General features: G+C 70.5%; 54 protein-coding genes and 1 tRNA gene (2 of these 55 cut by a window edge). 20 read left to right on the top strand and 35 right to left on the bottom strand.

What is annotated here, in order from left to right:
• Together clpX and J2S55_RS14535 are read right to left on the bottom strand one after the other, a co-directional pair.
• Positions 1-671: the 5' end (the start) of an ATP-dependent Clp protease ATP-binding subunit ClpX gene (gene clpX / locus J2S55_RS14540; RefSeq protein ID WP_306860765.1), read on the bottom strand. 1,015 nt of this gene lie to the left of the window's left edge; the window shows 671 of its 1,686 coding nt (coding positions 1-671); its start codon is at positions 669-671; its stop codon lies beyond the left edge, outside the window.
• A gap of 197 nt (positions 672-868) precedes the next feature.
• Complete coding sequence (locus J2S55_RS14535; RefSeq protein WP_306860763.1) at positions 869-1,831, bottom strand: FkbO/Hyg5 family chorismatase; 963 nt, start codon at positions 1,829-1,831, stop codon at positions 869-871.
• 434 nt (positions 1,832-2,265) lie between these two features.
• On the opposite strand from J2S55_RS14535, the gene J2S55_RS14530 reads away from it, so the two are divergent.
• Both J2S55_RS14530 and J2S55_RS14525 read left to right on the top strand, forming a co-directional pair.
• Positions 2,266-2,694: a class I SAM-dependent methyltransferase gene (locus J2S55_RS14530; RefSeq protein WP_306860760.1), complete on the top strand. Its 429-nt coding sequence runs from the start codon at positions 2,266-2,268 to the stop codon at positions 2,692-2,694.
• Entirely contained in the window at positions 2,604-3,089 is a 486-nt protein-coding gene (locus tag J2S55_RS14525) for a hypothetical protein (protein ID WP_370879783.1), read from the top strand. Before J2S55_RS14530 ends, J2S55_RS14525 begins: the two co-directional genes overlap by 91 nt.
• A 112-nt stretch (positions 3,090-3,201) precedes the next feature.
• Here J2S55_RS14525 and J2S55_RS14520 read toward each other — a convergent pair whose 3' ends face one another.
• Positions 3,202-3,855 carry a hypothetical protein gene (locus J2S55_RS14520; RefSeq protein WP_306860756.1) on the bottom strand — a complete coding sequence of 218 codons (654 nt, stop codon included), beginning with the start codon at positions 3,853-3,855 and terminating at the stop codon, positions 3,202-3,204.
• 196 nt (positions 3,856-4,051) lie between these two features.
• On the opposite strand from J2S55_RS14520, the gene J2S55_RS14515 reads away from it, so the two are divergent.
• From J2S55_RS14515 to J2S55_RS14500, 4 genes are all read left to right on the top strand, one after another.
• Positions 4,052-4,378, top strand: a complete 327-nt coding sequence (locus J2S55_RS14515; protein WP_306860754.1) for a hypothetical protein — start codon at positions 4,052-4,054, stop codon at positions 4,376-4,378.
• Between the two features lie 205 nt (positions 4,379-4,583).
• Positions 4,584-5,429: an RNA methyltransferase gene (locus tag J2S55_RS14510; RefSeq protein WP_306860751.1), complete on the top strand. Its 846-nt coding sequence runs from the start codon at positions 4,584-4,586 to the stop codon at positions 5,427-5,429.
• Between the two features lie 2 nt (positions 5,430-5,431).
• On the top strand, positions 5,432-5,629 hold the full coding sequence (locus J2S55_RS14505) for a hypothetical protein (protein WP_306860749.1): 198 nt from the start codon (positions 5,432-5,434) through the stop codon (positions 5,627-5,629).
• A gap of 957 nt (positions 5,630-6,586) precedes the next feature.
• Entirely contained in the window at positions 6,587-6,835 is a 249-nt protein-coding gene (locus J2S55_RS14500; RefSeq protein ID WP_306860747.1) for a LuxR C-terminal-related transcriptional regulator, read from the top strand.
• Here J2S55_RS14500 and J2S55_RS14495 read toward each other — a convergent pair.
• Positions 6,828-7,907 carry a GDSL-type esterase/lipase family protein gene (locus J2S55_RS14495; protein ID WP_306860745.1) on the bottom strand — a complete coding sequence of 360 codons (1,080 nt, stop codon included), beginning with the start codon at positions 7,905-7,907 and terminating at the stop codon, positions 6,828-6,830. The genes J2S55_RS14500 and J2S55_RS14495 overlap by 8 nt on opposite strands.
• Positions 7,908-8,088: 181 nt before the next feature.
• Between J2S55_RS14495 and J2S55_RS14490 the strand changes: the two genes are divergently transcribed.
• Positions 8,089-9,018 carry a glycosyltransferase family 2 protein gene (locus tag J2S55_RS14490; protein WP_306860743.1) on the top strand — a complete coding sequence of 310 codons (930 nt, stop codon included), beginning with the start codon at positions 8,089-8,091 and terminating at the stop codon, positions 9,016-9,018.
• Between the two features lie 145 nt (positions 9,019-9,163).
• Here J2S55_RS14490 and J2S55_RS14485 read toward each other — a convergent pair whose 3' ends face one another.
• A complete protein-coding gene (locus J2S55_RS14485; protein WP_306860741.1) occupies positions 9,164-9,868 on the bottom strand; it encodes an HAD family hydrolase in 705 nt (234 codons plus the stop codon).
• Between the two features lie 203 nt (positions 9,869-10,071).
• On the opposite strand from J2S55_RS14485, the gene J2S55_RS14480 reads away from it, so the two are divergent.
• Positions 10,072-10,824: a phytanoyl-CoA dioxygenase family protein gene (locus tag J2S55_RS14480; protein WP_306860739.1), complete on the top strand. Its 753-nt coding sequence runs from the start codon at positions 10,072-10,074 to the stop codon at positions 10,822-10,824.
• A 16-nt stretch (positions 10,825-10,840) separates the two neighbouring features.
• Here J2S55_RS14480 and J2S55_RS14475 read toward each other — a convergent pair whose 3' ends face one another.
• From J2S55_RS14475 to J2S55_RS14445, 7 genes are all read right to left on the bottom strand, one after another.
• Complete coding sequence (locus tag J2S55_RS14475) at positions 10,841-11,863, bottom strand: glycosyltransferase (protein WP_306860737.1); 1,023 nt, start codon at positions 11,861-11,863, stop codon at positions 10,841-10,843.
• A 10-nt stretch (positions 11,864-11,873) separates the two neighbouring features.
• Positions 11,874-12,923: a hypothetical protein gene (locus J2S55_RS14470; protein WP_306860734.1), complete on the bottom strand. Its 1,050-nt coding sequence runs from the start codon at positions 12,921-12,923 to the stop codon at positions 11,874-11,876.
• Positions 12,920-13,957 carry a glycosyltransferase family 2 protein gene (locus J2S55_RS14465; RefSeq protein WP_306860732.1) on the bottom strand — a complete coding sequence of 346 codons (1,038 nt, stop codon included), beginning with the start codon at positions 13,955-13,957 and terminating at the stop codon, positions 12,920-12,922. Before J2S55_RS14465 ends, J2S55_RS14470 begins: the two co-directional genes overlap by 4 nt.
• 18 nt (positions 13,958-13,975) lie before the next feature.
• Complete coding sequence (locus J2S55_RS14460; protein WP_306860730.1) at positions 13,976-14,938, bottom strand: alpha-ketoacid dehydrogenase subunit beta; 963 nt, start codon at positions 14,936-14,938, stop codon at positions 13,976-13,978.
• On the bottom strand, positions 14,938-15,876 hold the full coding sequence (locus J2S55_RS14455) for a thiamine pyrophosphate-dependent dehydrogenase E1 component subunit alpha (protein WP_306860728.1): 939 nt from the start codon (positions 15,874-15,876) through the stop codon (positions 14,938-14,940). The genes J2S55_RS14460 and J2S55_RS14455 overlap by 1 nt, the downstream gene beginning before the upstream one ends.
• A 126-nt stretch (positions 15,877-16,002) precedes the next feature.
• Complete coding sequence (locus J2S55_RS14450; protein ID WP_306860726.1) at positions 16,003-16,941, bottom strand: NAD-dependent epimerase/dehydratase family protein; 939 nt, start codon at positions 16,939-16,941, stop codon at positions 16,003-16,005.
• Positions 16,942-16,948: 7 nt separating this feature from the next.
• Positions 16,949-18,088 carry a nucleotide disphospho-sugar-binding domain-containing protein gene (locus J2S55_RS14445; protein ID WP_306860724.1) on the bottom strand — a complete coding sequence of 380 codons (1,140 nt, stop codon included), beginning with the start codon at positions 18,086-18,088 and terminating at the stop codon, positions 16,949-16,951.
• A 227-nt stretch (positions 18,089-18,315) separates the two neighbouring features.
• On the opposite strand from J2S55_RS14445, the gene evdC reads away from it, so the two are divergent.
• From evdC to J2S55_RS14425, 4 genes are read left to right on the top strand one after another with little or no spacing between them, the layout of a single operon-like run.
• Entirely contained in the window at positions 18,316-19,581 is a 1,266-nt protein-coding gene (gene evdC, locus J2S55_RS14440; RefSeq protein WP_306860722.1) for an L-evernosamine nitrososynthase, read from the top strand.
• A 10-nt stretch (positions 19,582-19,591) separates the two neighbouring features.
• The gene (locus J2S55_RS14435; RefSeq protein WP_306860720.1) at positions 19,592-20,713 is read left to right on the top strand and encodes a DegT/DnrJ/EryC1/StrS family aminotransferase; all 1,122 of its coding nucleotides are present in this window, start codon (positions 19,592-19,594) and stop codon (positions 20,711-20,713) included.
• 14 nt (positions 20,714-20,727) lie between these two features.
• Positions 20,728-21,981 (top strand): methyltransferase domain-containing protein, encoded by a 1,254-nt coding sequence (locus J2S55_RS14430; RefSeq protein ID WP_370879671.1) that lies wholly within the window; start codon positions 20,728-20,730, stop codon positions 21,979-21,981.
• Between the two features lie 6 nt (positions 21,982-21,987).
• On the top strand, positions 21,988-22,608 hold the full coding sequence (locus J2S55_RS14425; RefSeq protein WP_306860718.1) for a dTDP-4-dehydrorhamnose 3,5-epimerase family protein: 621 nt from the start codon (positions 21,988-21,990) through the stop codon (positions 22,606-22,608).
• Here the strand turns inward: J2S55_RS14425 and J2S55_RS14420 are convergent.
• Both J2S55_RS14420 and J2S55_RS14415 read right to left on the bottom strand, forming a co-directional pair.
• A complete protein-coding gene (locus J2S55_RS14420; protein ID WP_306860716.1) occupies positions 22,562-23,527 on the bottom strand; it encodes an NAD-dependent epimerase/dehydratase family protein in 966 nt (321 codons plus the stop codon). The two genes, J2S55_RS14425 and J2S55_RS14420, sit on opposite strands and share 47 nt — an antisense overlap.
• On the bottom strand, positions 23,512-24,450 hold the full coding sequence (locus tag J2S55_RS14415) for a putative sugar O-methyltransferase (RefSeq protein ID WP_306860715.1): 939 nt from the start codon (positions 24,448-24,450) through the stop codon (positions 23,512-23,514). Before J2S55_RS14415 ends, J2S55_RS14420 begins: the two co-directional genes overlap by 16 nt.
• Before the next feature lie 194 nt (positions 24,451-24,644).
• Here J2S55_RS14415 and J2S55_RS14410 point away from each other — a divergent pair, with 194 nt between their 5' ends.
• The 4 genes from J2S55_RS14410 to J2S55_RS14395 all read left to right on the top strand — a co-directional run bounded on the left by J2S55_RS14410 (position 24,645) and on the right by J2S55_RS14395 (position 32,742).
• Positions 24,645-26,093, top strand: a complete 1,449-nt coding sequence (locus tag J2S55_RS14410; protein ID WP_306860713.1) for an NAD(P)/FAD-dependent oxidoreductase — start codon at positions 24,645-24,647, stop codon at positions 26,091-26,093.
• Positions 26,094-26,119: 26 nt separating this feature from the next.
• On the top strand, positions 26,120-27,598 hold the full coding sequence (locus J2S55_RS14405; protein WP_306860711.1) for a multicopper oxidase family protein: 1,479 nt from the start codon (positions 26,120-26,122) through the stop codon (positions 27,596-27,598).
• Between the two features lie 258 nt (positions 27,599-27,856).
• Positions 27,857-28,891, top strand: coding sequence for a ketoacyl-ACP synthase III family protein (locus J2S55_RS14400; RefSeq protein ID WP_306860709.1), 1,035 nt, complete (start codon positions 27,857-27,859; stop codon positions 28,889-28,891).
• A gap of 47 nt (positions 28,892-28,938) precedes the next feature.
• Positions 28,939-32,742, top strand: a complete 3,804-nt coding sequence (locus J2S55_RS14395) for a type I polyketide synthase (protein WP_306860707.1) — start codon at positions 28,939-28,941, stop codon at positions 32,740-32,742.
• A gap of 100 nt (positions 32,743-32,842) precedes the next feature.
• Here the strand turns inward: J2S55_RS14395 and J2S55_RS14390 are convergent, their stop codons facing one another.
• The 19 genes from J2S55_RS14390 to J2S55_RS14300 form a co-directional block, all read right to left on the bottom strand.
• Complete coding sequence (locus tag J2S55_RS14390) at positions 32,843-34,036, bottom strand: twitch domain-containing radical SAM protein (protein WP_306860705.1); 1,194 nt, start codon at positions 34,034-34,036, stop codon at positions 32,843-32,845.
• 77 nt (positions 34,037-34,113) lie between these two features.
• Positions 34,114-34,935: a class I SAM-dependent methyltransferase gene (locus tag J2S55_RS14385; protein ID WP_306875424.1), complete on the bottom strand. Its 822-nt coding sequence runs from the start codon at positions 34,933-34,935 to the stop codon at positions 34,114-34,116.
• Positions 34,932-35,879 carry a phytanoyl-CoA dioxygenase family protein gene (locus J2S55_RS14380; RefSeq protein WP_306860703.1) on the bottom strand — a complete coding sequence of 316 codons (948 nt, stop codon included), beginning with the start codon at positions 35,877-35,879 and terminating at the stop codon, positions 34,932-34,934. The genes J2S55_RS14385 and J2S55_RS14380 overlap by 4 nt, the downstream gene beginning before the upstream one ends.
• Complete coding sequence (locus tag J2S55_RS14375; RefSeq protein WP_306860701.1) at positions 35,873-36,574, bottom strand: FkbM family methyltransferase; 702 nt, start codon at positions 36,572-36,574, stop codon at positions 35,873-35,875. The genes J2S55_RS14380 and J2S55_RS14375 overlap by 7 nt, the downstream gene beginning before the upstream one ends.
• Positions 36,564-37,565 carry an aldo/keto reductase gene (locus J2S55_RS14370; RefSeq protein WP_306860699.1) on the bottom strand — a complete coding sequence of 334 codons (1,002 nt, stop codon included), beginning with the start codon at positions 37,563-37,565 and terminating at the stop codon, positions 36,564-36,566. The genes J2S55_RS14375 and J2S55_RS14370 overlap by 11 nt, the downstream gene beginning before the upstream one ends.
• Positions 37,562-38,284, bottom strand: a complete 723-nt coding sequence (locus J2S55_RS14365; RefSeq protein WP_306860697.1) for a class I SAM-dependent methyltransferase — start codon at positions 38,282-38,284, stop codon at positions 37,562-37,564. The genes J2S55_RS14370 and J2S55_RS14365 overlap by 4 nt, the downstream gene beginning before the upstream one ends.
• Positions 38,281-39,279 (bottom strand): SDR family NAD(P)-dependent oxidoreductase, encoded by a 999-nt coding sequence (locus tag J2S55_RS14360; protein ID WP_306860695.1) that lies wholly within the window; start codon positions 39,277-39,279, stop codon positions 38,281-38,283. The genes J2S55_RS14365 and J2S55_RS14360 overlap by 4 nt, the downstream gene beginning before the upstream one ends.
• Positions 39,276-40,547, bottom strand: a complete 1,272-nt coding sequence (locus J2S55_RS14355) for a nucleotide disphospho-sugar-binding domain-containing protein (RefSeq protein WP_306860693.1) — start codon at positions 40,545-40,547, stop codon at positions 39,276-39,278. Before J2S55_RS14355 ends, J2S55_RS14360 begins: the two co-directional genes overlap by 4 nt.
• A 35-nt stretch (positions 40,548-40,582) precedes the next feature.
• Entirely contained in the window at positions 40,583-41,236 is a 654-nt protein-coding gene (locus J2S55_RS14350) for a phytanoyl-CoA dioxygenase family protein (RefSeq protein ID WP_306860691.1), read from the bottom strand.
• Between the two features lie 319 nt (positions 41,237-41,555).
• Positions 41,556-42,584, bottom strand: a complete 1,029-nt coding sequence (locus J2S55_RS14345; RefSeq protein WP_306860690.1) for an NAD-dependent epimerase/dehydratase family protein — start codon at positions 42,582-42,584, stop codon at positions 41,556-41,558.
• Positions 42,585-42,599: 15 nt separating this feature from the next.
• Complete coding sequence (gene rfbB, locus J2S55_RS14340) at positions 42,600-43,598, bottom strand: dTDP-glucose 4,6-dehydratase (RefSeq protein WP_306860688.1); 999 nt, start codon at positions 43,596-43,598, stop codon at positions 42,600-42,602.
• Entirely contained in the window at positions 43,598-44,665 is a 1,068-nt protein-coding gene (locus J2S55_RS14335; RefSeq protein ID WP_306860686.1) for a glucose-1-phosphate thymidylyltransferase, read from the bottom strand. Before J2S55_RS14335 ends, rfbB begins: the two co-directional genes overlap by 1 nt.
• 349 nt (positions 44,666-45,014) lie before the next feature.
• Entirely contained in the window at positions 45,015-45,986 is a 972-nt protein-coding gene (locus tag J2S55_RS14330) for an NAD-dependent epimerase/dehydratase family protein (RefSeq protein WP_306860683.1), read from the bottom strand.
• A complete protein-coding gene (locus J2S55_RS14325; RefSeq protein ID WP_306860681.1) occupies positions 45,983-47,011 on the bottom strand; it encodes a Gfo/Idh/MocA family protein in 1,029 nt (342 codons plus the stop codon). The genes J2S55_RS14330 and J2S55_RS14325 overlap by 4 nt, the downstream gene beginning before the upstream one ends.
• A gap of 5 nt (positions 47,012-47,016) precedes the next feature.
• Positions 47,017-48,402, bottom strand: coding sequence for an NDP-hexose 2,3-dehydratase family protein (locus J2S55_RS14320; protein ID WP_306860679.1), 1,386 nt, complete (start codon positions 48,400-48,402; stop codon positions 47,017-47,019).
• A gap of 40 nt (positions 48,403-48,442) precedes the next feature.
• Positions 48,443-49,465, bottom strand: coding sequence for a GDP-mannose 4,6-dehydratase (locus tag J2S55_RS14315; RefSeq protein WP_306875422.1), 1,023 nt, complete (start codon positions 49,463-49,465; stop codon positions 48,443-48,445).
• A gap of 154 nt (positions 49,466-49,619) precedes the next feature.
• Positions 49,620-50,366 (bottom strand): rRNA methyltransferase, encoded by a 747-nt coding sequence (locus J2S55_RS14310; RefSeq protein WP_306860677.1) that lies wholly within the window; start codon positions 50,364-50,366, stop codon positions 49,620-49,622.
• Positions 50,335-51,465 carry a methyltransferase gene (locus tag J2S55_RS14305; protein ID WP_306860675.1) on the bottom strand — a complete coding sequence of 377 codons (1,131 nt, stop codon included), beginning with the start codon at positions 51,463-51,465 and terminating at the stop codon, positions 50,335-50,337. Before J2S55_RS14305 ends, J2S55_RS14310 begins: the two co-directional genes overlap by 32 nt.
• Positions 51,466-51,469: 4 nt before the next feature.
• A complete protein-coding gene (locus tag J2S55_RS14300; RefSeq protein WP_306860673.1) occupies positions 51,470-52,351 on the bottom strand; it encodes a phytanoyl-CoA dioxygenase family protein in 882 nt (293 codons plus the stop codon).
• Positions 52,352-52,728: 377 nt separating this feature from the next.
• Here J2S55_RS14300 and J2S55_RS14295 point away from each other — a divergent pair, with 377 nt between their 5' ends.
• The 4 genes from J2S55_RS14295 (at position 52,729) to J2S55_RS14280 (ending at position 56,184) form a co-directional block, all read left to right on the top strand.
• A complete protein-coding gene (locus tag J2S55_RS14295) occupies positions 52,729-53,139 on the top strand; it encodes a cupin domain-containing protein (protein WP_306860671.1) in 411 nt (136 codons plus the stop codon).
• The gene (locus J2S55_RS14290; protein WP_306860669.1) at positions 53,136-53,831 is read left to right on the top strand and encodes an NAD-dependent epimerase/dehydratase family protein; all 696 of its coding nucleotides are present in this window, start codon (positions 53,136-53,138) and stop codon (positions 53,829-53,831) included. Before J2S55_RS14295 ends, J2S55_RS14290 begins: the two co-directional genes overlap by 4 nt.
• A 178-nt stretch (positions 53,832-54,009) precedes the next feature.
• Entirely contained in the window at positions 54,010-55,215 is a 1,206-nt protein-coding gene (locus J2S55_RS14285) for a class I SAM-dependent methyltransferase (protein WP_306860667.1), read from the top strand.
• A 3-nt stretch (positions 55,216-55,218) separates the two neighbouring features.
• Positions 55,219-56,184 (top strand): GDP-mannose 4,6-dehydratase, encoded by a 966-nt coding sequence (locus J2S55_RS14280; protein ID WP_306860665.1) that lies wholly within the window; start codon positions 55,219-55,221, stop codon positions 56,182-56,184.
• A gap of 41 nt (positions 56,185-56,225) precedes the next feature.
• Here the strand turns inward: J2S55_RS14280 and J2S55_RS14275 are convergent.
• Both J2S55_RS14275 and J2S55_RS14270 read right to left on the bottom strand, forming a co-directional pair.
• A tRNA-Pro gene (locus J2S55_RS14275) sits at positions 56,226-56,299 on the bottom strand.
• Between the two features lie 33 nt (positions 56,300-56,332).
• Positions 56,333-56,700: the 3' end of a metallophosphoesterase gene (locus J2S55_RS14270; protein WP_306875419.1), read on the bottom strand. Its footprint extends 511 nt past the window's final position; the window shows 368 of its 879 coding nt (coding positions 512-879); its start codon lies beyond the right edge, outside the window; it ends in the stop codon at positions 56,333-56,335.

Raw genomic sequence — 56,700 nt, 5'->3', positions numbered from 1 at the left:
TTCGGGTCGTAGGTGACGTCCGTCCCGCTCAATATGTTGAGCAGCGCCTGCTGGACGCCCTCCCCGGAGACGTCGCGCGTGATGCTGGGGTTGACCGACTTGCGGGCGAGCTTGTCTATTTCGTCGATGTAGATGATGCCGCTCTCGGCGGCCTCCCGGTTGCCGCCGGCCACCTTGAGGAGGTCCTTGAACATGCCCTCGACGTCTTCGCCGACATAGCCGGCCTCCGTGTACGTCGTGGCGTCGACGATCGCGAGGGGGAGGTCGAGAGCCGCGGCCAGCGCCTTGGCCAGGAGCGTCTTGCCGGAACCGGTCGGGCCGATGAGGAGGAGGTTGTTCTTGTCGTAGCCGTGGGCGCCGCGGACCCGGGAGCGGAGGAAATGACGGTGGACGGCCACGGCGACATCGCGTTTGGCCTCCTCCTGGCCGATGACGTAATCGGACAGCCGGTCGTACAGCCAGGACGGCCTGGGAGGCTCAGCGCGCGCTATGTCATGGAATTTCCGCTTTTTGGATTTCTTGTCGTCTTCGGCCTTCTCCTCGGAGAGGATCTCGTTGCACAGCTCCACGCACTCATCGCAGATGTATACCTCGGGCCCCGCGATCACCTTAACTACCTCGTGCTGGGATTTGTTGCAGAAACTGCAGTAAGTGATCTCTACGGATTCCACTGGCACCTGCTCGCGTGATTCCCATGACCCATTGATCTCAGGGTAATCCGCGCCCACTGCCCGTGATGCTGTGATTTCTGGTTTTCTGCCGACGGATCATCGGAATCCCGGCGGAGCCGGCCCGCGGTTCACCGGCCGGCCGGACCCGCCTCCCCGCGCCCGTGCCGCGCGGGGGCCGGTCCCGGAGTCCGGTGGGTTCACGCTCCGCCGGAGGCCGTCAGGCGCTCCGGCGTGACCATCCCCTCGATCTCCACCAGGAGGTCGTCCCGGCATATGTCCACGTTCAGATAGGCGACTTCGGCGTCCCCGGAGAAAGCGCCGGAACACATCCGCCGCACGAGAGGTATGTCCGCGTCGCGCTTCACGTAGACTTTCACGGAATCAAGGTCCTGGAGCGTCAGGTCCGCGCCGATTCCATACTTTGCGAGATTCCCCGGGCCGATGAGCACCGAGATGTTGTCGAGCGTCGTGGCGCACTGCCGTTCGATGTCACCCTTATAGACGGTCTCGCAGCCAAGTATGCTGGCGGTCCCGGAGACGAACAGGTAATCGGACCGGACGGGGCTCCCCGATGACAGGTAGGTGGCCCGGGCGAAGCTGGGCGACTTTATCCCGTATCTCGGCGGATAGCGGTAGGCGGGGGTCTGCCGGGGATTCTCGATATTCGTCACCCGCGCCGAACGGCACGCGATGAAATAGAACGCCACACCGCCGCCGTGACTCCCCACGCAGGTGGCGGCGGGTATGAGCCGCTCCGACATCTGCCGCTGCTCGAACGCGGCCGCGCGGCCTCTGCAGAACTGGGTGTACACGTTGTGGCCGCCGTCGTCCACGTCGTTGATCTCGTTGACCATGTTCCACACGCGGACGACGTTCGGGTAGCCGAGCAGCTCGATGAGCTCGAATGCCGCCAGGTAGGCGGCCTCGGTCGAGGTGACGTAGTCCGCGGTCTCCTCGATCCGCCCGCAGCAAAACAGATACTCCCCGTCGTGCGCGTACGCCAGGCCCTTGTGCCGCCCGCTCGTCACGTCCGCGGTGGTCCGCCACACCTCCGTGAACGCCGGGCCCCCGTCGTCGCGCATCGACAGCGTCAGCGACGGATGGCCGTCCCGGACGACCGGACCACCGGCCCGATCCGAGTATCCGACCGCGCCCAGCACCCGGCCGGACTCGCCCCGGGGTCCGCGTTCTCGAATCGGCAGCTCAGGCCGGCCAGAGAAGTGGTAATGGTCATCGTCGGTCCTGTCTGCCGGAGACGGTTCGTCCCCAAGCATGAGTGTCCCGATCCTCGCCGATCATCTTCCGTATTGCGGCCGCCACCCCTATTCCGCATTGCGCCGTCTTTGCCTCCGCCTTTTCTGAATTGTGCGGACAATGGCGGCGGGGACAGGGCCCTCACCCCTATTGCCGGAGATCCCTTTTTCGAAGAAGACGGCCTGCCGCGGCCCTGTAATTCTCGGTGGGGCGGGGCAGTGGCCTCCCACCGCCCCGTGAATGTCGTCAAATCCGTGGACGGGACCGCCTCTGCTCCATCCGGTCCGTGGCATAACGATTCCCCTCAGGGAGCAGCATCTCCTACCCGGAGGTCGCACCGATGACGCAGCAACTCGTCGAGCGTTATGGCGATGGTGTTTTCAACCACGCCACCGTGACCGAGGACGAGCGCCTGAACGCGCTGTCCCAGGAACTGGATCCGGCGTCGTTCCGGCGGCTGGAATCCCTGCCCTTCCGGTCCGACTGGCGCTGTCTGGAGCTGGGCGCGGGGACCGGTACGGTGGCCCGCCGGCTCGCCGAGCGCTGCCCCCGGGGCACCGTGGTCGCCACCGATCTCGATCTGGGGCTCGTCGGGGACCGGTACGGAGAGCGGGCCAACCTGTCATGGCTCCAGCACGACCTGACGCGTGACGACTTCCCTCCCGGGTCTTCGACTTCATCCACGCCCGCTACCTGTTCTGCCATCTGTGCAGCCGGGAACTGGACCTCGCCCGGGTCGTCAGCTGGCTGGCCCCCGGCGGCTGGCTGATGCTGGAGGAGCCGGCCGAGTTCCCCATCGAATCCTCACCGCACACGGCCTATCGCGAGACGAGCATGGGTGTCTTCACGGCCCTGGCCGAGCGCATCGGCACCGACTGCCGGTGGCCCCGGGCCCTGCACGACCGTCTGAGCCGGGTGGGGCTGGTGGGGGTCGAGATGGACGTCGCTCACTCGGTCGTCGGTGGGGACCGGCCGATGAGCCGCTTCTGGAAGCTGACCATCGACCAGCTCGCCCCGGCCCTGCAGGCCATCGACGGGATCACCGCCGCCATGATCGACGAGACCCGGGCCCGGCTGAGCGATCCGGACTTCCGCGATCTGGGGATGGCCACGATCGCCGTCTGGGGCCGGCGGCCCGGCGTCCTCGCGCAGGGCCACGCCTGAACCACCGGACGCGGAGGCGGCCCGGCGGCCCACCGCGTGAGGAGCGGGTGAGGGCGCCGGTGGCGCCGGAGGGGAGCCCCCTACGCCGCCCTGCCTCGCTGGGGGAAGCCCCCTACGCCGCCCTGCCTCGCCGGAGGAGCCGCCACCCCGCCGCGGCGAGGCCGAGGGCCGCCAGGGCCACGCCTCCATAGATCCAGGACGGGCCCGGCCCGTCGCCGGACGTACTGGGCGCGGGGGGAGCGGCCGAGGGCGCCGGGGGCGCCGGCGGCGTGGCCGTACCGAGAGCGGTCAGGAGGCCGGCGGTGAGCGGCGCCCCGCTCTGGGCGCCGTCGTCGGCCCGCAGGGGGGCCACGCCCGGACGGACCATCCGGTTCCCGGCGCACAGCGAGGTGTGCAGGGGCACACCCGGGTCGATCGCGAACAGGCCGGACTCCCCGGCGGAGGCGAACACCAGATACCGGGATCCGGTGGTGAACCGGTAGCCGCACGCGGCCTCGTCGGCGTTGGTGACCACCTGGAACTCGGCGTCCGCCCGTCCCTTGTAGACCTGGTCCGCGCGGAAGGTGTAGACGATCGGCGGTGTGGGACCGGAGGGGGCGCCCTTGAGCCGGCGGGCGGCCACCACCGTCCCGGTGAAGACGGCGGCCGACTCCTCCACCTGCCGTCGCGGTTCGAGCGGCGCGCAGGAGCAGGCGCACGCCGTACCGGGAGTGGCCACGACGGCGGCGGTCAGCAGGAGCAGGACGGCGAGAACCCGGTATCTCATGCCCTCCATCACGTATCCCTCCGGACGGTGGTTCGGCGGCGGGCCGAGGCGGTGGCCGGTCCCGGTGTGCGTGGGCAGTGCCGTCCCGGCGAGCGGTGCCGGCCGCGCCGTCCTCCGGAGGGTGTCCGGTCCGCGGTCACGCCCCTTCCATCCAGCCGCAAGCCACGCTCAAGCGGGCGTGAATAGATTCCGTGCCGTGAATCTCCGCATGGCATCGTCCAAGTCCTGGGCCGCGCTCGTCATCGGCGTGCTCGCCGTCGTCCTGCGCGTCGACATGTCCAACACCCTGACGGTCAACGGGCAGGTCACCTCCTGTAGCTACACCGACCTCGCCGGGATCGGCCTGGGCGGTCTCGCGGCGCTCGTCGCCCTGGGAGCCGGCTGGGAGGTCGCCACCGGCCTCACCCGTTACCAGCCCGTGGTGCGCAAGGGCGTCACCCTGGCCGTGGTGGCCCTTGCGCTCTTCCTCGGCACGGTCGGCCTGCTCAAGGGCTTCGCCGTCATCATGAGCCCCTGCGGCTGAGCCTCCGGCCGCTCCGCCACGGGCCCTTCTCGGTCCCCTGCGGGGCGGTACCAAGGTCATCCGGCGCCCGCCCCGGTGGGCTGGTCCCCGAATACGCGCAGGTCGCGTGGGGCGGCCGGGCTCCGGGCAGCCACCCGCCGCCCGGGGTCGGCCAGCGTACGATGCTTGGGCCGCATCGAAGTGGTCATATCGCCTTGGAGGACAGGTGCCAGCGGTCCAGCGGATCAACTCACGCAACGCTCGTTTCCAGCAGTGGGAGTCGCTGCTGACCAACCGCAACAAGCGGACCCGAGCTCGGGAGTTCCTGGTCCAGGGCGTCCGTCCGATCTCGCTCGCGGTGGAGTACGGCTGGCCGATCCACGCGCTCATCTACGACGGGAAGCGGAATCTGTCGAAGTGGGCGGAGGAGCTGCTGCGGACGGTGCGGACCGAGCGGATCTCGATGGCTCCGGACATGCTGGCGGACCTGGGTGAGAAGAACGAGACGCCGCCCGAGGTCATCGCCGTCGTGGGGATGCCCGCCGACGACCTCGGCCGCATCAGGGTCGACGACGACTTCCTGGGCGTCCTGTTCGACCGGCCGACGAGCCCGGGGAACATCGGGAGCATCATCCGCTCGGCGGACGCCTTCGGCGCGCACGGGCTGATCGTGGCCGGCCACGCCGCCGATGTGTACGACTCGAAGTCGGTCCGGGCGAGCACCGGCTCGCTGTTCGCGCTGCCCGCCGTCCGGGTGCCGTCGCCGGGCGAGGTGACCGGCTGGGTGGACGCCCAGCGGGCGCACGGAAGGCCGATAGTGCTGGTCGGCACGGACGAGCACGGTGAGTGCGACGTCTTCGACTTCGACCTCACCCAGCCGACGCTGCTGCTGATCGGCAACGAGACCACCGGGCTCAGCAGCGCGTGGCGCGAGCTGTGCGACCACATGGTCAGCATCCCGATGACCGGGGCCGCGAGCTCGCTGAACGCGGCGAACGCCGCGACCGCGGTCCTCTACGAGGCGGCCCGGCAGCGGATCGCCGCCGGGAGGCGGTCGGCGGTCGGGTCCTGACCATGGAGCCGGAGGAGCACGGCCGCGGAGCCGCGGACGTGCTCGGCGGCGCGGACGCGGGCGGCGTCCGGATCGCCGTCGTGGGCTCCGGTGGCGGCGTCCGGATCACCGTCGTGGGGTCCGGTGGCGGCGTCCGGATCACCGTCGTGGGGTCCGGTGGCGGTGAGTTTCACGCCGCCCGCGCTCCGGCGGACCGCTGAACGCACCGGTCGCCCATCCGGACGGGAAATCGCGTAGAAGTGGAGGCCGGGCGTATTCCGCCCGGTTCATCCACGAGATCGCGGTGATTGTCTCTCGCACGGGCGGCGGGCGTTGACAAGTTGATGATTTGACGATGAGCGTCCGGCGATCGGCCGCGCGCCGGTGGCTTATTCCGCAATCTTGGTGATCGCCCCGGATCCGCTCCCGGTGCCGATGGGCCCCGACGCCGGCGTGCCGACCGCGATCCGCGGCGCCCCTCCCGGCCAGGCCCGGAGGCCGCCCGACACCGGTCTGACCAGCGATGTCCGGGCCCCGTCACGTCCGGCAACGATCGCCGTGACAAGCACGTTATCCCCGAATGCGCCGGACGTGAATGCCTGCGGCCGACGCTCTAGTAGATCCCCTAAGAGTCCTTCGGAGGTTAATATCTCGCCGGGCGACATGGCACTCTTACCGGTCAATATGGCACTATTTTAGTCGATCTGGACCATTCGGGGTCTGGACGGATCGCATTTGACAGGAGAAGTTGACATAGCCATGCCCAGGCTTGACATGATGATTTCAATAGTGTATTGGGCAGGCCGTGTCGGGCTGCTTACGCCTTCTCGACGCTCTCTGTTTATCGGTGCACAACCGATTGTGGACATTGTCGGAATAATCCCTGGTCGGCTCCAAGGATGCGGCGGAGTCGCGCAGCGCCACGTCATCGGCACTCCCCGTCAACTGTGTGCGCAAGCCAGATCCTAGACTCCCGCCGCCCAGTCCACTTGTCCGGTCCACGGTCAGGCCGAAATCTCGCGCTGCGCTCCGCCATGACCATGATTAGTCATCTCGATTTGTCCGCAGGTATGTGAAAGCGATCACCGGGAGGCGGTTCGGGCGATTACCCGGAAGCGATTCGGGAGCAAATCTTAACGACAGACCGAGAGAGTTTTATGCTTGAACAGGGGAAAAGCATGTATACCAACTTCTCGCTATCGGAACTGGATGTCCGGATCATTGAAAGCATCGCCGCCGGAGAGCGCACCATACATATCGCGGCCAAGCTCTATCTGAGCCGCCAGGGGGTCGAGTATCACGTCAGCAAGATGTTGCAGAACCTCAGAGTTCCCAATCGCCCCGCTCTCGTGGCCAAAGCCTATTCCATGGGAATCCTCGCCGCCGGCACCTGGCCGCCGGAGGTCCGGAAGGAAAACGTCAACTGATCCGGGCCGGGACCGGCCTCAACCCGGGGACGAGATCGAGCAGGCCGCGCTGGAAGGCCTCGGCCATGATCTCGTGGCCCCTGGCGTTGAAATGCAGCGGGTCGATCCCCGGGGGCTCCAGATACAGGGCCGTCCATTCCGGTCCGAAAACATCCGGGCCATGCAGATAGAACAGATTCTCGTCGCCGTGCTCGCGTAGCCGCTCGACCGCCAGTCGGGTGTGCTCGCGGACCTGCTTCAGAGAGAAGACACCGGGGGTCTCCAGGGGATCATGCCAGGGCGAATGGTGATGCGACATGACGACGAACGGGGTCGTGGGATGCTTCTCCCGCACGCTCCGCACCAACCCGATCAGGTTCGCCTGGTAGGTGAACTCGTTCAGGCTGCGGGTGCCGTAGATGTTGATGCCCACGCAGCAGGTGAGCAGGTCCGCCGGAAGGTCTCGCATGAGCGAGCCGTAGAGGGGCTGCAGGTGGCACCCCGCCCCGATGGCCAGCGAGGTCAGATCCAGCCCGAGGGATCTCGCGACCGTGGCGAGCCAGGTGCGGCTCGGCGAGAGCGCCCCCCGTCCCTGGGATTCGGAGGAGCCGTAATGCACCCACCTCGGAGCCGGTTCGACGTCCCGCCGGACCGTGGCGTCCGTGGGCACCTCCACTCCGTGCATGACGAACTGGTTCAGGCAGGGCAGCCAGAGCTCCACCTTTTTGTCCCTGCCGGGCAGGCCCTCGACCAGGAACTCGCCGACCGCCCCGCCGGTCTCCAGCCGGACGCCGGCCGCCAGATCGCCGTCCACCACGACGTCCACGTGGCCGACGACGGGCGGCCCGTCCATCTCGGGGGCCGGCCGGGCGGAATATCGGCAGCGCACCCACGTGGCGTCGGTCACGAACGTCACCCGGACGCCCGAGGGCATCGCGGCCCGGCCCATGCCGCCCTCCGGGAAGAAAAGCGCGCGGTCCGCGAAGGGGATCCGCCAAGGCGCTATGCCGCCGTCGACTTCCTGGAGGGAGACCGCGCCGCGATAGGTCAGCGACGGATCCGTCGCCGACAGCCGACGTGCTGGTGTGTGCATACCCTGATCCACCTTGCCGAAATAGGACGAGGCTTCGGAGCCCAAATAACATTGAGGCACGATCATGCTAACAGTCCGCCCAGAAACCGATCGGAAGAAAAGCTAGAAATTTCCCCATAAAAAAATGGCTAGGCTGTTCTCACCTTTTCGTGTCGCCTGAAGCGCTTACCGGTAGGGGACCATGGGAGACAGCACGACTGTGGGCAAGTCCAATCCGTCCGACCATCCGATGGTGGTGGCGATATGCGCCTTCCGCGTCGAGAACGTACGCAAGAACCTGCGCCATAACCTCGCGCAGTTGTCCGGGGACGAATACTTCGTGCTGCTCGACAAGCCCATGAGCGCCGAGGCCGAGCAGGTGGCCGACGAAGTGCGCGCCGCGGGCGGGACCATGCACATCCTCGGCGCCACCGGCGGGATATCGGCCTCACGTAACAGGGTGTTCGCCCGGTGGCCGGGGCACCACGTGCTGTTCGTCGACGACGACGTCCGGCTCGACGCCGCGGCCGTCACCGCGATCCGCGAGTCCCTGCGGGGCGGCGCGCACATGGCCGGGGTCCGGCTGCGGCGGCCGGCCTGGCCCCTGCCCTGGTACCTCACCTCAGGTCAGTTCCACCTCGTCGGCTGGCACCGCGACAGGGGCGAGATCAAGATCTGGGGGGCCTGCATGGCCGTCGACACCGCCTTCGCCCACGCCCACGGGCTCCGCTTCGACCTGGCGCTGAGCCGTACCGGCGGCAACCTCCAGTCCGGGGAGGACACCACCTTCATCAGCCTGATGAGGGAGGCCGGCGGGCGGGAACGCCTGCTGCCGGACTGCTCCGTGGTGCACGACGTGGATCAGAACCGCCTGCGGCTGAGCTACCTCCTGCGGCGGGCGTACTGGCAGGGCCGGACCGAGGCCGGCCGCAACCAGGTGCGCGCGGGGTTCCGCAAGGAATGGGACCGGCACCGCACCGCGCCGGAGTCGCCCTTCGTCTGGCCGCTGGCCTGCCTTTACGGCGCGGTCACCGCCGCCGGTATCGCCCACGAGCTCCTGCTGCGGCTCCGCAGGCGTCCCGCGCGGGTGTACTCCCAGCAGCAGCAGGGCCGCCCCCGCCGGTGGGCCTGATCACGGCCTCCCGGTCGCGTCCGGCCGCAGTCGGAGCCGGTGGCCCCGGCCCCCGCCGCCGGGCGCTCCCCGACCCGCATCCTCCTGCCGGAGCCCGCCGGGCGCTCCCCGACCCGCACTCTCCTGCCGACCCCCGCCGGGACCGTCAGTGCCCGCCGGGACCGGCGTTCAGCGCGGCCAGGGACGCGATGGTCCTGACCTGCTCTCCCTCGGCCGGCGGCGCCGTCCGGACCGCGCGGAACGCGCGGTAGTGCCTGACGAGGTCCGGATGCACGCCGGGCGGGCAGCGGTAGCCGGTGTCGGCGAGGACGAAGGCCACGGGGCAGCCCAGGCTGAGCGCGGGCACCACATCGTGGTCGACCCGGTTCCCCACGACCAGCAGGTCGGCGGGGGCCGTGCCGAGATGCTCCAGCGCCAGCCCGAGCAGGGCGGGATCAGGCTTGGACACCCCCACCAGCGAGTCGAGGAACATGGCGTCGCACGCCTCGGTCACCCCCCAGTCCGCCAGGACGTCGGCGCATTCGGGCGGCTGGTTGGCCACGATGACCGTGGGGATCTCCCGGGCCATCGCCGCCACCGCCGCCACCGTGCCGGGGATCTCCTGGGCCAGCTCGCTCCAGGCGCTCCGGACCTGCGCCCAGCTCTGCGCCGCCGCGTCCGAATCGAGCAGTGTCCCGTCGTCGGAGCGCAGATAGAACCGTTCGGCGTGCTCGATGAAGGCTCCGAGCGTCATCGCCGGGTCGTCGGCGCGGAGCCGGTCGAAGGTGCCCTGAAGCCAGGCCAGTTCGAAAGGCTCGTCATAGTAAATGACTCCGCCGACGTCCAGCGCTGCGGCGCTGTATCGGGTCATGGCAACTCACTCCAGTATCGTCCGGGACATCTCGACGAGTCTCGCACGGCGATTATTGGGTAATCGACCCCATGGCCACTAATCGTGGAGTTCGCGGGTAAATACTAGTTGATTCCCTATTATCCGGCGCCGGGCCGCGATCGGCCCGCGATCCTCTCGTATCCTCTCGTGGAGAGCCTTTCTCCAGGGAGGGAGCAGTGGGCGTGACGGAGTTGAGAAGCGAGATCGACGGCCTTCGCCGAGAGGAATTCCGGCGAGACGGATTCACCATTCTTCCGCGACTCGCCGATGCCGACGAGGTCGCCTGGCTGCGCGGCGTCTACGACCGACTGTTCGCCCGGCACGGGAATACCGGGACCGCCGATTACTACGACATCGCCGGGCGGAAGGACGGCGCCGAACCGCCGCGGCTCCCGCAGATCGTCCACCCCGAGAAGTATGCCCCCGAGTTACCGGAGAGCGCGCACTTCGCACGCTGCCGCGCAATAGCCTCCGCGTTTCTGGAGATTCCGGAGGAAGAACTCGAATTCTACGGGCACGCGATTCTGAAACCACCGGGGTACGGCGCCCCGACGCCCTGGCACCAGGACGAGGCGTACATGGACCCGCGCTGGGCCCGTCGCGGCCTCAGCATCTGGACGACGCTGGACGACGCCACGGTGGACAGCGGCTGCCTGCACTACGCGCCCGGCCTGCACCGGGGGCCCGTCCTGCCGCACCACCACATCGACCACGACGACCGCATCCGCGGGCTGATGACGGAAGAGGTGGACGAGACGGCCGGAGTCCCCTGCCCGCTGGCTCCCGGCGGGGCGGTGATGCACGATTTCCGGACCCCCCACTACGCGGGCCCGAACCGGACCGACCAGCCGCGGCGCGCCTACGTGCTGGTGTTCATGGGGCCCGCCGTCGAGGTGGCGGACCCCGAACCCCGGCCGTGGCTCGTCGACGGCTGAACCGGCGGCCGGCGGCTCAGCCCCACGAGGCGCCAGCCAGCGCGGCCCGGAACACCTCCTCGTAGCGCCTGGCGATCTCCACATGGCCCCACAGCCGGATGGCCTCCTCCCGGACCTCGCCGGGCGCGGGGAGCCGTTCCAGGACCCCGCGGGCCTCGTGCCCGTCGAAGGCGGAGCCGTACGGCACCAGCCCGCCCACCGGCGGCACGATCTCGGCCAGGCAGCCGTTCCGGGTGCCCACCACGGGAGTGCCGCTGGCGGCGGCCTCGGAGACCACCGTGGCGCCGGGCTCGCACCAGATGCCGCCCCAGGGGCCGGTGGCCGGCTGCGACAGCGCCAGCACCGCCGCGGCCGTCGCCAGCAGCTCGTTGCGCCGCGGCCCGCCCACCTCGCCGACCAGCTCGACGGCGTCGCCGTGGTCGCGTCTGATCCGGTCGAGGTAGTCGGGTTCCCAGGCGGGCCCGGCCATCAGGAGGGTCCGCCCGCAGGCGTGGGCGAACGCGGCGGCCTCCAGCGCGCCCTTGTGCGGCGAGATCCTGCCCATGAACAGCAGGAAGTCCTCCTTCCGCGTGGCCGTCCGGTAGTTGGCCGGATCCACCGGGATCGGTATCACCGGTGCGTCCGGACCGCCTCCGCAGTGTGCCCGCTGCGCCTTCGAGCTGTAGACGCAGCCAGCCGTGTTGCGCGGGCGCGTGGTCATGTGGTGCGAGCTGATCAGGGCCACACCCGGGCGGAACTCGGTGGGGTCGACCGCGCCGCAGCTGTGGTCGTTCACCACGTCCACCCGCGCCGTGCGCAACCACTCCCGGATGTCCTCCGGCTCCCCGGCGGGCACGACCGTGAGGCGCGGATGGGTGACCGGGCTCCCCGGGGCGCCGAGCAGGAAGACCTCGTGCCCGAGCTCCAGCAGGCCGTTCATGAGGTTCGCCACCACCCACTGGATGCCGCCGTATCCCTGCGGGGGGACGGTGATCCACTTCCGCGTGTCGGTGGGCAGCCGCAGCGGCACGTTGACCAACGCGATCGTCAGCGGTTCCATCGCGGTCTCCTCAGCGGAAGAAGCTCAGCAGGTCTTCGAGCACGCGGCGGTAGCCGTACTCGACGCGCAGCCGGTCCTGGACGCCGCCCACGATCCGCGCGTGGTGTTCGTAGTCCGCGGTCAGGCGGGTGAGCACGGCGGCGGGGTCGGCGCCCAGCGTCAGGTGCGCGGCGTCGTCGCCGTAGACGGGGGCCATGAACTCCGCCTCGGCCGGCAGCACGGGCAGGCTGCCCGAGGCGAGCGTCTCGAACAGCCGGGCGGTGAGCAGGCCCGTCCTGGTCACCATCGGGCTGACGAGGATCGGCGAGATCAACGCCCGGCCCATCTCCTGGATGACGTGGTCGAAGGGCACCGGCGGGTGGACCTCGACGCCTCGCCGGCGCAGCCAGCCCGGCTCGCCGGAGGTGATGTCCTCGAACCCGGGGCAGGTCTCGCCCTCCCACCAGCGGCCGCAGACCCGTAGCCGGCGCAGCGGCGGCCGGGCCCGCGCCGCGGCCTCCACGACCTCGGCGAGCGGCTCCCAGCGACACCAGTTGCTGCCGATGTACTGGAGGTCGTAGTCACGCTTGCGGCCGAGCTCCAGCGGGTGCGACACGGCCCGGGGCAGCCCGAAGCACTTGAAGAACTCCGCTCCCGGGGGCAACGGCCCGGACACCTTGGGCTGGAGGACCAGATCGCTCAGCGTGGAGTAGAGCAGGCGCCAGCTCTCGACGGAGTACTTGTTCGACGCGCTGTCGCCGGCGGCGTCCTCCCCGGCTCCCCAGTGCCCGTCGAAGTCGACGATCAGCCGGCGGTCCCTGGGGAACGAGCCGGCCAGCTCGATCTGGTCCGCGGTCAGGAACTGCCTGGCCTCGAACATGAGGACCAGATGCGTGCCCCAGCGGACGTCCTGCTCGACCGGCAGGTGCCGCGGCACCTCGGCGTCCATCCGCGACAGCGGCGCGCTGACGCGGATCTCGCAGCCCACCTCCTCCGCCGCCCGCACGTAGGCGGCCACGGTCTGGCTGAATCCCGCCTGCCAGTGGAAGTTCCCGGAGATGAGGATCCGAGCCCGGTTCACCCGTCCACCGGCCTCTCCCGCTCCGCGCGCACCGCCGGCGACCGCCGGCCGCGGGCCCGCAACGAGCGATGGCGCACGCGGCGGTCCAGGATGACGGGCACCCGGCGGGCGAGCCACCCCACTGCCTCCACGGTCTCCCTGGTCCCCGTGGCCGGCGTGGTCCGGCCGCCCACGCCGTTGCCCATGAGGTCGGAGACGAACCAGCGGGCGGCGAGCCTGGCCGTCTTGAACGGGCCCCAGTCCACGTCGGTGAACAGGTAGTAGTAGCGGTTACGCCGCATGTTCACGCGGGTGTAGGTGCTGCCGCCGGGGGTGCCGCCCCCGCCGTAGTGCTGGATGCCGAGGTCGAGGAGCAGGGCCACCCGCCAGCCCGCCCAGCGGGTGCGGCGGCACAGGTCCACCTCCTCGTAGTAGGTGTGGAAGACCTCGTCGAGCAGGCCCACCTCGCGCAGCACCTCGGCCCTGACGAAGAGCGCCGACCCCTGGACGTAGGAGTGCTCCAGCGTCCTGGGCGCGCGCCCCTCCGGGCCGCCCGCGTGCGAGGGGTGATCGAGCATGTCGCCCGCGAAGGTGTGCTGCTCGCCCAGCCAGAGGGCGGTGTGGGTCCAGGTGTTGAACTCCAGCAGCTCGGTCGAGGCGGGGTCGTAGCGGTACTGCAACGGCCCGATGATCCCGTACTGCGGCCACTTCTCGGCGAACTCGACCAGGCCGCGGATCAGGTCGGGCGGCGTCCAGGTGTCGGGGTTGACCAGGAACACGTAGTCGGCGCCGTCCGCCAGCGCCGCGCGGATGCCGACGTTGTTGGCCCCGGTGAAGCCCAGGTTCCGGGAGTTACGGGTGATCCTCACCCCGGGGAACTCGTGCTCCACGTGCTCGACGCTGCCGTCCGACGAGGCGTTGTCGACGTAGTGCACGTCCAGCTCGAAGCCGGTGACGTCGCTGTCCAGCAGGGATCCCAGGCCGCGGTCCAGCCATTTGATCTCGTTCGTCCCCACCGTGATCGTCGCGACGCGCGGCGGGCGTACGGATGCCATCGCCTGTCTCCTTACTTCTTACTTCAGCACGGCACGGACGGCCTCGGTGAGCTGCGCTGCGCTGGGCAGCAGCGCGTGGTCCAGCGCGAGCGCGTAGGGGATGACGGCCCCGTCCGGCCGCGACACCCGCTTCGGCGGAGCGACCAGCGCGTACTCCTCGGCCGCCGTGGCCAGGATCTCGCCGCCGAGGCCGCACATCCGGTTGGAGTCGTCCATCACCACCAGCCGCCCGGTCTTGGCGACGGACTCGCCCAGCGTCGCCCAGTCGACGGGGTAGACCGTCCGGGGGTCGACGACCTCGATCGACACCTCGCCCGCGAGTTCGGCCGCGACCTGCAGCGCGGTCGGCACCAGATGCCCGACGGCGACCACGGTGACGTCCGTCCCCTCCCGGTGGACCCGCGCGCTGCCCAGGGGGACCGGGCCGAGTTCGCCGGTGACCTCCTCGGCCGTCCCCATCAGCATCGTGGGGGCGAACACGGCGACCGGGTCGGGGGTCGCGCATCGCGGACACCAGCAGCCCGTAGGCGTCCGACGGCGTCGCCGGCACCACGGTCTTGACCCCACGTGCGCGAAGAGACTGTAGGGGTGGTCGGAGTGCTGCCCGGCCATGCCGGACCGTGAACCCGAGCCGGGCACCAGGTAGGTGACGGGGACGCTCACCTGGCCGCCGGTCATCAGCGAGAACTTGTGCGCCTGGTTGGCGATCTGCTCGAACACCAGATAGAGCAGCGAGGGGATCTGGAACTCCACGACCGGCCGCTGGCCCGCCATCGCCGCTCCGGTGGCGAGGCTGGTGAACCCCTGCTCGGAGAGCGGCATGTCGACCACCCGTTCCGGGCCGTACGCCTGGGCCAGCCCCTGCGTGATGCCGGTCAGGCCGAGCCGCACGTCCTCTCCGAGGACGCACACCCGCTCGTCGCGGGCCATCTCGTCGCGCAGCGCCTGGTGCAGCGCGGTGATGTAGGCCAGGGGCGCCATCAGAGCACCGACCCCGGCCGCGCGGCGATCGGGCCGGCGTAGAGATACTCCAGCGCGTCCCCGGGGTCCGGCGCCGGACTCGACCGGGCGAACGCGACGGCGTCCTCGACCAGGGCGGCGATCTCGGCGTCCACGGATGCCACGACGTCCGCTGGGAGGCGGTCGCGCTGCAGGGTCAGCGGGTCGCGGTCCTGCCAGCGGGCGACCTCGTCGCCCTCCCGGTAGTCGATGCCCACCTGCTGCTCGAAGGAGTGGTGACCGTGGAACCGGTAAGTCTTGCACTCCAGGAAGTAGGGGCCCGCGCCGCGGCGGCACCCGTCGACCGCCGCGGCGGCCGCCTCGGCCACCGTCTCGACGTCCATGCCGTCGACCGACCACGCCGTCATGCCGAAGCCCGCCGCCCGCCGTACCGGATCGCCCGCCAGGCCCCTGCCGACCGGCAGGCTGGTCGCGTAGCCGTTGTTCTCGCAGACGAACACGACGGGCAGCGACCAGAGCGCCGCCAGGTTGAACGCCTCCAGGACGACCCCCTGGCTCAGCGCGCCGTCCCCGAAGAAGCTCACCGCCACCTGCTCCCGGCCGGCCCGCCGGGCCGCCCAGGCCGCGCCGGTCGCGATGGGCGCGCCCGCGCCCACGATCCCGTTCGCGCCGAAGATGCCGAGGCTGACGTCGGCGGCGTGCATCGAGCCGCCGCGGCCCCGGTTGAGACCCTCGGTGGTGCCGTACAGCTCGGCCAGCATCCGTTTCGGATCGGCCCCCTTGGCCAGCACGTGCCCGTGCCCGCGGTGCGTGCTGGTGATGACGTCCTGGACGTCCAACTGGGAGCACACGCCCACCGCGACGGCCTCCTGGCCGATGTACGGATGAATTCCGCCCACCAGTTCTCCGGAAAGGGCCATTTCGAAGCACCGTTCTTCGAATTCCCGGATCAGGCGCATCTCTCGGTAAAGGCGTCGGGATCGTTCTGGCGTGCTCGTCAAAGAACTCCCTTTCCCGATGGGAATCATGGACATTTAACTATATGCGATGAAAGATCGGGAAAAACTGAGAAAAACACCAGAGAATCAGCACTTGGCGTCAATCGGTTCGCCGGCCTCGGCCCACTTGTAGGTCTTGGCGATCCCGGCCGCGAGGGAGGTGCGGGCGCACCATTTCAGCTCGGCGGTGGCGCGGGTGACGTCCAGGGCGGAGTGCTGCAGCTCGCCGGGGCGGGCGGGGGCGAACAGCGGTTCCGGGGCATGGCCGGCGGTCCGCCCGATGAGCTCCAGGAGATCCAGGACGCTGGTCGGGACGCCGGTGCCGATGTTCCACACCCCGGGCCGCCCGTGGTCGACGGCGGTGCGGAACGCCTCGACGATGTCGCCGACGTAGACGTAGTCGCGGGTCTGGGCGCCGTCGCCGAACACGGTCGGCCGCCGCCCGAGCAGGACCCGGCCGCAGAAGATCGCCACGACGCCGGCCTCCCCCGCCGGATCCTGGCGCGGGCCGTACACGTTGCCGAGCCGGAGCACGGTGTGGCCGGTGCCGTAGAGCCGGTTGTACAGGCCGATGTACTGCTCGGCGCAGTACTTGGCCGTCCCGTAGGGGGCCTCCGGCTCGGGTGTCAGCCCTTCCGGAGAGGGGATCTCGGCGTCCGCCCCGTACAGGGCGCCGCCGGTGGAGGCGAAGACGACCCGGGCGTCGACCGCGCGGGCCGCTTCCAGCACGTTGATGGTGCCGACCACGTTGACCCCGGCGTCGGCCGCGGGGTCGGCGACCGAGGCCCTGACGTCGATCCGGGCCGCGAGATGGCAGATCACCTCCGGGCGGATCCGCTCGGCCAGCCGGGTGAGCGCCACGGCGTCGGTGACCGACTCCCGGTGGACGGCGACCCCCGGGTCCAGCCGTCCGGCCAGGCCGGTGGACAGGTCGTCGAGGACGGTGACGGCGTCGCCGCGTTCGAGCAAGGCGTCGGTGAGGTGGGACCCGATGAACCCGGCTCCGCCGGTCACGAGCACGCGCATGTCGCTCCTAGGCTGTCACGAGCTTTTCCAGAACGCCGAGGACCTCGGCGGGCAGGGGCATCTCGGCGATCTCTCGGGCGATCGCGCGCGCCCCCTCGGTGTAGGAGGGGTTCCCCAGCAGCTCCCGGCCGGCCGCCGCGACGGCGTCGGGCGTGTCCTGCCCGGGTGGCAGCGTCATCGCGACGCCCCGGGCGGACAGCATCCGCGCCCAGTCCGTGAACCTGCTCTCCTGCGGGATGATCAGTTGCGGGACGCCGGCGTGCAGCGCCGTCAGCGCGGTCATCGTGCCGGAGTGATGGACGATGAGATCGCAGGTGGGCAGCACCACGTCCATGGGGACCCAGCCCGCGTGGGCGACGCCGCGTTCGGCGCGCAGCTCCTCGCCCACCTCCTCCGGCGCCGCGATGACGACCTCCACGTCCAGCTCCGTGAGGGCGTCGGTCAGGCCACGCAGGAAGCCGAAGTTGTGCGTGGGCGTCGCCAGGCTTCCCGCGGTCACGAGCACCCGGCGGCGTTCCCCCCGGGAGCACATCCACGGTTGGAGCGGGCACTGCTCGTTCGTCGGTATCCACCGCATGGGCTGCGCGGGCGTGGCGCCGTCGGGCCTGGTGCTCTCCGGGAAGATGTCGACGGCCATGTCGAAGCCGGGGACGTGGTCGAGCCCCAACCTGTCCAGCTCGGGACGGAGCTCCTCCTCGACGCCCGGGTGGGTCCCCTCCCTGTCGATCGCGTTGCCGGTCAGCAGGTGCCGCACGCAGGGCAGGCCGAACTCGGCGGACAGGAGGGGCGCGACGTAGGCGTGCGGCCCGCCGACGATGAGGTCGGGCCGCCAGCCGGTCACCAGGTCGCGCAGCGGGTCGAGACCGGCGGCGGCCAGCCGCCCGAACATGTGGCCGACGAAGACGGGCAGCTCCGCCTCGTCCTGCGGGATCCGCAGCGGCTCTCCCGCGCGGTCGAGCGTCATCAGCTCCGTCAGCGACAACGGGGTCGTGGAGAACGCCGGCACGCCGATGCCCAGGGCCGCGGACACGGCTTCCCGCGTCGAGGCCAGGACGACCTGGTGACCACTCCCTCGCGCCGCGATCGCGAGCGGCGCGAGACCGAATACGCTCGACTTCGTCGGCCCCGAGATAAAAAGTATCTTCACAAGTCCTCCGGTCAGGGTCGGCTGAATATATATCCGACCGAGCTGCGGCCACACAATGCAGATCCCGGAGCCCGATTAGATCGAGGGATTCGCCTAGACTTCTTGATCATCCCCGCTTTGAAGCCTTCCCGCTAACCATCTTTCATATATTTTGTGGTTCCCTGTGTCGAGGGCGTCGTGACGGCTCGACATGGGCCGGGTCGGAACTGCGGAAACGGAAACGCGCAATGTCAACTGAGACCGTGCATTCGTGGGCGGCGGTAGATTTACGGGCACCGATCACGCCGGAGGGCCGGACCATGGTCGGCCTGCTGACCGGTTTCGACTCGCGGATCCGGGACGAGGCCGGTGGCAACGACCGGGCCGGAACCTTCCCCGTCGAGACCTTCGAGGGTTTCGCCAAGACCGGTCTGATGGGCGCGACCGTGCCCAAGGAACTGGGCGGTCTCGGCGTCGGCAAGATGTACGACGTGGCGGTGGGGCTGGTCGCGCTCGCCGAGGCCGACGCCTCGACGGCGTTGGCGCTGCACGTGCAGTTGAGCCGCGGGCTCACGCTGACCTACGAATGGCGCCACGGCCCCGCGCACGTCCGGGAACTGGCCGAGCGGTTGCTGCGGTCGATGGCGACGGGCGAGGCGGCCGTCTGCGGCGGGCTGAAGGACGCTCCGGGCGCGGTCACCGAGCTGACCCCCGACGGGTCGGGCGGCTGGCTGCTGTCGGGCCGCAAGACCCTGGTGAGCATGGCGCCGATCGCCACGCACTTCTTCGTGCACGCGCTGAAGCGGGCCGAGGAGGGGCCGGGGACGCTGGCCGTGCCCGTCGTGCACCGCGACACCCCCGGGCTCACGGTGCTGGACAACTGGGACGGCCTCGGGATGCGGGCCTCCGGCACGCTCGACATCGTCTTCGACAGGTGTCCCGTCCCGGCGACGGACATCCTCGACCGCGGCGAGGTCGGCGCGCGCCGCGACGCCGTACTGGCCGGGCAGACGGTCAGCTCGATCACCATGCTGGGGATCTACGCCGGCGCCGCCCAGGCGGCCCGGGACATCGCGGTCGGCATCTGCGCCCGCCGGTCGTCGGGCGTCCCCGCCGCGGCGCGCACCCTCATCGCCGAGACGGACGCCCGGCTCTACGCCCTGCGGACGGCGGCCGGCGCCGCGCTGCTCAACGCCGACGCCCTCTCCGACGACCTGACCGGGGATCTCGACGAGCGCGGGCGGCGCATGATGACGCCGTTCCAGTACGCCAAGATGACGGTCAACGAGCTGTCCATGCGGGTCGTCAACGACTGCCTCACGATGGTCGGCGGCCTTTCCTATTCGGGCGACCACCCGTTGGCGCGCCTTTACCGGGACGTGCGGGCGGGCTCGTTCATGCAGCCGTACAGCTACGTCGACGGCGTCGACTACCTGAGCGGTCAGGCCCTGGACCTCGACCAGGACAACGACTACATGAGCGTCCGGGCCCTCCGCTCCCAGGCTCCGTCGTAGGGAGGCGAACATGGCTATTCGAGTGTGGGACTATCTGCCGGAATACGAAAAGGAGCGGACCGATCTCCTCGACGCGGTGGAGACGGTTTTCGAGTCCGGAAACCTCGTGCTCGGCGAGAGCGTCCGGCGCTTCGAGGAGGAATTCGCCGCCTACCACGGCATGCCCCACTGCGTGGGGGTGGACAACGGCACCAACGCCATCAAGCTGGCCCTGCAGGCGCTGGGCGTCGGCCCCGGCGACGAGGTGATCACCGTCTCCAACACGGCGGCCCCGACGGTCCTGGCGATCGACGCCGTGGGCGCCACGCCGGTCTTCGTCGACGTGCGCGAGGACGACTACCTGATGGACTCCGGCCTGGTGGCCGACGCGATCACCGCGCGGACCAAGGTGCTGCTCCCGGTGCACCTGTACGGCCAGTGCGTGGAGATGGCCCCGCTCGAAAGGCTGGCCGCCGAGCACGGCCTGTCCGTCCTGGAGGACTGCGCCCAGGCGCACGGCGCCCGCCACCACGGCCGGACCGCCGGCACGATGGGCACCGCCGCCATGTTCTCCTTCTACCCCACCAAGGTGCTGGGCGCCTACGGGGACGGCGGCGCGGTCGTGACCGGCGACCCGGCCGTCGAGCGGAGCCTGCGGCAGCTGCGCTATTACGGAATGGACAGAGTTTATTACGTCGTCCAGACGCCCGGTCACAACTGCCGTCTGGACGAGGTGCAGGCGGAGATTTTGCGGCGGAAACTCCGGCGCCTCGACGATTACATCGCGGGCCGCCGCGCGGTGGCCGCCCGTTATGCCGAGGGATTGCGCGACGTCATCGGATCGACCGGTCTCGTGCTGCCGCCGGTGACCGCCGGAAACGAACACGTCTATTACCTCTACGTGGTGCGCCATCCACAGCGCGACAGAATCATCGAACAGCTCAAGAATCACGATATTCTGCTGAACATCAGCTACCCCTGGCCGGTTCACACCATGACGGGTTTCTCGCGTCTCGGATACGCGGACGGCTCACTGCCCGTCACCGAACGGCTGGCGAAGGAAATCTTCTCTCTCCCCATGTACCCCTCGATGCCGATCGACCTCCAGGACAAGGTGATCGGCGCGCTGCGCGAGGTGCTGGCGACACTCTGACGGTTAAGGAGATCATGATGTCTGCTGCTGCTGGAGGGACACGGCCCACGGGCACGTGCCGGGTGTGCGAGGGCACCGTCGTGGAGTTCCTCGACCTCGGCCGCCAGCCGCTCTCCGACCGATTCCTCAGCGAGCCGGACCTGGCCGGGGAGTTCTTCTTCCATCTCTCGGTCGGCGTGTGCGAGGCGTGCACGATGGTCCAGCTGATGGAGGAGGTCCCGCGGGAGAAGATGTTCCACGAGGACTACCCGTATTACTCGTCCGGGTCGTCGGTGATGCAGAAACACTTCGCGCACACCGCGCGCCGCTTTCTGGAGACCGAGCTGACCGGGCCCGATCCCTTCATGGTCGAGATCGGCTCCAACGACGGGGTGCTGCTGCGGACCATCCACGAGGCCGGCGTCCGGCACCTGGGGTTCGAGCCGTCCGGGAAGGTGGCCGACGTGGCCAGGGCGGGCGGCCTGCGGGTGCGTGGCGACTTCTTCGAGGAGTCGACCGCGGTCGAGGTCCGTGCGGCCGAGGGCCCGGCCGACGTCATCTACGCGGCCAACACGATCTGCCACATCCCCTACCTGAAGTCTGTCTTCCAGGGGGTCGACGCGCTGCTCGCCCCCGACGGCGTCTTCGTCTTCGAGGACCCCTACCTGGGGGACATCCTGGAGAAGACGTCGTTCGACCAGATCTACGACGAGCACTTCTTCTTCTTCACCGCGCGCTCGGTGCAGGCGATGGCCGGGCGCTTCGGGTTCGAGCTGGTCGACGTGGAGCGGCTGCCGGTGCACGGTGGCGAGGTGCGCTACACGATCGCGCGGGCCGGGGCCCGCAGGCCCGCCGGAAGCGTCGCCCGGCTGATCGCCGAGGAGGAGGACCGCCGCGTCGCGAGCCCGGAGCGGCTGGGCCGTTTCGCGGCCGACGTCAACGGCATCCGCGACGACCTGCTCGCCCTGCTCCGGCGGCTGAAGGCGGAGGGGAAGCGGGTCGTCGCCTACGGCGCGACCGCCAAGAGCGCGACCGTGACCAACTTCTGCGGCATCGGACCCGAGCTGGTTTCGTGGGTCTGCGACACGACGCCGACGAAGCAGGGCCGGCTGACCCCCGGGGCGCACATCCCGGTCCGGCCGGCAGAGGCGTTCTCCGCCTCCGCCGCCGACTACGCGCTGCTGTTCGCCTGGAACCACGCGGACGAGATCATGGCCAAGGAGCAGGAGTTCCGCAGGGCCGGTGGCCGGTGGATCCTCTACGTTCCCAGGGTTCACGTGGAGAGCTGAGCCGACATGCACGCACGCGAGCTGGCGGTCGAGGGCGCGTTCGCCTTCACCCCGACCGTCTTCCCGGACCACCGGGGGGTCTTCCTGTCACCGTACGAGGAGTCGGCGTTCGTCGAGACGGTCGGATACCCGCTGTTCCCGGCGCGGCAGCTCAGCTACAGCGTCTCCCGCCGGGGCGTGGTCCGGGGCCTGCACTTCACGGCGGCGCCACCCGGCACCGCCAAGCACGTCCACTGCCCGCGGGGCAGGGTGCTCGACATGGTCGTCGACGTGCGGGTCGGGTCCCCCACGTTCGGGCGGTGGGACGCCGTCGTCCTCGACTCCCGGGACCGCCGCTCGCTCTACCTCCCGGTGGGCGTCGGCCACCTGTTCGTCGCGCTGGAGGACGACAGCATGATGTCCTACACCCTGTCCCAGGAGTACGTGCCGGAGAACGAGCTGGCGCTGTCGCCGTTCGACCCCGCGCTGAACCTGCCCATCCCCGAGGACGTCGAGCCCGTCCTGTCCGACCGGGACCGGACGGCGCCCCGCCTCGACCAGGCCCTGGCCGCCGGCCTGCTGCCGGACTACCGGACGTGCGTCAAGATCGAGGCGGGCTTCCGGCCAGGGCGCGCACCATGCGGGTGAGGGCCTCGCGCAGCGGCACCCGGGGCCGCCACCCCGTGACCGCGCGGAACGCCGACGAGTCGACCACCACGCTGTGGAAGTCGGTCCGCCGGGCGTCCGCGGGCGGCGGGACGGAGACGACCGGGACCGGCGGGCGCTCCGTATGCGCGGACACGAGGCCGGCGATGGTCCGGAAGACGTCGCCGATCCGTTCGCCCCGGCCGCGCCCGAGGAGCCAGTGCCCGCCGGCCAGGGCGTCCGCGTGGTCGAGTGCCGCGACGAAGGCGTCGGCCACGTCGTGGACGTAGAGCAGCTCTCTCTCGACCGTGCCGTCATGCCACATGGTGAGCGCCTCACCGGCCAGTGCGCGGCGTGCCATCGTCGCCAGCACGCCCCGGTCGGGGCCGTCGCCGAACACCGTGGGCAACCGCAGGGAGACGCCGCGGACGGTCCCCGCGTGCGAGGCGCGTTTGAGCAGGCCCTCCGCCGACTGCTTCTGGCGGTCGTAGGAGGTCTGGGGACGGTCGGGCTCGGTGCCGTCGATCGGTGACCTGGGCGGCGGACCCACCTGGGAGACCGAACCGGCGGACACGACCACCGGGGGACGTCCCCCACGGCCCGCCCGCAGGCACCCGACGAGGTCGCGCATCACGTCCACGTTCACCCGCGCGGTCGCGGAGTCGTCGTCGGCCCCGCGCCAGCCGGAGGCGTCGAGCACGAGATGGATCACCGCGTCGGACCCGGCCACCGCCTCCGCGAGGCTCTCGGCGTCGGTGAGGTCGGCCGTGCGCACCTCGAACTCGGCCGGACCGGCGGCGGGCACCGCGGCCGGCCTGCGAGAGACGGCCCGCACGCTGACCGGGCGCTCGGCGAGCGCCGCCAGAACGGCGGAGCCCACGAACCCCGAGGCGCCGAGCACCGTGATCAGCGGCCGGGCCATCCGCCGACGCCTCTGTCGTTGCGGTAGAGCGCCTGCCAGTAGTAGGTCCACGGAACGGACCGGCCCTCGGCGACGCACCGCCAGCCGTCGCCCGGCCTGTAGGCGGTGACGAACTTGCGCGACTGCGCCTCGACCGCGCGGTTGTCGTGGATGTCGATGACGTCCCGCAGCGGCCCGGTGCTCAGCGCCAGGGCGACGACTTCGTCCCCCTGGGAGTGGCCGTCCAGGCTCTTGTCCAGATACTTCCCGACCGGATTGTTCACGTAGAGGTGGCGGCAGGTCACCGCGATGCGGTCGAGGTAGGCGCGTACCGTCCGCGCGTTCATCTCGGCGAACGAGTCGATGTTGATGCACAGGTCGAAACTCAGGTCCCGGAACAGGGCGTCGACTCCGCCCGCCTCGTCCACGGAGTGGAAGTGGATCCTCGCGAACCGCTCCTCCTCCAGCACCGTCCCCAGGTAGGCCCGGCAGAGCTGGATCGAGTTCTCCAGATCGACTATGTGGTAGGAGGCGAGATCGTGGTTGGACATGATCGCGTGGCAGGTCCGGCCGTACCCCGCGCCGATCTCCAGGACCGCCGATCCGTCCAGGTCGAGGTGGCCGGCCAGGAACTCCACCTCGAACACGGCCTGTAAATAGTCCATGCAGATCGTTTCACCGTCGTATCTGACGGCGATGGGATTTCCCACTTCACGGTTGTGAATTCTGCGGAGCCTGGCCCGGTTGGCCTCGCTCAGGCCGGCGCTCAGATTGAAGACCAAGGTCTTCAGATACCTCACGCCATTGACCCCTGGATCCCAGAGGGCCATTTTGAAGTTCACCTCGTTGGACTTGAAGTTGGCCAGGTCGGCGACGGCCTCCTTCGTCACTTTGGTCCTGCCGTACCGTTCCCAGAGCGGGCTCCGGCCATACTCGTCGTCCATTGGTTTTCCTTACGGGATGGAGGGCCAACGATAGCAATCGTCGCCGGTCCGACCTAGGGTGATGGCGCCGCACTAGCGGTTCTACTAGACCTTTCACGGGTTATTGATCCCAATTTTCGGCGACACGTAGAGTGGGCGTCTATTCACGTAGCCCGCGCCATTCAGGCCGTTGCGAACTTTATGATCGGAGCTCAATGCCCAGCACAGTCTTGGTCATCGGCGGAGGCCCGGCCGGATCGACCGCCGCGGCCCTGCTCGCCAGAGCGGGTCTGTCGGTGCGATTGCTGGAGAAGGAGACGTTCCCCCGCTACCACATCGGCGAGTCCATCGCCTCCTCGTGCCGGACGATCGTCGATTACGTGGGTGCGCTGGACGAGGTCGACGCCTGCGGCTACACCGAGAAGAACGGCGTGATGCTGCGCTGGGGCAAGGAGGACTGGGCGATCGACTGGTCGAAGATCTTCGGTCCCGGTGTGCGGTCCTGGCAGGTCGATCGCGACGAATTCGACCACGTCCTGCTGAACAACGCCGCGAAACAGGGCGCCGAGATCGTCCAGGGCGCCACGGTGAAGAGGGTGCTGTTCGACGGCGACCGCGCCGTCGCGGCCGAGTGGGCCGATCCCGAGTCCGGCGAGCTGCGCACCACCGAGTTCGACTTCGTGGTCGACGCGTCGGGGCGCGCCGGGCTGATCCCCTCGCAGCACTTCAAGAACCGCCGTCCGACCGAGACGTTCAAGAACGTCGCCATCTGGGGCTACTGGCAGGGCGGGTCGCTGCTCCCCGGCTCCCCGGCCGGCGGCATCAACGTGATCTCGGCCCCTGACGGCTGGTACTGGGTGATCCCGCTGCGCGGCGACCGCTACAGCGTCGGGTTCGTCACCCACCAGACGCGGTTCCTGGAGCGGCGCAAGGCGCACGAGTCCCTCGAAGCGATGCTCGCGTCGCTGGTCGAGGAGTCGCCCTCGGTGCGCGACCTGCTCAAGAACGGGACCTACCAGCCCGGCGTCCGGGTCGAGCAGGACTTCTCCTACGTCGCCGACAGCTTCTGCGGGCCCGGATACTTCGCCGCGGGCGACAGCGCCTGCTTCCTCGACCCGCTGCTGTCCACCGGCGTGCACCTGGCGCTCTACAGCGGCATGCTCGCCGCCGCGTCCATCATGGGCACGCTCAACGGCGACGTCAGCGAGGAGGAGGCCCGCGCCTTCTACGAGTCCCTCTACCGCAACGCCTACGAGCGCCTGTTCACCCTGGTCGCGGGCGTCTACCAGCAGCAGGCGGGCAAGGAGTCCTACTTCGGGCTGGCCGACGCGCTGGTGCACGACAGGGCCGACACCGAGTACGAGAAGGTCGACGGGGCGAGGGCGTTCGCCCAGCTCGTCGCCGGGATCGCCGACATGGACGACGCCGCGGAGGGCCGGCACGAGGGCATCGCCCAGCCCACCGCGGATCAGGACAACTCGGTCCAGCAGCTGTTCCTCGCCGCCGAGCAGGCCCGCCTCATGGCCTCGGCCAACACGTTGAACGCGCCCGTCAGCGAGGCGCCCGGCAAGCTCGACGCCCACGACCTGTTCGACTCCACCACCGGCCTGTACCTGAGGACCAGCCCCACGCTGGGCATCGGGCGGACCCGGCCGCTGAGCTGAAGCCCCGACCCCCGGTAGGAACTCACATGCTGAACCGACGGCGCTTACTCGCGTTCGGCGTCACCGCGTTGGGCGGTGGCGCAGTGCTGCGCTTCCTTGGGGACACCCCGACGGCCCTGTCCGGGATCGGGCACCAGGGGCACCACGGCGGCCACGTGCCACAGCCCTCCGCCGGCACGGTGGGCGCCACGCACGTGACCTTCACCCCGTTCACCGAGCGGATGCCCGTGCCGCCCGTGCTCAGGCCCTCGCGGACGACGGGGGGCGTGGACACCTACACGTTGCCCATCCGGGCGGCGGAGGTGGACATCATCCCCGGCCTGCGCACCCCCGCGCTCACCTACGGCGGGCAGTTCGTCGGCCCGACCATCCGGGCCAGGGCGGGCCGCCCGGTGAAGGTCGCCTTCGTCAACGAGCTGGACCAGCTGACCAACGTGCACCTGCACGGCGGCCACGTGTCGGCGGCCAACGACGGCCATCCCATGGACCTCATCGCACCCGGGGCGACCCGGGTGTACGACTACCCGAACACGCAGCGCGGCGCGACGTTGTGGTACCACGACCACACGCACGGCCTGGAGGCCGACCACGTCTACCGCGGCCTGCACGGCTTCTACCTGATCCACGACAAGGCGGAGAAACGCCTCAACCTGCCCAGCGGCAAGTACGACGTGCCCATCATGCTGCGCAACGCCCAGTTCGACGAGAAGGGCGCCCTGGTCTTCGGCCACCCCGACAACCGGACGACCGTCCTGGCCAACGGCAAGGCGCAGCCGTACTTCCCGGTCGCCGCGCGCAAATACCGGTTCCGGCTGCTCAACGCCTCCCTCAAGCACGTCTTCCGGCTGAACATGGGCGGCGTGCCGATGACGAAGATCGCCTCGGACGGGGGGCTGCTCCCCGCGCCGGTGTCACGGGAGGAGCTGGTGATCTCCTCCGGTGAGCGGGTGGAGATCGTGGTGGACTTCTCCGGGCGGCTGGACGACAGCCCGCTGTACCTGTACGAGGGGGAGAACCCGATCCTGCGCTTCGACGTGTCGGCCGCGCACGGACGGGATCGCAGCAGCGTGCCCGCCGAGCTGGTCCCGCTGCCCGCGCTCGGCGCCGCCACGGTCGAGCGTCAGGTGTCGATGAGCTTCGACATGTCGGCCAGGCCGCCGGTCGGCCTGGTCAACGGCAGGCCGTTCGACCCGGACCGGGTGGACCTGCAGGTCAAGCAGGGCGCCACGGAGATCTGGGAGATCGTCAACGCGGACGTGACACCGATCCCCTTCGACCACCCCTTCCACATGCACCTGGTGCAGTTCCAGGTGCTGAGCAGGGACGGCGGCCCGCCGCTCCCCGAGGACGCCGGGCTCAAGGACACCGTGTATCTCCCGCCGAGAGGGACGGTGCGCATCCAGATGACCTTCCGGACGCCTTATACGGGGCGGTACATGTATCACTGCCATTATCTGGAGCACTCGGCGCTGGGCATGATGGCCCAGATGGAGATCGTTCCCTGATCCTTGGACGGATCCCAGGGACGTGGCGCCGCCGCACGCCCCGGCCCGGGTCTTCACCGCGAAGACCCGGGCCTGCGGCATGTCAGCGGCGCCGCGGCCCGCGCGCGACCGCCGCGGGCCGCGTGAAAGCCTCATACAAACGTCCGTAAATCTGGCGGACAGGAATTCCTAGGTGAATTCCTAAATCGGTTTTTCATTTCAGATTATAGGGTTAACACGCGCCGAAAGGGGCCGCATAGAGATTGGAAAGATTGATCCGTGCGTACACCGAATGTGTTCATCAGCGCCCTGGGAGCCTTCGTCCCGCCGACCGTGAATGTCGAATGGGCCGTCGAGCGCGGTCTCTACCCCGCGGAGGACGTGAAGTCGCACGAGCTGGGCGGCGCGGCGGTCGCGGGTGAGATACCGCCCCCGGAAATGGCGCTGCGCGCCGCGCAGCAGGCGGTCAAGCGGTGGGGCGGTTCTCCCCTGGATTTCGATCTGCTGCTGTACGCCAGCACCTGGCACCAGGGCCCGGACGGCTGGCCGCCGCACTCCTACCTGCAGCGGCACCTGGTGGGCGGCGACCTGCTGGCGCTGGAGATCCGCCAGGGGTGCAACGGCCTGTTCAGCGCGATGGAGCTGGCGGCGAGCCATCTGCTGGCCGTACCCGAGCGCACCGGCGCGCTGCTCGTCGCCGCCGACAACTACGGCACGCCGCTGATCGACCGCTGGCGGATGGGGCCCGGCTTCATCGGCGGGGACGCCGCCTGCGCGCTGGTCCTGACCAAGCGGCCCGGGTTCGCGCGGCTCCGGTCGGTGTGTTCGAGGACGATCCCGGAGGCGGAGGCGCTGCACCGCGGTGACGAGCCGCTGTTCCCGCCGAGCATCACCCGGGGACGCCCCACCGACTTCAGCGCCCGGATCGGGCAGCAGTTCGCCACCCGGAGCCCGGCGTCGGTGGCGATGGCCACGATGCCCGAGCACACGACTGCCCTGGTCGACCAAGCCCTGGAGGAGTCGGGCATCGAGATCGGCGACATCACGCGGGTCGCCTTCATGAACTACTCCAGGGAGGTCGTCGAGCAGCGCGTCATGGCCGCCTGGGGCCTGCCGATGACCCGCTCGACCTGGGAGTTCGGCCGGACCATCGGGCACTGCGGCGCGAGCGACCACATCCTGTCCTTCGAGCACCTGGTCCGCACGGGCGAGCTGGGACCGGGCGACCACATGTTGATGCTCGGCACCGCGCCCGGCCTCGTCGTGTCCTGCGTGATCGTCCAGGTCCTGGAGTCGCCGGCGTGGGAGAAGTGACGCCCCAGGGCCTCATCCGTTCAGAAATCCGACAGCAGAGGATGCTCGTGGAACTCAAGGGACTCCAGCCGCCCCCGGCGGCCCCCCAGCCGGTCGCCGTGATCGGAATCGGCTGCCGCCTTCCCGGAGACGTCAACTCACCCGAGGAGTTCTGGGAGCTGCTGGCCCGCGGCGGCAACACCACGGGCGAGGTGCCGCCGGAGCGCTGGGACGGCTACCGCGAGCTGGGCCCCGAGTTCGAGGCCGCCCTGCGGCGGGTGATCCGGGCGGGGAACTTCCTGACCGAGATCGACGGCTTCGACGCGGAGTTCTTCAGGATCTCCCCGCGCGAGGCCGAGCTGATGGACCCGCAGCAGCGGATCCTGCTGGAGGTGGCGTGGCAGGCGCTGGAGCACGCGGGCATCCCGCCCGAGGATCTGGCCGGGACCGACACGGGTGTCTTCGCCGGCGTCTGCACCTACGACTACGGCGGCCGCCAGTTGGAGGACCTGCCGAGCATCGACGCCTGGACCGGCATCGGCGCCGCGACCTGCGCCGTCTCCAACCGCGTCTCCCACGCGCTCGACCTGCGCGGACCGAGCCTCACCGTGGACACCGCCTGCTCGGCGTCGCTGGTGGCCCTGCACCTGGCCGCGCAGAGCCTGCGGCTGGGGGAGAGCACGCTCGCGCTGGCCGGCGGGGTGAACCTGCTCGTCTCGCCGGGGCAGTCGCTCACGCTGGGCGCCGCGGGCGCCCTGGCGCCCGACGGCCGGAGCAAGTCGTTCGACGCCACAGCCGACGGGTACGGCCGCGGCGAGGGCTGCGGGGTCGTGGTGCTGAAGCTGCTGGCCGACGCCGAGCGCGACGGCGACCGGGTGCTGGCCGTGGTGCGTGGCAGCGCGGTCAACCAGGACGGCTGGACCAACGGGATCATGGCGCCGTGCGGCCAGGCGCAGGAGCACGTCATGGCCGGGGCCCTGCGCTCGGCGGGGGTCGAGCCGGGCACGGTCGGCTACGTCGAGGCGCACGGCACCGGGACCCCGCTCGGCGACCCGATGGAGGCGGCGGCGATCGGCGCCGTGTACGGGCGGGACCGCGAGGAGCCGTGCCTGATCGGCTCGGTGAAGTCGAACATCGGCCACCTGGAGGGCGCCGCCGGCATCGCCGGGGTCATCAAGGCGATCCTCGCACTGGACCACGCGGAGATCCCGTCCAACCTGCTGGTCACCGAGGCCAATCCCGCCATCGAGTGGGACCGGCTGGGGCTGCGCCTGGTGACCGGGCACACGCCGTGGCCCGAGCGGGCGCATCCGCGCCGCGCCGGGGTGTCCGGCTTCGGCTACGGCGGGACCGTCTCCCACGTACTGCTCGAACAGGCCCCGGTACGGCAGGCGCCGCGCCCGGCGGGCCCGCTCCGGACCGAGACGCTCTTCCCGCTGTCGGCCGGTTCGGAGAGCGCGCTGCGGGACCGGGCGGGGGCGCTGGCCGACCACGTCGCGCGGGGCGGCGACCTGGCCTCCGCCGGGCACACCCTGGCCCTGCGCCGGTCGCATCTCACCCACCGGGCGGTCGCCGTGGCCGCCGACCGCGACGGGCTCGTCGCGGCGCTCCGCGGGCTGGCCGCCGGCGAGCCGGCGGACGGCGCCGTCACCGGGTCGCCCGTCACGCAGGACGCGAAGCTGGTCTGGGTCTTCTCCGGGCACGGCTCACAGTGGTCCGGTATGGGACGGGAACTGCTGGCCTCCGAGCCGGCGTTCGCCGGGGTGATCGACGCCCTGGAACCGATCTTCCTGGAGGAGATCGGCTTCTCCCCCCGGCAGGCGATCCTCGACGGGGACTTCGACGAGGTCGACCGGGTCCAGGCCATGATCTTCGCGATGCAGCTCGGGCTCGCCGAGCTCTGGCGCTCCCGCGGGGTGTCCCCGGACGCCGTGATCGGACACTCGGTGGGGGAGATCCCGGCGGCCGTCACCGCGGGGATCCTGACGGTGGAGGAGGGCGCCCGGCTGATCTGCCGCCGCTCGTCGCTGCTGCGCCGGGCCTCGGGCAAGGGCGCGATGGCGATGGTCACCCTGCCGTTCGCGGAGGCCGCCGCGCGGCTGGGCGACCACGACGACCTGGTGGCCGCGATCGCCTCCTCACCGGTCTCGACGGTGGTCTCCGGGGGCCAGGACGCGATCGAGGCGTTGATCGAGCGGTGGTCGGCCGAGGGCGTCGGGGTGCGCAGGGTCGCCTCCGACGTGGCCTTCCACAGCCCGCACATGGACCCGCTGCTCGCCGACCTGGCGGCCGCCGCGGCCGGCCTCACACCGCGGAGCCCGCGCATCCCGATCTACACCACCGCCCTGGACGACCCGCGCGCGGCGATGACGGCCGACGGCGCCTACTGGGCGGCGAACCTCCGCAACCCGGTGCGCCTGGCCGCCGCCGTCACCGCGGCGGCCGGCGACGGCCACCGCGCGTTCGTCGAGATCTCGCCGCACCCGGTGGTGACGCACTCGATCCACGAGACGCTGGCCGAGATCGGCTCCGAGGACTTCTTCGTCGGCGCGACGCTGCGCAGGAACGCCCCGGAGCTCCGCGCCTTCCTCGCCGGCCTGGCCGGCGCGCACTGCAACGGGATCGGCGTCGACTGGCGGGCCCTGCACCCGGAGGGGGGACTGGCCACGCTGCCGGTCTACCCCTGGCGGCACCGCAAGCACTGGCACCGGCCCGCCCGGCGGGCCGGAGCCGGAGGACGCGGTCACGACGTGGCGTCCGCCACCCTGCTGGGCGCCAGGAGCGGCATCGCCGGGAGCCCGCTGCGGGTGTGGCGGACCGTCCTCAACGACGCCAACCGCCCCTACCCGGGGAGCCACGCGCTCAACGGCGTGGAGATCGTCCCGGCCGCCGTGCTCGTGGCCACCTTCCTCGACGCGGCCTCGCGCGACGGCACGCCGCCGGTGCTGACCGACGTGGCGATGCGGCACCCGCTGATGACGGCCGGCCGCAGGGAGATCCAGGTCGTGCACGACGGCGCCGCCGTACGCCTCGCGTCGCGGACGGTCGGCGACGACGTCGGCGAGGACCCCGACTGGCTCGTCCACACCGACGCCACGGTCGCGGAGACGGCCGCGGCCGGGACGCGGTCGCTGGTGGACCCGGGGGAGTACCGCCTGGAGCCGGCCGACCCCGGCCTGGTGCACCGGCGGCTGGCCGAGGTCGGCGTGCCGTCGACCGGGTTCGACTGGACCGTCGAGGAGCTGCTGTCGGGCAACGGCGCCCTGCGGGCGCGCGTGCGGTCGGCGGACACGACCACCTGGGCGCCGGTGCTGGACGCGGTCATGTCCATAGCGCCGGCGGCCTTCCCCGGGATCCCGCTGCTGCGCATGGTGGTGCACATCGACGAGGTGGCCGTGTCCGGCCTGCCGCCGGAGGCGGTGCTCGTCGAGGTCGTGCCCGACCCCGAGCGGCCGGACACGGTCGACGCCCTGGTCGCCGACGAGGCGGGCCGGGTGCTGGCGAGCCTTCCCGGCCTGCGCTACCCCGTGATCGAACAGCCGCCGGCGGCCGTCACCGACGACGGGCCGGGAGCGGCGGAGGAGGTCATGTCGTTCGCGGACCTGCCGCCCGAACTGCTGCGCGAGCGCGTCCTGGAGGAGGTCCGCGGCCAGATCGCCAAGGAGATGAGACTGCCCGTGGCGGACCTGCATCTCCGGCGCCCGCTCGCCGAGCAGGGGCTCGACTCCGTCATGACGGTGGTGATCCGGCGGCGGCTGGAGAAGCGCCTGGGGCACAGCCTGCCCGCCACCGTGTTCTGGCAGCGGCCCACCGTCACCGCGATCGCCGACCACCTGGTCGGGCTGCTGACCGGGACCGCGGCGTCCTCCTAGCCGGAGAAACGGGAGCCACGGAGAAACGGGAACGGGAGGGCCGGACGGCCCTCCCGTTCAGCGGCTCACCGGCCGCGGCCGGAGTCCCGGACCGCCGTGCTCACACCGTTCCCTCGTGGGCCAGGACGGTGGGATCGGCGGCGTTCATGAACGTCCGCAGCGCCCGCAGGTCCTCGGCGGGTTTGTCCCAGCCGAGGCCGGCGCACCACTCGACGAGGGAGGTCAGCTCGTCGGTGGCGGCCGCCTTCTCCGCCTCCGGCAGGTTGGTCACCGAGAAATCGGCGGGCCACTGCACGACGTTGGCCAGGTCGATGTCCAGACCCTCGTCCCGGGCGAACGCCAGCAGGTCCCGCAGCCCCCACACGTTGTCCCGCTGGGGCGCCACCTGCAGCCACAGCTTCACCTCGGTCTTGGCGCGGCGCACGTTCCCGACGAAGGTCTCCCAGTCGGCGCCCGTCCGGATCTTCTCGAAGACCTCGCCGACGCCGTCGCAGGACGCGCCGATCCCGACGCTCTTGAAGTGCCGGAACTTCGGGAAGACCGACTCGGGCAGGACCGTGAGGTTGGAGTTGTAGACGATGTCCACGTTGCCGGCGTTCCCGGTCTCGACCAGCAGGTCGAGCAGCGCGAAGTGCCCCGGCTGCATGAACGGCTCGCCGCCGGCGAAGTAGAGGCGGCGGATCAGGTGGGCGTTCTCCCGCAGCGTCTTCCACAGCTCCTCGTCGTCGCGGTACGGGTCGATCACCGCCGACGACCACGGCGGGCGCTTCTTGGCCCCCCATCCCGAGCTCACCGGATAGGTGCACATCACGCAGCGCAGGCTGCAGGTGTTGCCGAACCGGATGTCCAGGAAGAACGGGAAGTCCTCGACCGTGCCGTCCGCCGCGGTGCGGGCGGCCAGCGCGTCGAAGTCGACCGTGTCCCGGAAGCGCTCGTTGATCTCCTGCCGGTACGACAGGGCGCCGCGGTCCTCCCGGTGGTAGCAGTACGAGCACGCGGCCACCCGCTCCCCGGCGAGCATGGCCAGCCGGGTCCGCTTCATGTTGGGGCTGTTGAACGCCTCCTCCACCCCCATGACCCGGTCCGGGTTGTCCCGCGCGTACCGGGACCGGGGCGAGCAGCCGATCGCGTCCTCCTTGAGCGTGAACTCCGGCTCGTCCTGCTGCTCGTACAGCTCGTTGTGGTACATCGCGTCGTCCACGCAGCACCGGCCGTAGACGCCGTCGATGGACGCGCACAGATGGATCCAGGGGAGCACGCACATGCTCCCCGCGGCTGCCTCGCCGTTCGTCATGTCAGTGCCCTAACCGGTCAGGTGGATTCGACTCCAACGGGACGGCCGACGGCTCCCGCCGCCGGCCGGGGGGAAGCTCAACTGTCGCCCGGCTCCGCGGCCCGCGCCGGGGGCTTCCTGGCGACGAGCAGGATGTCCAGGTAGAACGGCTCGGCCGGTCCCTCGCTGCGGCCGAGGCCGGCGAAGGCGTTCTGGAGGTAGTCGTCGACCGCCCGCGGCCGGAGGCGGTCGATCCACCACAGGGCGCCCAGCGCCAGCCCGACGGCGCCGCCCCCGGGCCAGCCGTGCTCGCGCCCGTGCCGGCGGAGCAGGAGCAGCAGCCCGCGCGGGCCGCATGTCAGCTTCGTCGTCCGGTCGACCGCGAACCCCGCCCGCTCGGCCTGGACGGCCAGGCCGTCCGCGGTCCAGCGCCACAGGTCCTGGCCGCCGTGCTCCTCCCACACGCCGTGGGTCGACAGCACCAGCCGCCCGCCGGGTCGCAGCAGCCGGAACACCTCGCGCAGGTACTGGTCCGGATCGGTGACGTGCTCCAGGACCTGGGTGGACAGCACGCCGTCGAACGTCCCGTCCGGGACGGGGCAGCGGCCGTCGGGGTCGAGCGCGTGGTCGGCCCGGTACGCCTCCCCGTCGGGGAAGTCGGCCGTCCGCACCTCCGCCGCGGAGAACAGATCCCGGTAGGGGGCGGTGCCCGCGCCGTAGTCGAGCCAGAGGCCGGAGGCGTCGCGCAACGTCTCGGCGAGCGCCTGGCGCAGATCGAGCAGGTGGGCGTAGGCCCAGTCGCCCGGCCGGGGGTCGACCCGCTCCCGGAACCGCTCGGCCATGACCTCCTCCAGGGAGCGTTCCGCCGCGCCGGCCCGCGAGCCGCCGAACAGGCCGGGCACCCGGTTCAGTAGGTTCACCAACGCCAGTTCTCCTCGTGGGGGAAGCGGAGCGTGGTGAGGTCGGGGCGGCCCACCCAGTGCCGGAACGGCTCGGCCGGGCAGTAGTCGAAGGGCTCCTCGTCCCGGTGCTCGTGCGCCGCCGCGCGCTGCTCGACGCAGGAGCGCAGCACCTGCTGCTTGCGGCCGACGTATTCGGGGACGTGCGGGCCGAGCTGCCACTCCACCTCCGCCGGCCGATACTCGAAGTAGACGACCCGCCGCTGCTTGCCCTGCACGGCCGGGGCGCCGTGCAGGGTCAGGATGTTGTGCAGGAGCACGTCACCCGGCCGCATCACCGCCGGGATCGCGCCCGTGGTGTCCCATTCGCTGGCGTTGAGCCGCTCGGCGGTCGCGGTGATCCGGTCGTCGTCCCAGTAGTTGGACTGCGGGATGCACCAGACGCAGTTGTCCTCCGGCGCCGGGTCGAGGTAGACGCCGACGTCGATCACCCGGCCCGCCCCGGTGACGCCCACCGCGTCGGCGTACATCTCGCCGTCGCGGTGCCAGGACAGCCGGGGCGCGCCCGCCGTGGTCTTGAACACCATGCTGTCCCAGGTGGGGATGAGGTTGGGCCCGACCAGGGCCTCCATCACGCGCAGCAGGAGCGGATGGCCCGCCAGCCGGGCGATCACCGGGGACTTGTCGACCACGTACTCGATCCGGACCGGGGCCGCGTCGGGGTGGTCGGGCTCCTGGGTCCAGATGGTGTCGGTCATGGACCGGGTGCGCCACGCGTCGTCGATCAGCGACCCGGCGGCCTCCTGCACGGCCTCCAACTCGACGGGGTCGAGCAGGCCGCGCAGCGCCAGCACCCCCTGCCGCCGGAACGCGGTCAGGTGCTCGGGGAGCACGCCTGTCTCCCGGATGTGGCACTCGGGCAGGACGGTGTCCTCCGGCCGTGCCGCGGTATTCGGGTTCACCATGCCTGGCCTCTCTGGTCCGCGACGAAATACCACTGCTCCCGCAGGGCGGCGGCGAAGTCCCCGGCGTCGAGGGCGGGCGAGCGCTCCAGCCACCCGGGGAGGGTGTGCAGTCCGTAATCCAGTTCCGTGACCAGCAGCGCCCACAGGTCGGCACTGGTCGTGCCGTACTCCCGCATGGTGCGGTCGCCGCCGTGCTCGAAGACGACGACCGGGCGGCAGCGGCGCAGCAGCTCGGCGGCGCCACGCAGGGCGACCACCTCCCCGCCCTCCACGTCGATCTTGATCAGGTCGACGCGCACGTCGGCGGGGACGACCTCGTCCAGCCGCACGGTGTCGACGACGATGTCCTCCAGGGTCTCGTTCTCCCGGTCGTAGGGCCTGCGCCGCAGCCCGCTGTAGCCGGGGTTGGAGAGCACGTGCACGAAGCCGTCCCGTCCCGTCCGGTCCGAGGCCGCGGCCCGCACCACGGTGACGCCGGGGAACTCCCGGTCGAGGCGGTCGGCGAGCTCGGGGAGCGGCTCCACGGCGAAGTGCCGGCCCCGCGGCGCGGCACGGAGGAGATGCGCGAGGATGTCCCCGCCGCCGGCGCCGATGTCGACGGTGTTGGCGGTCGGGGAGCAGACCCGTTCGATGATCTGCACGGTGAGCTCGTCGTACCAGTCGTTCATCCCGGCGAGTCCCGCCTCAGGCCGCATGTCCGCCACCGTCCCCGGTCCTGCTCGGCGGCCCGGCCTCCGGCCCCACCGACGGTGCGCCCGCCACCAGGCGGTCGAGCTCCGCCAGGTCCGCCTCGGTGAGCCGGACCTCCACCGCCTTCACGCTGTCCTCGATGTGCTCGGGGAACTGGGCCCCGATGACGGGCACCACCCCCGCGGGGTGGCTGAGCACCCACGCCAGCGCGAGCTGGGCCACGGTGCAGCCGCGTTCGGCGGCGAAGGCCGCCAGGAGGTCCACCAGCTTCAGCAGCCGGGCGAACCGCTCCCCCTTGAACATCGGGGAGTAGGCGCGCCAGTCGTCGTGGGCGAAGGAGTGGTCCGGCCGCAGCGCGCCGGTCAGCAGGCCGTGGGCGAGCGCCGACCAGCCCATGATCCCCACCCCCGCGTCCCGGCAGTGGGGCAGGACGTCCCGCTCGGCGCCACGGGCGAGCAGGCTGAAGGGGACCTGCGCGACGTCCGCGGGAGCGGCCGCGGCGAACTCGGTCATCTCCGCCACCGAGAAGTTGGAGACCCCCGCGTGCCGTACCAGGCCCTCCTTGACGAAGTCCGTCAGCACGCCTGCGGTCTCCGCCAGCGGGACGGTCGGGTCGGGCCAGTGGACGAAGAACACGTCCACGTAGTCGGTCCCCAGGGTGCGCAGGCTGTCGGTGAGGTTGGCACGCAGGAAGGCGGGGTCGCTGTTGCGGACGACGGTGTTCCCGCGGGTCTCCAGGCCGCCCTTCGTCGAGATCACCACCTCCGCGCGGCGGCCGCGCAGCAGGTCGCCCAGCCCCCGGGCGAGCGCGGCCTCGGCGGCGCCGCCGCCGTACGCGTGGGCGGTGTCGAAGAAGTTCACGCCCAGGTCGAAGGCGCGGCGCACGGCTTCCACGCCGGGCTCGATCCGCCCGCCCCACAGGCCGCTGAGCGCCCAGGTGCCCAGGCAGATCGAGGAGACCGGAGGACCGTCCGCGCCGAGAGAGCGGTGCTTCACGCGGCGGGCTCCTCGTCGCGCCGCAGGACCAGGAAGCCGACACCCTGCTCGTCGACGAACTCGTCGAGAAGGGGGGTCAGCCCCGCCTCCTTGGCGATCTTGACGATGAGGTCGGCCCCGTGCCAGGTCAGGAAGCCCTTGAACTCCACCGGGTTGGCCTCGCGGTAGCGCTCCGCGTAGTGGTGGAAGAAGTCGCGCGTCACCTCGCCGAGGTCCACGAAGTTGAAGCCGAAGCGGCCGCCGGGCCGCAGGATCCGCCTGATCTCGCGGAGATAGAGGTAGATCTCGAAGACGTTGAAGTGGATGAAGACGTTGAGCGAGAACCCCGCGTCGAAGCCGGCCGTGGGCAGCTTCTCCAGGAAGTCGTTCTCGATGTGGTGGTAGGAGACGTTGGCGTGGTCCCGGCAGGTGACGCGCGCCTTGGCGAGGAACGACTGGCTGACGTCGGTGCAGAGCACGCTGCGCACCCGGGGGGCGAGCACCTTCGCCATGATCCCCTCGCCGCTGCCGATCTCGAAGATCTCCTCCTCCGGGGTCAGCCCCAACCGCTCGGCCACCCAGTCCGCCCGGTCGACGCGGTCCCGCAGGTATTCGTCCCTCGGCTGGGTGCCGGCGAGCTGGATCTGCATCTCCTCCGGCGAGCTCCACTCCCACACCCAGTTGAGATCACCCATGCTCTGCAGCGGGGGCTTCTTCGACGTCTGCTTCACGTTGCTCATACGACCTCACTCGCGGTGTCCATCCGGCTGGGTGTCCCTCCGGCGTAGGCTGTCGACCACCATTCAAGGGTCCGGCGCAGCCCTTCGGCGACGTGCATCTCCGGTTTCCAGCCGAGCTGGGTCCTGGCCGCCTCGATGTCGGGGCAGCGCCGGCCCGGCTCGTCGACCGGCAGGCACTGGGACACGGTGCGGAGCTCGACCCCGACCTCCCGGGCGATCAGCTCGGCGATCTCGCGCACGGAGAGCTCCTGGGTGGCGCCGATGTTGACCGGTCCGGGCACCGAGCTGCACATCAGGGCCAGCAGGCCCCTGACCGTGTCGTCCACGTAGCACAGAGATCTGGTCTGCTCGCCGGAGCCGTTGATGGTCAGCGGCCTGCCGGTCAGGGCCTGGTCGATGAAGGTCGGCACGATACGGCCGTCGTTGCGGCGCATCCTCGGCCCGAAGCTGTTGAACAGCCGGGCGATGGCCGTGTCGGCGCCGAGCGTGCGGCGGTAGGCGGCCGTCAGCGCCTCGGCGTAGCGTTTGGCCTCGTCGTACACGGCGCGTGGGCCCACCGGGTTCACGTTGCCCCAGTACGACTCCAGTTGGGGGTGCTGCGCGGGGTCGCCGTAGACCTCCGACGTCGAGGCGAGCACGAAACGCGCCCGGTGCGCCACCGCCACCCGCAGGGCGTTCTCCGTGCCCGCCGAACCCACGCGCAGCGTCTCCAGCGGCATGCGGAGGTAGTCGAGCGGCGAGGCCGGCGAGGCGAGGTGCACGACGTGGTCGACCGGCTGGTCGACGGTGAACGGCTCGGTGACGTCCGCCTGGACCAGCCGGAACCGCGGCGAGCGCTCGACCTCCGCGAGGTTCTCCGGATCGCCGGTGGACATGTTGTCCACGCAGATCACCGAGCAGCCCTGGGCGATCAGCGATTCGCAGAGGTGGGACCCGATGAAGCCGGCGCCGCCCGTGACGACGACCCGCGCGCCTTCCATGGTCGTGGCCGTCATCGGGCGGCCGCAAGCTCGGCGACGTCCTCGCCGGTCAGTCCGCCCGTCGCCGCGAGCCTGATGAGCAGGTCGGCCACCTGCGTGGCGGTCGGCGCCGTGGCGAGGGAGTCACGCATGACGGCGGCCTCCCGGCCGTACTGCTGATCGAACAGCACGGCGGCGAGGGCCTTGTCGATCTCCTCCCGGGTGGCCGTCAGGCCGGGCAACGTCTTGGTCGCCCCGAACGGGTCGAGCCGCCTGCCGTAGATCCGCCCGTCGTAGTTGAGGGCCAGGGACAGCTGCGGGATGCCCATCACGAGCCCGTTCATGTAGCAGTTGGCACTGCCGTGGTGGATGAGCAGGTCACAGCTCGGCAGGATCAGTTCGAGCGGGCAGTTGCGCAGCACCCGCACGTTCGGCGGGAGCGGGCCGAGGCGCTCCACCTCCGACAGGGCCGCGGTGAGCACGACCTCCGCGCCGTGCTGGGCGGCGGAGTCGATCGCGTGGTGCAGCGCGGGGAGCTGCTCGCCGAAGACGCCCGTCGCCGAGTTGCCCCAGACCAGGCAGATCCGTTTCCCCTTCGCGGGACCGAACATCCAGGGGTCCAGATCCTGCGCCCCGTTGTAGGGCTGGTATCTGATGGGGATGCGCAGCGCGTCGCCCATCGGGGGGACGGCCACGTCCGGAGAGGGGTCCACCGCATATTTGATCTTGTGGCGGGTCCAGTCCACGCCGTACTTCTCGAAGCACGAGAGGGGGTCGTTGGCCACGAGGTCGAGCCCCGGCTCGGTCTCGATCGTGCCGATGAAGCCCGGCGAGAAGTAGACGCTGGGCACGTCGTGGAGCGCGCCGATCAGCGCGCCCTCCACCGCCATGATGTCGTGCACCACCAGATCGGGGCGCCAGGCGGCGGCGAAGTTCACGGCGCCGTCGTAGCTGCGCTGGATCGAGGTGACCGTGTCCTTCCAGAAGTCGTCCAGCAGGCTCGTGTCGAAGTCGCGGAGCGAGGCGAGCGCCTCCCCCGTGAACGGGTGCAGCGGCAGCGGCACCTCGGGAGTCTGCTGCGGGGTGTAGAGCGCCTGGACGTAGAAGGCCAGCCGGGCGCTCTCCATCATGTCGGGTGCGTCGAGCACCGACACGGGCATCAGCCCCGTCGAGGCGACCCCCTGCACCTGCTGCGGTGGGCACGCCACCCGGACCTCGTGCCCGGCCGCGCGGAACGCCCACGCCAGGGGCACCATGCACATGTAATGCCCGGCCCAGTTGGACACGGTGAACAGAACCCTCATGAGATCCCTTCTGGCGGTGTTCGATGGCCGGACGGTCAGGACGTGAGGGACATCTCGGGGTCCGCGAACTCGATGACGATCGTTCTGCGCCACTTCTCGGTGGGGTTCGGTCCCGACCCGTGCACGAGTCGGACGTCGTGCACGACGACGTCACCCTCCTGCACGGCGATCGGCGTCCTGGGGCCGCCGTCCCGTACCGACACGACGTCCGCGTCGTCCGGCAGCAGGTGCGAACCGGGGACCCCCTCCAGGCACCCGTTCTCCGGGCCCGCCGTGTCCAGGCAGACGCTCAGGTTGCACACCGTGTGGGGCGCGACGTCGGCGCGGTCCCGGTGCCAGGGCACCCCGGCCGCCCGGTACGGCTCCTTGAGCACCAGCGCGAAAGCCGTCGGGACGGCGGGGGAACCGATGAACTCGGCGGCGAGGTCGCTCAACTCCGCCCGGAACAGCAGCTCGGCCTCCGGCCAGTCCTGCTTCTCAAGGTTGTGGATGCGGTACAGCACCGGGGGTTCCCCGTCGACCTCGTAGTTCCAGTAGTCGTCGGAGACGTGTCCCTGCTCCGTGAAGCGGGAGATCAGCCTCTCCGCGCCCGCTCTGAGCCGCCGCACCACGTCGTCGTCGAACACGGGTCCGGCGCAGACGAAGCCGTCTTCGCGGAACCGCAGGACCTGCCGGCTATGGTCTCGCACCACCGGGCTCATCGTTTGGTCAATCCCTTCGGCGGACGGTGACGGTGTCGCACGCCGGGGCGTCCGTGCCCTCCGGCGCCCCGGGTCTGAGAATGCGCCTGGCGTGTGGGAACGGCGCGGAGAGAGCACGGGCCCGGTCCGCCGGATCCCGATTCAGCGGATAATCCTGGGCGGAGCCGTCGGCATGACGAAATCCGTCATATTCGGAGCCGTTTATCCAGGGCTCCGGTCCCCGCGTCCGGCGCGCAATTACTCCGCGGTTCATGGAACTTGACCCTATCCATTCATTTGGGGAAGGGGACTAGTGTTTTCACCACAGTCAACTCCCGGCCGAGCCCAGCCGTTTCTCCACGAACCGCGCCCATTCCGGCACCTGATGGCCGCCGATTTCAATGTCGAAGGACGATTTCAGTTCCGTCGGGCCGGCTTCGGCCGCCCACTTCGCGGTCCGCGCGAGGCCCTCGGACAACGGCGTGTCGCTCCAGTCCCCGAACACCGACCTGGCCTCTTCCGTGGCCGTGTAGGCCACCTTCACCTCGTCCCGGGCCGGCAGGTGCGCGATGGGGTGCTCGGACACCCCGGCCGCGGCGCGTACGGCCTGCGCCAGCTCCAGCACCGTGTTGGTGCTCGCCGAACCCACGTTGAAGGCCCGGCCCCAGGCGCGTTCGGTCTCCGGGGCCCGGCTCACCACGTTCACGACGTCCTGGACGTAGGTGAACGCCCGCACCTGGCCGCCGTCCCCGTAGACCGTGATCGGCTCGCCGCGCATGATCTGGTTGAAGAAGATGGCCACCGCGTTGCGGTAGGGGTCGCGCATGTTCTGCCATTCGCCGTACACGTTGTGCATGCGGAAGGCGGTGAAGGGCAGCCCCTGCAGCCGCATCGTCACTTCGAGCTCGCGCTCGACCACGTGTTTGGCGTTCCCGTAGCTGTCGGCCGGGACCGGGGTCGAGGACTCCCGCATGGGCGTCTCGCCGTGGCCGTACACCGCCACCGACGAGGCGAAGCAGAAGAACGACACCCCCGTCTGCAGCGACGCGTTGATCAGGTTGATGCTGCCCATCACGTTCGTGCCGTAGTTGAGCTTCTTGACCGAGTGGCTGATCGCCTCGGCCGCGAACGCGGCGAAATGGAAGACCCGGTCGAAGCGGCGCTCGGCGAACAGGGAGTCGACGAGCGCCTCGTCGGTCACCGAGCCGACGACCAGGTCGGCGCCGGCGGGAACGCGGCCCCTGCTGCCGCCGCTGAGATCGTCGAGAACGGTGACCGCGTGCCCGTCCCCGAGCAGGCGCTCCACCAGATGGGAGCCGATGAAACCGGCTCCGCCGGTCACCAGGCAATGAGTCATTCGGGCTCCTTGAGGCTATAGGCGGCTATGGACGTCTGCTCCGCCGGTCCGCCGCTTGAGCGGCTCCCACCAGTCGCGGTTGGCCTCGTACCAGCGGGCCGTCCGGAGCAGGCCGTCCTCGAACGCGACGCGGGGCGCGTAGCCCAGCCGCCGCACCTTGGCGTCCGACAACGAGTAGCGGCGGTCGTGGCCCTTGCGGTCGGGGACCCGCTCGACCCGGTCCCAGCCGGCGCCGCAGGCGTCGAGCAGGCGCTGGATGAGCTGCAGGTTGCTCAGCTCGGCGGTCCCCGCGATGTGGTAGACCTCGCCGACCTCCCCGTGCTCGGCGACGACCTGGATCCCGCGGCAGTGGTCGTCCACGTGGATCCAGTCACGCACGTTGCGGCCGTCCCCGAAGAGCGGCACGTCCCGCCCTTCCATCAGGTGGGTGACGAACAGCGGGATGACCTTCTCCGGATACTGGTAGGGGCCGTAGTTGTTGCCGGAACGGGTGATGCTGACCGGCAGCCCGTGCGTGCGGACGTAGGCGCGGGCGATCAGGTCGCCGCCCGCCTTGGCCGCCGAGTACGGGGAGTTGGGCGCCAGGGGCGTCTCCTCGTCCCACGAGCCCGTGTCGATGCTGCCGTAGACCTCGTCGGTGGAGACCTGGACGACGCGGGAGACGCCCGCGTCCAGGCAGGCCTGCATGAGGGCCTGGACGCCCAGCACGTTGGTGCGCACGAACTCGGCGGAGCTGACGATGGACCTGTCGACGTGCGACTCGGCGGCGAAGTTGAGCACCACGTCGTGGCCGGGCACGAGGTCGGCGAGGAGGTTCTCGTCGCAGATGTCGCCGTGGACGAAGGTGAGCCGGTCCTTGACGGCTTCCAGGTTGGCCGGGTTGCCCGCGTAGGTCAGCTTGTCCAGGACGGTGACCTCGGCGTCGCGCCAGGCCGGGTAGGCGCCGGAGAGCAGTTCGCGGACGTAGTTCGAGCCGATGAAACCGGCGCCGCCGGTGACGAGGACGCGGGGCATCAGCCGCTGACCTGCACGTCGCTGTGGTCGCCCAGGACGAGTCGGTGGGCTCTGGGCATGTCGGCGGCGGTCACCCGCGTCTCGCGGCCGATCAGCGAGTACTCGACGCGGCCGACCCCCTCGATGCGGGCGCCGCGCAGCACGATCGAGCACTCGATCTCGCTGTCGATCACCGTGCAGTCGCGGTCGATGGAGGTGAACGGCCCCAGGTAGGAGTTACGGGCGACCGATCCGGCGCCGAGGACGACCGGGCCGACGATGCGGGAGCCGGAGACGACCGCGCCGGGCTCCACCACGACGTGACCGATCAGCTCGCTGGCCGCGTCCACCTCGCCCACCACGGAGGACTCGATGCCCTCCAGGACGAAGCGGTTCAGCTCAAGGATGTCGCCGAGGCTCCCGGCGTCCCGCCAGTAGCCCGAGATCACCGTGGGTTCGACGCGGTGCCCCTGGTCGATCAGCCACTGGATCGCGTCGGTGATCTCCAGTTCGTTCCGCCAGGACGGCTTGATCTCCGCTATCGCCTTGTGCACGGCCGGGCTGAAAACGTAGACGCCGACCAGGACGAGGTCGCTCTTGGGGTTCCGGGGCTTCTCCTCGACGCCGACGACCCGGCCGTCCTCGTTCATCTCGGCGACGCCGAACGCGTGGGGTTCGGCCACCTTGGTGAGCATGACCTGGGCCTCGGGACGTCCGCGGCGGAAGCGGTCAACGAGGTCGTTGATGCCACCGACGACGAAGTTGTCGCCCAGGTACATCACGAAGTCGTCGTCGCCGAGGTAGTCGCAGGCGATGAGGACGGCGTGCGCCAGCCCGCGCGGTTCGTTCTGCAGCAGGTAGGTCACCTCCAGCCCGAAGTCCGAGCCGTCCCCGACCGCCTTCTCGATCTCCTGCGCGGTGGTGTTGCCGACGACGATCCCCACCTCGCGGATCCCGGCGTCGCGGATCGACTCCAGGACGTAGAACAGCACGGGCTTGTTGGCGATCGGAAGGAGCTGCTTGGCCAAGGTGTGAGTGATCGGCCGTAAGCGCGAGCCGACCCCGCCCGCCAGCACAAGCGCCTTCACGAGTCGGCTCTGAAGGACAGGCCCAGAATGACAGGCTGGTTCACGAAGACTCCAGTTGTGTCGGCGATCTGAGTTCTTCGTAAAGTTATCGAAGTTTGATTCGTGATTTCCCTAATATCGCCGCCGTCTCATTCCGGCCGGACCGGATCGGGTGTACGGCTCGTTACCGAAATACGGGCCGCCTGTCGGCGATGGATGTGACGGATTCCGTTCCGGCGCCGAGGCGCCTTGAAACCGGGCCTTTTGCCCGGCGGAGTTCCCGCCCGCTTGAATTCGACGGCGTGGATTATCGCCGACTTTCGATTTTCCCGGCGGCCACGCCCGCGAGATCGCGATCCGCGGCTGAGCGCTACTGCCCGGGGACGGCCGAGCTCCGCTCAGGCACCCCCGTCCGCGCCCTGACCTCGTCCCACAGCCCGCGCACCGAGTCACGCAGGGTCCGCCGCGGGCTCCAGCCGAGCAGCTCCCGGGCCGGACGCGGGTCGACCCTGGTCCAGTCGCCGAGATCCGGCGACCCGGCCGGGGTCGGCAGCTCCACCACGTGGGCGGCGACCCCGCTCACCTCGATGAGCAGCTCGACGAGCGAGCGCACGGGGACGGCCTCCCCCCGCCCGATGCCGATCGCCGCGCCCGTGACCGGGGCCCGCGTCGCGGCGAGGACGGCGTCGGACACGTCCCGGACGTCCACATAGTCGCGGTGGGCGCGCAGGGAGGTCAGCTCCACCTTCGCGGGCTCTCCGCCGGCGGCGGCCTCGGCGAGCTGACCGGCCACCCGCCCGAGCAGGCTGACCGCCGGTGTGCCGGGACCGGCCACGTTCGCGATCCGCAGCACGATGGCGTCCACGGTCCCCGCCGCGGCCGCCGTCAGGACGGCCTGGGTCGCGGCCAGCTTGGTCTTGCCGTAGGTGGTCGTGGGGCGGAGCGGCTGCGCCGCGGACGTCCGGCCGCCGGGAGCGATCGGACCGTACTCCAGCACCGAACCCAGGTGCACCAGACGCGGCCGGTACCTGAGCCGCTCCAGCGCCGCCAGGAGGCGGCGGGTCGGCACCACGCAGCTGGCCTCCAGCTCGCGGTCGGACAGCCCCCACTTGCCGCCCGTGGCGTTGACCACGGCGTCCGGGCGCTCGGCGGCCAGAACCGAGACCAGGTCCCCGGTCGGCAGCCGGGAGACGTCCAGGGAGCGGAACCGGTAGGCCGGGGCGGGGCGGGGCGCGGTCCTGGCCACGGCGAGCACGTCATCGCCCGAGGCGGCGAGATCCATGCACACCTGGCGGCCCAAGAACCCCGTGCCGCCCAGCACGATGACGCGACCGTCACTCACCTGTGCCCCCTACTCAGCTCGTGGTCCCGCAGGAGCCGTGCCCGGTCCCGGATCTGGTCGACCAGCCGCGCCTGGACGCAGATCGCCGCCGTGTCGGCCGACTGCTCAGGCCGCTCGGAAGCGCCCACGGCTCGGACGAACGCGCGGAGCGTGTTGGCGAACTGGTCCTCGGGCGGCAGGATCAGCTCCCGCCTCTCGTGCTGGCGCTCCAGCCGGATCACCGGACGCCACGTCGGCGGGGGAGTGTAGGCGCGGTCGACGAAGATCCGCCCCTGGCTCCCCCACAGCGTGTACTCGCACCGGTAGGAGTGCTCGAACCCGAAGGCGATCTGGGCCGTCCGGCCGTCCGGCGTGCACAGCAGCGCGTTGCCCGCCACGTCGACGCCGCGTTCCGGGTCCTCCTTCAGGGTGGCGGCGACCACCTCCAGGTCGGAGCCGAGGAAGAGCCGGGCCGCGCTCAGGGGGTACACGCCGACGTCGAGCAGGGCGCCGCCCCCCAGGTCCGGCCGGTAGCGGATGTCCCTGGGATCGAGCGGGGGGAAGCCGAAGGCGCCGTCGACCATGCGCAGCTCGCCGATCTCCCCGGCGTCCACCAGGCGCTGGACGGCGGCATGCAGGCCGTGCCGTAGGAAGGTGAGGTTCTCCATCAGCGTCAGGCCCCGCGACCGGGCGAGCTCCACGACCTCCACGGTGTCGGCGTACCGCGTGGTCAGCGGCTTCTCCACGAGCACGTGCTTGCCGGCGTACAGCGCCCGGACGATCCACTTGTGGTGCAGCCCGGCCGGGAGCGGGATGTAGACGGCGTCGACGTCCAGCCGGTCCAGGAGAGCCTGGTAGCCCTTGACGGCTTCGCCGCCGAACTCGTCGGCGAACATGCGGGCCTTCGCCCTCTCCCGGGCGGCGATGACCACCAGCTCGGCCGAGGACTCGCGCAGGATCGTCGGAAGGGTACGGCGCCGCGCGATGTCGGCGCAGCCGAGCAGGCCGAGCCGGACCGGGCGCGGGGCCGGGGTTCTCTCCGACACGCTGGTCACCACAGGCTGTGCAGGCAGGCCAGCAGGCTGCGGGCTTCCACATTGATGTAGTAGCCGTGCCGCAGCAGGGTGGTGAGCTGGTGGGCGGTGACCCAGCAGAAGTCGTCCGGCACCTCCAGCGGGAAGTCCTCACCGGCCTCCAACAGCAGATAGCGGTTCTGCGAGTGGTAGAACCTGCCACCCTCCTCGGCGAGGACCGTGTCGTAGACGATCCGCTCGGCCGGCGCCCGCAGCACGTAGTCGAGGAACTCCGGCCGGGCGCCCGGATAGTTCTCCGGGTTGCACTGGACCGTGGGCCCCATCTCCATGATGTCCAGCAGGCCCGCCTGGAACCGCGCGTGGACCAGCAGGTGGGCCACGCCGCCGATGCTCTTCACCACGAAGGCGACCAGCCCGCGCCCCTGGGGGTACAGCAGCGGCTGGTTCCACTCGGCCACCTCGCGATGGTTGGTCCGCACGGTCACCCCGACGATGCTGAAGTGGCGTCCGTCGTCATGGGTGATCTCCTCCGGCGTGCGCCGCCACCCGGGCAGCCCGCGCAGCGGCACGCGCTGCACCGCGAGCTCGTGCCGGCACTTGGCCGAGGTGAACCAGCTCAGCACGGCCGCCGCGCTGTGATGGGGCCGGCCCTCCCCGCTGACGGACCGGACGATCGCCGCGGCCATCCCCTCCTCGGCGAGCGCGCCGCCGGGGCCGGCCAGGAAGGAGTCGGGCAGGCAGGACAGCACGGTCCTGGTGTCCATGTTGACCAGCCCGTCGACCCTCAGCAGCTGCCGGATCTCGTGGAGGGAGAGCCAGTAGTGCCCGTCGGCGGCGGGCACGGTGTCGTCGACCTGGACGACCATGTTCCGGTTCCGCTTGCGCAGGAACCAGGAGCCCTGCTCGGACTGCAGGACGTCGACCAGGACCCGCCCGGCCTGCGGGCGGGTGAAGTATTCCAGGTATTTGGTGCCGCCGCCCCGGTGGATGCGGGTGTAGTTGCTCCGGGTGGCCTGGACGGTCGGCGAGAGCTGCATGGTGTTGAGGTTGCCGGGCTCCATCTTGGCCTGCACGAGGCAGTAGGGCACGCCGTCGACCGTCTTCACCAGCAGGCCGAGGATGCCGATCTCCGGCTGGTTGATGATGGGCTGGCTCCACTCGCGGACCGGGCCGTAGGTGGTGCGGATGTGCAGGCCCTCGACGACGAAGAACCGGCCGCTCTCGTGCGCCAGGTTCCCCGTGGCCTCGTCGAACGCCCACCCGCGCAGCTCGTTCAGCGGGGTGAGATCCACCTGACAGCCGGACATCCGGACCCGCTCGGCGAACCAGGACAGGAATCCCTCGCCCACTCCGTCCGCCCGGGCGTCGATATTACGGTGGCTGTCCAGATCTGCCGACGTCATCGCGTGTCCTTAGGTGTCTGGAGCCGTACGGTACGGCGGCTCACCACAGTGCGGCCAACTCGGTCACGTGACCGTCGGAGGCGTGCCGCGAGTCCGACAGCAGCCGCAGATCGCTGTCGACCATCAGGGCGATCATCTCCTCGAAGGAGACCACGGGTTTCCAGCCGAGCCGCTCCCTGGCCTTCGCCGGATCGGCGCACAGCAGGTCGACCTCCGCGGGGCGCAACAGGGCCGGGTCCACCACCACGTGCTCGCGCCAGTCGAGGCCGACGTGGGCGAAGGCCATCGAGACCAGCTCGCGCACGCTGTGCGTGACGCCGGTGCCCAGGACGAAGTCCTCCGGCTTCTCCTGGCCGAGCATCAGCACCATGCCGCGCACGTAGTCGCCGGCGAACCCCCAGTCGCGCTCGGCCTCCAGGTTCCCCAGCCGGAGGGAGTCCCGCAGGCCCAGCTTGATGGCGGCCGCGGCGAGCGACACCTTCCGGGTCACGAACTCCGGACCGCGCACCGGTGATTCGTGGTTGAAGAGAATGCCGGAGACCGCGAACATGTCGTACGACTCACGGTAGTTCTGCACCGTGTAATGGCCGAACACCTTCGCGACGCCGTACGGGCTGCGCGGATGAAACGGCGTGAGCTCATTTTGCGGGGTTTCCCTAATCTTCCCGAACATCTCCGAGGAGGACGCCTGATAAAAGCGCGGCTGCCCTGGGCCCGGGGTCCGCGACGCCGTTATGCCGCCGACGATTCTGAGGGCTTCCAGCATGCGCAGCACGCCCATCCCGGTGATCTCCGCGGTAGTGGCCGACTGCCGCCACGAGATGGGGACGTAGGACAGGGCCCCCAGGTTGTAGACCTCGTCGGGCCGGACCTGGTCCACCGCCGCGACCAGGCTGGCCTGGTCCAGCAGGTCGCCGCTGACGAGCCTGACCTCCGGGTTCGGCCGCCGCCCGCCGCGGACGGCCGGCGGGGCCTGACCGCGTATCATTCCGAATACTTCATAACCGGCATCGAGAAGGTGTTCCGCGAGATAGGTGCCATCCTGGCCGGTAATCCCAGTGATCAGTGCTCGCCTAGTCAGGATAATCTCCCAGCCATGAGACCATAGAGAAATGGGCGCATCACCCGTTGCCGCCGCTCACGATACGCGACATTCTTACCGGTATCACTAATTGCGAAAGCAATATAGTGAATTTACTAGTGGACCGGTGGGCGGCTCAGGCCCCGGCGAGGTCGGTGGCGGTGAACAGGGCCACGGCCCGGGTGCCGACGCGCAACGTCTGACGGGGGCGCATGCCCGCGCCGGCGGGCACCCGGCGGCCCCGGACGGTCACCGCGACCACCGCGCGCGGCGGGAGGACCGCCGCCAGCGCCGACAGCATCTCCGGCAGGCCCTCGTCCGCGCGGCTCCCCTGCCACACGGTCTGCTCGCTGTAGGGCGGATCGGTTATCACCACGTCGGGCCGGTGCCCGGCGATCGCCGCCGCCAGCCCGGCCCGGTCGAAGACGTCGGCCTGCCGCAGGGCGTACGGCACCGGCCCGCCGTCGGCGGCGAGCCGTCCGGCGAGCCGCCCGGCCGCCTCGGCGGCCTCGGCGTAGCCGGGCTTGCCGAAACGGTCGGCCCGGTCGTTCAGTTCGGCGGCCCGGGCCCGCAGCCCGGTGTCGGTCAGCAGGTCGAGGTTGGCCCGCGCGATCCGCAACGCCTCGGTGGAGACGTCCGAGGCCAGCAGCGCCCCGATGCGGCGGCGGTGCAGGAGCCCCAGGACGGTCAGCAGGTATGCGCTCCCGCAGCACGGATCCCACACCACGGCGGGCTCGTCGCCGCCCCGTAGCGCGAGCGCCCGCTGGAAGATCTCGGAGACGAGCCGCACGGGGAAGGCGGGGAAACCGGGGGCCGAGTGGAGCACGGCGCCGCTGGCGAGATCGCTGTAGTCAGCCCGCGTCGTCTCGTACCGGTACGCCAACCTGCCCGTCCTCCTCGTTCAGCGCCCATGTTATCCCGGGTCGCGCCTCTATCCGGCAGAAGTCGGTCGGCGACAGCGGCGCGACCTCACCCAGGGTGAGGCCGGCCTTCCCGCACAACCGCTCGAAGTCGCCCCGGGTCCGCTCCAGGCCGCTGCCGTTGACGAGCAGGTTGAGATCGTTGAGGTAGGGGAGAGGGTCCGCGCCCGGTGGCACCGTGTCGGGGAGGACGTGCTCGACCATCAGGATCCGCCCGTGCTCGGTGACGCTCCGCGCACAGTGCTGGAGAATCGTCGCCGCCCGGTCGTCGCCCCAGCCGTGCACGACGCTCTTGAGCAGGTAGAGATCGGCGCCCTCCGGGACGCCGGCGAAGAAGTCGCCGGCCTCGATCCGGCAGCGTCCGGCGACACCGGCCCGGCGCAGGGTCTCCTCCGCCCGGGACGCGCCGGTGGGGCTGTCGTAGATCACTCCCCGCAGCCCGGGGTGCTCGCGCAGGACCGCGGCGATCAGCGTTCCGTCCCCGCCGCCGACGTCCACGACGGTTCCGGAACGGCCGAAGTCGTAGCTTCGGGCGAGGGCCTCGGCCACGCCCCGCGTCCCCTGGCTCATCGCGGTGTTGTACAGCTCCGACAGTTCGGGGTCGCCGCTCAGATGGCCGAAGAAGTCGGTGCCGAACGCCTCGTCGAACGCGGGGCGGCCGGTGCGCACGCTGAACTCCAGGTTCTGCCAGGCGGTCAGCATCGCGGGGTCGGTGAGCATGCGGGCGAGCGCGTACAACGACCCCGGCCGGTCACCGCGGAGCAGCGCCCCCACCGGGGCCACCGCGAAGCGGTCCGGGCCCGTCTCCGTGAGCACCTCCAGCGCGGCCAGCCCGCGCAGCAGCCGCAGCATCGTGTGCTCCGGCACGCCGTACCCGGCCGCGAGGTCCGTCGAGGAACGCTCGCCGTCACCGATCGCCTCGGGCAGCTTCAGCCGGATGCCCAGCCCGACCACCTGGGTGGCCCTGCCGCCGAAGACGAGCCGCAGCAGGTCCGGCCACGGGTTCTTCTCCACCTGCTCCTCCATGGCGCTGGCGTCCGTCCTCCCTGCTTGCTCCTCCATGGCGCTAGCGTCCGTCCTCCCTGCTTGCTCCTCCATGGCGCTGGCGACCGTCCTCCCGGCCCAGGCCGAGGCGGATCGCGCGCTCGACCGCCGAATACCGCCCGTCGGCCCGGGTGAGCTCCAGCTCCCCGACCGGTTGCAGGGACGGCTGCGCCATGAACCGGGGCCGGGTGCCGGTGTTGGAGACGGGCGTGTGCACCAGGAACGGGTGGCACAGGTAGACATCGCCCGCCTCACCCGTGGCCGAGGCGAGCGGCCGGCCCGCGCCCACGTCGCCGGCCTTCAGGTATGTCCCCTCCGGGCCGTACGGCTCGAGCAGGGGTGGCACGTCCAGGTGGGAGCCGACGCGGATGAGCGTGGGGGCGTCCCGGTCCCCGGTGTCGGAGTACAGGAACAGCAGCAGCAGCGACCGCCCGCGCGACACCGTGTTGCACCGGAAGATCTTGTCGTAGTCGGGCGGGACGAGCGCCTGCTCGCCCTCCCAGTCCGGGCCGCCGGCCGCCTCCGCCTCGGCGGCCAGGAAGCTGGCGTCGATGTGCCAGCCGTAGTCCTCGGCCTCCTCCGGCCTCCGGACGCCGGGGAAGCGGACCGGGAACGTCCCGACCTGCTCGATGGGCCTCCACCGTCCGGGCCCGACCAACTGGTCGTAGGCGGCGTGCAGGGCGGGGGTGTTGGCGCTGCGCACGAACGGCTCGTCGCTCTGGGCCCCCAGCCTGACCACCTCCCTGGTCCAGGTCGTGGGATCGTCCGGATCCATGCCGAGCTGCTTCCAGAGGATGTCGCGAGCCTGGGCGGCGAGTTCCTTGGGAAACGCGCCCTCCAACCGGATGAAGCCGTCTGAGACAAAGCTCTCGATCTGCTCATCTGTGAGTACCTGGGCACCCATCGCACTCCTTATGGAATAGGCAAGTAATCCGCCGCCTGGAGATCGTTATATCCCGGAACCAACCCGCGGCGGCCCGCGCGGACCAAGAACTAGCATTTCCCTCAGATCCGATTCCCCCGGGGGGAGTTAGCCTCGATAACTCCTGCGCCCAATAGAACGGGAGGTGGATCCGTGACGTGGCGGCTGACCGTCGGCCCGTCGTCGCCGGCCGGTGGCAGCCCGCCGGCCCGACTCCCGGACCCCGGGCGGGACCGGAGGCCGGGGCCTTCGACCGCGCGGTCCGCGGCACCTTTCCGGAGAATCGGCGGGGACGCCGTCCGGGGCGGATCGCGGCTTTTCTTATGGGAAGCCCAACGTCTTTCACGCGTGGAGGCCGCATGAAAATCGAAGTGCTCAAACCGTCCTGCAATCTGGAGACGATCAGGGACGGGCGCGGCGGAATTTTCACCTGGGTGCCACCCGATCCCATCCTGGAATTCAACATGCTGCACCTGCACCCGGGAAAGGTGCGCGGCCTGCACTACCATCCGCACTTCGTCGAATACCTGCTCTTCGTCGAGGGCGAAGGCGTGCTGGTCACCAAGGACGACGCCGACGACCCGGACTGCCCCGAGGAGTTCATCCACGTCTCGCGGGGGGTCTGCACCAGGACGCCGAGCGGGGTCATGCACACCGTCCACGCCGTCTCGTCGCTGACGTTCATCGCCATGCTCACCAAGCCCTGGGACGAGTGCGACCCCCCGTTGGTGCAGGTCGAGCCCCTGCCGCACACCCTGAGGCGCGTGTGAGGGTCGCGGTGGCCGGCGCGCGGGGCTTCGTCGGAGCGGCCATCACCCAGGCGCTCGGGGCCGTGGCCGTCCCCGTCAGCCGCGAGAACTACGAGGAAGTACGGCGCAGCGGCCCGTTCGACGTGCTGATCAACGCGGCCTGCCCGTCACGCCGCTACTGGGCGCGGCACAACCCGGCCGACGACCACCGCGAGACGGTGGTCAAGACCCGGGCATTCCTGCGTGAGTGGGAGTGGGACAGGTTCGTCCAGATCAGCAGCATCTCCGCGCGCACCCAGCCGGACACCCCCTACGGCGCGCACCGGGCCGAGGCGGAGGAACTCTGCGCGGGCAACCTGGTCGTCCGCCTGGGTCCCATGTACGGCACGGCCTACGTCAAGGGCGTCCTGATGGACATGATCGGAAACCGGCCGGTCTACACGGCGGGCGAGTCACGCCAGAGCTTCGCCCCGGTCGAGTGGTGCGGCCGGTGGGTGGCCACTCACCTGGAGGCCAAGGGTCTGTGGGAGGTGGGCGCCAGGACGACGATCACCCTGCGGGAGATCAGGGACGCCGTCGGCTCGCGCTCCACCTTCGACAGCGACCGGATCGACGACCAGTTCCCCCTGGTCACCACACCCGAGGCGGACTGGCCGGTCGCCGCGGACGTGGTCGGCTGGCTCAGCGCGAGATGCGGAGCCGGCGGAGGATGAGGCGCCCGGCGGACTCTCCGGCGGCCTCTCGGACCCGTTCCACCGAACTCACTCGGCTCATGGTCGAGCGAACTCACTCAGCTCATGGTCGAACACGATCTGGAGAAGCATGACAACGTCCGAACAAAGTGACGGCATCAAGGGCCGGCCGACCGGTCACCGGACCGGCGCAGGTCACATGACGGTCATCGACCGCTGCCGCATCTGCGACAACACCGAGCTGCTGCCCGTGCTCGACCTCGGCCCGCAGGCGCTCACCGGGGTCTTCCCCCGGACCCGCGACGAGCCCGTCCCGCAGGTCCCGCTGGAGCTGGTGGTCTGCTCGCCGAGCGGCTGCGGCCTGGTGCAGCTGCGCCACACCGCCGACTTCGGGCTCATGTACGGCGAGCACTACGGCTACCGCTCCAGCCTCAACCGCTCCATGGCCGACCACCTGCGCGGCAAGGTCGCCGCCATCAGGGACCTGGTCGATCTCGGCCCCGGCGACCTGGTCGTGGACATCGGCAGCAACGACGGCACCCTGCTGTCGGCCTATCCCGCCGACGGCCCCACCCTGGTCGGGGTGGATCCCGCGGCCGCGGCCTTCGCCGAGTTCTACCCGCCGCACGTCGAGCTGATCCCCGACTTCTTCGCGCGCGACCTGCTCGGCGGGCGCCGCGCCAAGGTCGTCACCTCCATCGCGATGTTCTACGACCTGCCGCGCCCGATGGATTTCATGGAGGAGGTGCGCGACCTCCTGACCGACGACGGCATCTGGGTGATCGAGCAGAGCTACCTGCCCGCGATGCTCCACTCCACCGCCTACGACGTGGTCTGCCACGAGCACCTGGACTACTACGCGCTCCGCCAGATCGAGTGGATGGCCGAGCGCACCGGCCTGATGGTCGTCCACGCCGAGCTGAACGCGGTCTACGGCGGCAGCCTCTCGGTCGTCCTGGCCAGGAACACGGCCGGCCGCGGGGCCGACGGGCCGGCCCTGGCCCGTATCCGCGCCGGTGAGGAAGACCTCCCCTACGCGGCGTTCGCCCGCCGGACCAGGGAGCACCGCGACCGGCTGCTCGACTTCCTCGACGAGTCACGGAAGCAGGACCTGCTCACCCTCGGCTACGGCGCCTCGACCAAGGGCAACGTGATCCTGCAGTACTGCGGGCTCGGCGAGGCCGACCTGCCCTGCATCGCCGAGGTCAACCAGGACAAGTTCGGCTGCTACACCCCCGGCACCGGCATCCCGATCGTCTCCGAGGAGGAGGCCCGGGCGCGCCGTCCCGACCAGTTCCTGGTCCTGCCGTGGATCTACCGGGAGCCGATGATCGCCAGGGAGCGCGACTTCCTGCGGTCGGGCGGGAAGCTCGTCTTCCCGCTGCCCGAGCTGGAAGTGGTGTGAACCGTGGCGACCTGCCTCGTGGTCGGCGCCCACGGCCAGGACGGCACGCTCCTGCGCGAGCTGCTCGCCCGGCGGGGCGACGCCGTCGTGGCCGTGGGCAGAGGCGAGGTCGCCGACGTCACCCGCCGGGACGAGGTGCTCCGGCTGGTCGAGGCGGTCCGGCCCGACGAGGTCTACCTGCTGGCGGCCGTGCAGGGCCCGGCGCAGGACGGGCCCGCGGACGCCCGCGCCTCCTACGAGGTCAACACCCTGCCGGTGGTGTACTTCGCCGAGGCGCTGCTGGCGCACGCCCCGGCGGGGCGGCTCTTCTACGCCGCCTCCTCCCACGTCTTCGGAGAGCCGGAGACGGCCGTGCAGGACGAGTCCACCCCGCTCCGCCCGACCTCGCTCTACGGGATCACCAAGGCGGCCGGGCTGCTGCACTGCCGCGCCTACCGGGAACGGGGGGTCTTCGTCTCAGCGGGGATCCTCTACAACCACGAGTCGCCGCTGCGGCGGCCGGGCTTCGTCTCGCGGAAGATCGTACGGGCCGCGGCGCGGGCGGAAGAGGTCACGCTCGGCTCGCTGAGCGCCACCGTCGACTGGGGGTACGCCCCCGACTACGTGGCCGCCATGGCCGCCGTGCTCCAGGCGGACGGCCCCGGCGACTTCGTCGTGGCCACCGGCGAACCGCACACGGTCGAGGAGTTCGCCGCCACCGCCTTCGGCCTCGCCGGGCTCGACTGGCGGCGCTACGTCCGCCAGGACCCCGCCCTGCCGCACCGCGGCGGCAAGCCTCTGGTCGGTGACGCCGGCCGCCTGCGCGCGGTCACCGGCTGGCGGCCCACGGTGGACTTCACCGGCATGATCCGCAGGCTGCTCCAGGCCGAACTGGACGGAGCCGGACCGGGCGGAGGGGCGCGGTGCGGAAGCCCGTCCGCCGACGGAACCGCCCTCCGGCGGCCGGAAAGCGAAAAGGACCACCTCTGATCTCTCAGAGATGGCCCTTCACCTCGGGAAGTACTGCTACGTCGGGGTGACAGGATTTGAACCTGCGACCTCTTCGTCCCGAACGAAGCGCGCTACCAAGCTGCGCCACACCCCGGTGCACGTCGGTCTTGCTCGTGCTTGGGAAAGTCTAGCGGACTTCGCGGGTGCTTGCGTCACTTCGGCGGCGGGGCACCAGCGTCAGGAGGCTCGCCTCGGGGAAGCAGGCGAAACGGACCGGGGAGTAGGGGCTGGTGCCAAGCCCGGCGGAGACGTGGAGGTAGGCGGAGTCGTGGCGGCTCAGACCCTTGACGCGGGCCCGGTCGATGCCGCAGTTGGTGACCAGGGCGCCGTAGAAGGGGATGCAGAGCTGGCCGCCGTGGGTGTGGCCGGCGAGCAGCAGCTGGTAGCCGTCGGAGGCGAAGCGGGTCATGTTCCGGGGCTCGGGGGAGTGCATGACGCCGAGGCGGAGGTCGGCGTCGGCGGGAGCGGGGCCGGCGATCAGGTCGTAGCGGTCGA

The organism is Streptosporangium brasiliense, from assembly GCF_030811595.1.
In the GTDB taxonomy this organism is placed as follows: domain Bacteria; phylum Actinomycetota; class Actinomycetes; order Streptosporangiales; family Streptosporangiaceae; genus Streptosporangium; species Streptosporangium brasiliense.
This window is presented reverse-complemented; position numbering and strand designations above follow the sequence as displayed.

Excerpts from the sequence above, each read along its gene's own strand:
- J2S55_RS14530 (WP_306860760.1), top strand. The coding sequence starts at position 2,266 with ATGACGCAGCAACTCGTCGAGCGTTATGGCGATGGTGTTTTCAACCAC.
- J2S55_RS14520 (WP_306860756.1), bottom strand. The coding sequence starts at position 3,855 with ATGAGATACCGGGTTCTCGCCGTCCTGCTCCTGCTGACCGCCGCCGTC.
- J2S55_RS14505 (WP_306860749.1), top strand. The coding sequence starts at position 5,432 with ATGGAGCCGGAGGAGCACGGCCGCGGAGCCGCGGACGTGCTCGGCGGC.
- J2S55_RS14500 (WP_306860747.1), top strand. The coding sequence starts at position 6,587 with ATGTATACCAACTTCTCGCTATCGGAACTGGATGTCCGGATCATTGAA.
- J2S55_RS14495 (WP_306860745.1), bottom strand. The coding sequence starts at position 7,907 with ATGCACACACCAGCACGTCGGCTGTCGGCGACGGATCCGTCGCTGACC.
- J2S55_RS14490 (WP_306860743.1), top strand. The coding sequence starts at position 8,089 with ATGGGAGACAGCACGACTGTGGGCAAGTCCAATCCGTCCGACCATCCG.
- J2S55_RS14485 (WP_306860741.1), bottom strand. The coding sequence starts at position 9,868 with ATGACCCGATACAGCGCCGCAGCGCTGGACGTCGGCGGAGTCATTTAC.
- J2S55_RS14475 (WP_306860737.1), bottom strand. The coding sequence starts at position 11,863 with ATGGAACCGCTGACGATCGCGTTGGTCAACGTGCCGCTGCGGCTGCCC.
- J2S55_RS14465 (WP_306860732.1), bottom strand. The coding sequence starts at position 13,957 with ATGGCATCCGTACGCCCGCCGCGCGTCGCGACGATCACGGTGGGGACG.
- J2S55_RS14460 (WP_306860730.1), bottom strand. The coding sequence starts at position 14,938 with ATGGCGCCCCTGGCCTACATCACCGCGCTGCACCAGGCGCTGCGCGAC.
- J2S55_RS14455 (WP_306860728.1), bottom strand. The coding sequence starts at position 15,876 with ATGCGCCTGATCCGGGAATTCGAAGAACGGTGCTTCGAAATGGCCCTT.
- J2S55_RS14450 (WP_306860726.1), bottom strand. The coding sequence starts at position 16,941 with ATGCGCGTGCTCGTGACCGGCGGAGCCGGGTTCATCGGGTCCCACCTC.
- evdC (WP_306860722.1), top strand. The coding sequence starts at position 18,316 with ATGTCAACTGAGACCGTGCATTCGTGGGCGGCGGTAGATTTACGGGCA.
- J2S55_RS14435 (WP_306860720.1), top strand. The coding sequence starts at position 19,592 with ATGGCTATTCGAGTGTGGGACTATCTGCCGGAATACGAAAAGGAGCGG.
- J2S55_RS14430 (WP_370879671.1), top strand. The coding sequence starts at position 20,728 with ATGATGTCTGCTGCTGCTGGAGGGACACGGCCCACGGGCACGTGCCGG.
- J2S55_RS14425 (WP_306860718.1), top strand. The coding sequence starts at position 21,988 with ATGCACGCACGCGAGCTGGCGGTCGAGGGCGCGTTCGCCTTCACCCCG.
- J2S55_RS14420 (WP_306860716.1), bottom strand. The coding sequence starts at position 23,527 with ATGGCCCGGCCGCTGATCACGGTGCTCGGCGCCTCGGGGTTCGTGGGC.
- J2S55_RS14415 (WP_306860715.1), bottom strand. The coding sequence starts at position 24,450 with ATGGACGACGAGTATGGCCGGAGCCCGCTCTGGGAACGGTACGGCAGG.
- J2S55_RS14410 (WP_306860713.1), top strand. The coding sequence starts at position 24,645 with ATGCCCAGCACAGTCTTGGTCATCGGCGGAGGCCCGGCCGGATCGACC.
- J2S55_RS14405 (WP_306860711.1), top strand. The coding sequence starts at position 26,120 with ATGCTGAACCGACGGCGCTTACTCGCGTTCGGCGTCACCGCGTTGGGC.
- J2S55_RS14390 (WP_306860705.1), bottom strand. The coding sequence starts at position 34,036 with ATGACGAACGGCGAGGCAGCCGCGGGGAGCATGTGCGTGCTCCCCTGG.
- J2S55_RS14380 (WP_306860703.1), bottom strand. The coding sequence starts at position 35,879 with ATGGTGAACCCGAATACCGCGGCACGGCCGGAGGACACCGTCCTGCCC.
- J2S55_RS14375 (WP_306860701.1), bottom strand. The coding sequence starts at position 36,574 with ATGCGGCCTGAGGCGGGACTCGCCGGGATGAACGACTGGTACGACGAG.
- J2S55_RS14365 (WP_306860697.1), bottom strand. The coding sequence starts at position 38,284 with ATGAGCAACGTGAAGCAGACGTCGAAGAAGCCCCCGCTGCAGAGCATG.
- J2S55_RS14360 (WP_306860695.1), bottom strand. The coding sequence starts at position 39,279 with ATGACGGCCACGACCATGGAAGGCGCGCGGGTCGTCGTCACGGGCGGC.
- J2S55_RS14355 (WP_306860693.1), bottom strand. The coding sequence starts at position 40,547 with ATGAGGGTTCTGTTCACCGTGTCCAACTGGGCCGGGCATTACATGTGC.
- J2S55_RS14345 (WP_306860690.1), bottom strand. The coding sequence starts at position 42,584 with ATGACTCATTGCCTGGTGACCGGCGGAGCCGGTTTCATCGGCTCCCAT.
- rfbB (WP_306860688.1), bottom strand. The coding sequence starts at position 43,598 with ATGCCCCGCGTCCTCGTCACCGGCGGCGCCGGTTTCATCGGCTCGAAC.
- J2S55_RS14320 (WP_306860679.1), bottom strand. The coding sequence starts at position 48,402 with ATGACGTCGGCAGATCTGGACAGCCACCGTAATATCGACGCCCGGGCG.
- J2S55_RS14305 (WP_306860675.1), bottom strand. The coding sequence starts at position 51,465 with ATGGAGGAGCAAGCAGGGAGGACGGACGCCAGCGCCATGGAGGAGCAG.
- J2S55_RS14300 (WP_306860673.1), bottom strand. The coding sequence starts at position 52,351 with ATGGGTGCCCAGGTACTCACAGATGAGCAGATCGAGAGCTTTGTCTCA.
- J2S55_RS14295 (WP_306860671.1), top strand. The coding sequence starts at position 52,729 with ATGAAAATCGAAGTGCTCAAACCGTCCTGCAATCTGGAGACGATCAGG.
- J2S55_RS14285 (WP_306860667.1), top strand. The coding sequence starts at position 54,010 with ATGACGGTCATCGACCGCTGCCGCATCTGCGACAACACCGAGCTGCTG.